This is a genomic window from Pedobacter suwonensis, assembly GCF_044762335.1.
In the GTDB taxonomy this organism is placed as follows: Bacteria; Bacteroidota; Bacteroidia; order Sphingobacteriales; family Sphingobacteriaceae; genus Pedobacter.
This window is the reverse complement of sequence record NZ_JBIWEB010000005.1, coordinates 104,660-162,330: the sequence shown is the minus strand read 5'-3', so window position 1 is coordinate 162,330 and position 57,671 is coordinate 104,660. Positions and strand designations below refer to the sequence as shown.

Sequence of the window (57,671 nt, the reverse complement as noted above, 5' to 3'; positions counted from 1 at the left end):
AAAACCAGCACCTCTGAATAGGGTTTTATTCATCACCATAGGTAAAAGCAATGACATGGCTGTACCGCTGATATTTAATTTTTCATCGGCTTTGAAAAGGTTATTAGGCGTTGCATATTTCTTTATTAATGCACTAAGCGTAAATTGTTTAAAGTAAGTTTTAGCATCTGTTTTAAGCATATTCTGCTTAAGCGTATACTCCACCTTGAGTTCTAATTTTCTGGCCTGCAAGTCTTCCAGGTTACGGATGTCTTTATAACTTCTCATCTTCCTCCTTATCTGCAAGTTTATCAAAATATTTCCTGATCGCTATATTGATAATGGCTTTTTCAATGTATTTATCTTTCGTTAAATAAACAATAACGGCCAGTAAAATATAGAATAGGGAAACACAGCCAAAACCTCCTGCATAACTGCCAAGAAGGTCGGATACGTATAGTGCCAATGTTACAGAGCCGAATAAAAAGGCCAAAATAAAGCAAACAATAACAGTGGTACTGGTTACCAGATCAGCAAAAATTTTCGACGCTTTTTCTACAATATAAAGTCTGGTATACTCAACCCTGGCATCTAAAAAGCCTTTGGCGTCATCTACCAGATCTTCAATACTTTTATCTTTATTCTCTTGCATAGTTCAGATGAGATTTAGCCGGGTAAAAACCCGGCTATGCAATATTTATTTATTATGCGTGCTCTACGTCGTCGCTATATTCTTCTTCTACGCTTCTCAATTTAGTTTTAATCGAGTCTACTACTTTATCTTTCAGGCTAGCCAGATTATTAATCTCATCTGCAGCTTTATCTTTGATAGAATCGCCAAGATCTTTCAATGACTGGCTAAGTTTATCACGGGTTTCATCACCTTTATCTGGTGCGAACAAAATTCCTAGAGCTGCACCGGCAGCTAAGCCAGCTAAAAGCGCAACTACAACTTTTGAGTTATCATTCATAATTAATTATTTTAAGGGTTTAACAATGATGTACAATATAAAACTACTACATTATTTATTGTTAAGCTATATTATAACTCGCTATGCTCATTATTTGTTTTAATTCTTTCCAATCTTTCTGATGCAAGCGTGCTGGTTTCGTAAATCTTAACCAACAGTATAAAATAAGATAATAGTAGCGGACCAAAAACAAGGCCCAGTATTCCGAATAAAGGTATACCAATAATTACGCCAATTACTGTTATTATAGGATGAATATTGCCAACTTTTTTTGCAATCATAAACCGCAGCACATTATCAATATTGATAATGACTACAAAACCGAAAACAAGCATGGCCCAACCTGCAAAATTATTTCCGTTTGCGATCTGTAAAATCGCAGCGGGCACAAAAACAACAGGAGGTCCTAAAACCGGTACAAAGGAAATAAAAGTTGTAATTACACCCCAAAACATCGGGTCTTTATAACCCAAAACATAAAAAGACAGGCTTACCAGTGAGCCTTGAACAAGACAGATTAATCCCTGGCCCAATACATTCGCATAGGTGGTATTTCTCATTTCATCGCCAAAACGAAGCGCGTTTTGTTCCCTAAATGGGGCATATTTTATCAGGGAAAACTCGAATCTTTTCCGCTCGATCAGCATAAAGTAGAGTAAAAAGTAAACGACCAACAAGCTTAACACAATATTTACTGCACTTGATAGTAAAGAAGGAAAAAGATCGGTAGCCCAATTGCCTAAGCGGTTTAATCCTTCCTGAATAAGACCCTGATTAATTTTAAACGGAATGAGGTGCTGTAGTTTGATCAGTAAATTCCTGAAAAAAACCTCATTATTCTTCAGTTCTGAAATTTTACTGATCACCATGCTGCTTAACGCATAAAAAGGCATCACAATAAGTATAATGGAAATGACAATGAGGAAAATAGCCGTTACTCTTTTGTTCCAACCCCTGTGTTCTGCCAAATGGATATAGGCAGGCCTCATGATCGTATATAACACCAAAGTACTTAAAATTGCACCAAAGATACTCTGCAGGGAATATGCAATCAACACCCCAAGCGCAATAATAATAACCAGGTTGATGTTATTTCGTTGCTTATAAGAAAATACTGACATTTTTAGACAATAAGGTTATTCTTTAAATCCTGAAACCGCCGGTTTTGTTTTCCCGATTTAAGATTTATATTCCTTTTTCAGGATCAATAAATTTGATTTTATTATAAAGTGTTTTTCTGTCGATATTCAAGATTTTTGCCGCCTTGGTTTTGTTAAAATTAACCGCTCTCAATACTTCTAAAATAGTATGATATTCAGCTTCTTTAGCCGCATGGCGTAAATTGAGAGACGGATCGTGATTTGACCTATGCGGAAAAAGTGCGGCTTTTTTTTCACCCGGTTTCTTCGGGTAATCAGCCATCCCAAATTCCAATGGCAAAACCTGCGGCTCAATCCAGTCGCCATCAGTTAATAGGGCAATTCGCCTGATCACGTTCTTCAGCTCGCGTACGTTACCAGGCCAGTGGTATGCCAATAAACACTGCTTCACTTCATCAGAAAAGCCTTTGATTTCTTTATTCAGTTCTTGGTTTGCTGTCGCCAAAAAGTGTTCGGCAAAAATCAGGATATCCTGGTCACGATCTTTTAATGCCGGCACGTGTATCGAAAATTCATCAAATCGATGATATAAATCTTCCCTAAATGCACCCTTCTCGATCGCTTCCTTTAAATTTTCATTGGTAGCTACAATAAGCCGTACATCCACATCAATCTCCTTTGTACTGCCAATCCGCTTTATTTTCCGCTCCTGCACCGCCCTGAGCAAGGTTGCCTGAATTTCGTACGACAAATTACCGACCTCATCAAGAAATAATGTACCGCCATTAGCTTGTTCAAAATGACCAACTTTAGTAAAGGCAGCACCGGTAAATGCTCCTTTTTCATGTCCGAAAAATTCACTCGCGGCTAATTCTTTGGTTAACGAACCACAATCCATAGCAACAAAAGGCTGTTCACGACGGGAACTATTTAAATGAATGGTTTTGGCAACACATTCTTTTCCCGTTCCACTTTTCCCCGTTAAAATTACGGTATAACCTGTTGGTGCAATGAGCTGGATCTGTTTCAGCAAGAACGCTGAAGCTGCACTCTCGCCATTAATATACTCCTGACAATTAAACCGATCGGAAACGTCCTTGCATCCGGCATGGTCTAAATGTTTAACAGATCTTAATTCACCCTGCGCTTCCAGGGCCTTATTAATGGTATTTAAAATTTCATCCGTATAAAGCGGTTTCTCAATATAATCGAAAGCCCCAAGTTTGATCAGTTCTACCGCAAGCTTAATATCTGAATAGCCCGTGATAATAATCACACTGGTATGTGGATAGTGCTCTTTAACATAAATTAAAATTTCCTTTCCATTTGTATCATCCAAACGATAATCACACAATACCAGATCAAAGCGCTCTTCTCTGAGTGCTTGCATTACCTTTTTACCACTTGTTACATTCGAAACTTCAAATCCCTTTTTGGTTAAAAATCTGGAGAGCAATAAGCCGATGCTAATTTCATCGTCAACAATGAGTATCTTCTTTTTCATGAGCAGCGCTGTTATCTTAAAAACCCATATATGTCGACAACATGTAGAGTTAATAATTAAATAACATAGTTACTCAAAAAAATCTATATTGAAAAGGTTTTGCAACATTTTTGTTATACAAAATATCAAATTAATACTACACTGCACTATTTTCCGGAAAAGTTTGGCTTTCTCTTTTCAACAAATGCAGATACACCTTCTTTAAAATCGGCCGTTTCGAAACATTTCCCAAAAGCCTCAATTTCGGTAGCATAGCCATTATCATTGTTCACCGCTGCGATTACCGCTTTTATGGCAGCCGAAACAGCCAATGGTGCACGTTGTTTGATCAAATTCAATATTTCTTCGGCCTTGCTTATCAGATCAGGCTGCGGAACAACGTAATTTACCAGCCCTATCTTTTCTGCCGCTGGAGCCGTAATCATGCTTGCAGTTGTAATCATTTCTATCGCTTTGCCTTTTCCAACCAATTGGGTAAGACGCTGCGTACCTCCGTAACCCGGAATCAATCCTAAAGTAACTTCCGGCAAACCCAACTTTGCATGGTCTGCCGCAATACGCATGTGGCAGGCCATAGCCAACTCCAATCCGCCACCTAAAGCAAAGCCATTAATTGCAGCAATAAATGGTTTTGAGGAATTTTCGATGGCATTAAAAACCTGATCTTGACCAATTTTTGCTAAATCTTCTCCCTGCTTACCGCTATAATCAGAAAATTCTTTAATATCGGCTCCTGCAACGAAGGCCTTTTCACCCGCGCCGGTTAAAATAACACCCCTTACCTCATCCGTTTTATCTGCGTAGGCAATTACATCGCCCAGTTCTGCCAACGTATCTTTATTTAGAGCATTTAGTGCCTTTTCCCGATTTATCGTAACATATAAAATGTTTTCCTTTAGTTCTGAAATTAAATTTTGATATGCCATAGCTTAAAAATTTCTATTTTCTGTTACCCAATTCTGAATATATTCTACAATACTGGCCACTGTTGTACCCGGAGGAAACAGCTCTCCAACACCCATAGCGGCTAGTTTCAACCGATCTGCCTCCGGGATAATCCCACCGCCGGTTAATAACACATCATCCAACTGTTTTTCTTTCATAAAATGAATAATCTTTGGAAAAACCGTCATGTGTGCACCAGATAGAATAGAGATCCCGATGGCATCTACATCCTCCTGAAGTGCAGTGTTTACCACCATTTCAGGGGTCTGGCGCAAGCCAGTATAAATTACCTCCATGCCGGCGTCCCTTAAGGAAGTTGCAATTACTTTAGCACCTCTGTCATGGCCGTCTAATCCAACTTTAGCTACTAAAACACGGATAGGCCGATTTAATACTTTGCTCATCATTCATATTAAGTTGATGTAAATGTATCGATTTTGGCTTTCAAATTAATCATTAACTAAAACAAGTAGAATTGCACTAATCTTTTTACATTTGCATTCCTAATTTACAGGTTTTTATGAGTGAAGAAAAGTCATTGAACTTTATTGAAGAAATTGTTGAGAACGACTTAAATAGTGGTAAGTATGAAACTTTGGTTACGCGTTTCCCGCCTGAACCTAATGGTTATCTACACATTGGCCACGCTAAAGCGATATGCTTAAATTTCGGACTAACACAAAAATACGGCGGTTATACCAACCTACGTTTTGACGATACCAATCCGGTTACGGAAAAAACAGAATATGTAAACAGTCAGCAAGAAGATATCAGGTGGCTGGGCTTTAACTGGAAAAATGAATTATATGCTTCAGATTATTTTGATGAGCTGTATGGCTTCGCCGTTAAGTTAATTGAAAAAGGTCTGGCTTATGTTGATGAAAGCTCTGCAGACGAAATTGCAGCTTTAAAAGGCACACCAACTGAACCAGGACAGGATAGCCCATACCGAAACCGCAGCATTGAGGAGAATTTAGACATTTTCACGAAAATGAAAAATGGAGAATTTCCTGATGGTGCTTATATTTTGAGAGCTAAAATCGATATGGCCAGTCCGAACATGTTAATGCGCGATCCGATTATTTATCGCATTAAACATGCCGAACACCACCGAACAGGCAATAAATGGTGCATTTATCCAATGTACGATTTTGCTCACGGACAAAGCGATAGTATTGAGCATATTACCCACTCCATCTGTACCTTAGAATATGTTTCGCACCGCGAATTATACGATTGGTTTATCGAAAAATTAGAAATTTTTCCTTCAAAGCAATATGAATTTGCCCGTTTAAATCTCACCAGTACAGTAATGAGTAAGCGTAAGCTGCTTCAACTGGTTAACGAAAACCTGGTAAACGGATGGGACGATCCGCGCATGCCTACCATCAGCGGTTTGCGTAGGAGAGGTTTTACGCCAAAAAGTATCCGCGAGTTTTGCGAACGTATCGGTATTGCCAAGCGCGAAAACTTAATTGAACTCAGCTTATTGGAATTCTGCATCCGTGAGGATTTAAATAAAACGGCTAATCGCGTAATGGCAGTTTTAGACCCGATTAAACTGGTCATTACGAATTACGAAAAAGGCACAGAAGATTTAACCGGTGAAAATAATCCTGAAGCTGAAGACGGCGGTGGCACACGTGTGATCCCTTTTTGCAATGAGCTTTGGATAGAACGTGAAGATTTTATGGAAGTGCCGGCAAAAAAATGGTTCCGCCTGGCTCCTGGGGCAATGGTACGCTTAAAATTCGCCTATATTGTTAAATGCGAAGATTTTGTGAAGGACGAAAACGGAAACGTGACCGAAATTCATTGCACTTACATTCCGGAATCGAAAAGCGGAAGCGACACAAGCGGGATCAATGTTAAAGGAACCATCCATTGGGTGAGTGCACCACACGCTAAAACAGCCGAAATCCGCCTTTACGATCGTTTATTTGTTTCAGAAACACCAGATGCTGAAGAAGGTGATTTTAAAGATTATTTAAATCCTGAAAGCTTAATGGTATTGCCAAACGCTTATATCGAACCTGCTTTGGCAGATGCAGATCTGGATGGCCGCTATCAGTTTATCCGTAAAGGTTATTTCTGTTTAGATAAAGATTCAACAGCCGATAAATTGGTTTTCAATAGAACAGTAACGCTAAAAGATACATTTAAGAAGCCAAATTAATAATATTTTAAACCACAAATAGACACGGATAACCACAGATTATCCGTGTTTTTTTTGCCAGAATTTGGCTGCAAATGCATGCAGAGAAGAATGTGATAGCAAATATTAGCATTCTTTTTACGCCATAAACTTTGGACATTACACTTTTAAAGATCCTGGAACAACCTACCTTTGACAAATTTCTTAATAAAGAGTCGTCATTGCGAGGTACGAAGCAATCTTAAGCGCACGCTAGCAGCGATCGTTGTAAGATTGCTCCGTCGGCTGAAAAGGCCTTCTCGCAATGACGATTCCTCAATGCCTATCACTACAAAAAAACTCCTCTGTAATCTATATGATTTTTATAAAATCTATCCCTCATGACGATGGCACGAGTGCAATCTACAACAAAAGCCACTCCGCTTAATATTTCGTATAAAGGTTATACAACACCAAAATATCAACCGGTGTTAAAGTTTTTGTGATGTCTGATTGTATAAAATGTATTTTGAAAGCTTCAATGGCAGCCGGCAGGTTAGCGGTATTGTAACCAATGTATTTAAGGGCTTTTTCTGTATCAAAGTCTGCAGGTGGATTTTTCAACACCTCATCATACCAAAACCCGAAACCCTTGTCTGCCAATTTCTTCCACGGGAAATTCCTGGGGTCATTTTTACGGCCTGGTGCAATATCTGCATGGCCAATGAAATTCGCCGTCGGTATGTTATATGTTTTTTTTAGCGTTGCCAGTAATTTTAGCAAGCTATTGATCTGTGCATCAGGCCAGGGGTCGGTTAAGCCATTATTATCCAGCTCAATGCCAATTGATGAAGAATTAAGATCAGTATCTTTTCCCCATTTACTCACACCGGCATGGTTTGCACGTAAGTAATCATTAACCATATGCACCACTTTACCATCCCGGCCAATTACGTAATGCGCGCTGGTACCGGCTTTGGTAGAAAAAAATGTTTTTATGGTTTGCGCTAAACTGTCCTGAGCCGTATGATGGATCACCACAAAATTTGGTTTGCGTATTCCAAAATTTACAGAACCAATCCACTGCTGATTTGTTGGATTTAACGAATCGTATAATTGCCCGGCTGGAGGTACCGTTCCGATAATTTCTGCAAAGCCCTTTGCCTTATCCTTATAAATTTTTTCTGTTGCCGCGTACCTGTTGGTTGTGCATGAGGCTAAAATCATGACCAGAGAAAAAGCAGTTAATAAAGATGTTTTGTATAAATTGGAGAACAGCATGGGCATGTTGATTTTAAAAAAATGAAGGTACAAAGTTATGCTAAACTTCGCCCAATGCATCAAACTTTATACAAAGCTTTTAAAATTTACTAATTTAGCGGCCATATACTTTACTATGAAGAATTTATACAGATCAACCCTGTTTGTATCAGCGATAGCCATTTCAGCAGGTGCATTATCATCTTGTACCGGCAATAATAAATCTAATAATGAAAATACTGCAGTAGTACAAAAAGATAGTCTTACCGATTATGTTGCACAGAGGTTACCGATTTATGAAAGGGTAAAATTAACGACCAATATTAACGGGCTTAGTGTTAACGACCGCAAAATTTTGCCTCTGTTAATCCAGGCAGCAGAAATTATGGATCAACTTTATTGGAAACAAGCTTACCCGCAAAGAGATAGCCTGCTGGCCACTATTAAAGATGAAAAAACACGCGATTTTGTTAATATCAACTATGGCCCCTGGGATAGATTAAATAACGATAAACCTTTTGTTGAAGGTGTAGGCACCAAACCAGAAGGAGCATTCTTTTATCCAAAGGGAATTACAAAGGAAGCGATAGAAAAATCAGACCTCAAAGATAAATTTGGTGCCTATTCTGTTGTTCAAAAAGACAGTACAGGCAAATTATCAACCGTCCCTTATCACGTACTGTTTGCTGCTGAGTTACAAAAAGCAAGCTCCCTGTTAAAACAGGCTGCTTTAATTGCAGAAGATGCCGGTTTAAAAAAATATTTAAACTTAAGGGCAGACGCCTTGGTAACCGATAATTTTACGGCGAGTGATTATGCCTGGCTGGATATGAAAACCAATGGTTTGGATATTATTATTGGCCCGATCGAAAATTATGAAGACAAACTTTTCAATGCCCGTACCAGTTACGAAGCTTATGTCTTAATTAAAGATAAGGAATGGAGCAAACGTTTGGCAAAGTATGTAAAAATGCTTCCCGAATTACAGAAAAACCTACCGGTTGCAGCAAAATATAAAACAGAAACCCCTGGAACGGACTCGGAGTTAAACGCGTATGATGTAGTTTATTATGCCGGAGATTGTAATGCGGGATCTAAAACCATTGCTGTTAACCTTCCAAACGATGAAAAAATTCAACAGGAAAAAGGCACACGCCGTTCGCAGCTGAAAAATGCCATGCAGGCAAAATTCGACAAGATCCTGGTACCGATATCAAAAGAATTAATTGAGGCTGACCAACAGCAGTACATTAAATTTGATGCTTTTTTTGCAAACGTAATGTTTCATGAAGTAGCACATGGCTTAGGGATTAAAAAAACCATTACCGGAAAAGGCTTTGTTCGTGCCGCATTAAAAGAACAATACAGCTGGCTGGAAGAAGGCAAAGCCGACATATTAGGTTTATATATGGTAACCGGCCTGCTTAAAAAGGGCGAATTGCAAGGTGATATTAAAGATTACTATACCACATTTATGGCCGGTATCTTGCGCTCAGTCCGCTTTGGTGTTTCTGAAGCACATGGAAAGGCAAACATGCAATGCTTTAATTATTTTCAGGAAAAAGGTGCTTTCGAGCGTACGCCAAAAGGCACCTATAAAGTAAACTTCGAAAAATTTGCATCAGCAATGAACGATTTGAGTGCGTTCATCCTTACCCTTCAAGGTAACGGCGATAAAGCTGCAGTAGAAAAGGCACAAAAAGAGAAAGCAGTTATTCATCCAACGCTTCAAACAGACCTTGACCGTTTGACCAAAAAGAATATTCCGGTTGATGTAGTTTTTGAACAAGGAGTTGATGTACTGGGCGTAAAATAAAAGATTCTTTAATAGAAATTTAAAGCCACAGATGTGCGGGTGTAAACCTGTTTATCTCTGGCTTTTTTATTTTGGTTCATTGGTCATTGGCTCATTTGAACTCATAATTACTTGTTTAAACTGGTTGATCGGTTAATTCGCCCAATTCCCTAAAAAAACCGACCGTCATTTCACTTAAATTGTCTGGTCATTCAAATTTATATCACAAATTAGCCCCAAAATAACGCTCACTTTAAAGTCAGACGATAAGCTACTCCCTCTTCGGACTCTCAAGCCCAACTTTTTCAAAATCCCTGTAACCTTTTCAAAAAACGGTCGTCTTACTGATAACAAATTACGGAAACCCTTCGTTTCCCGGACTAAACTTTAAATAAGCAGGTAATAAAACTGAAAGCGCATGCAAATGCGGTATAGGGATTTTTTTGCCCATTTTTTAAAGAATAAATACACCAAACATGAAAACATTATACAAAATAGCATTTGTCCTTACGCTTCTTTTTACTATTAAAACAGGTTTTGCGCAAACCAATCCTAAACCGAACATCAGCGGGATAATTTTAGATGAAACTAAAAAACCTGCAGATTACGTTACCGTCGTACTCTTTAAAGCATCCGATTCCAGTGTGGTTAAAACAGCATTTACCGACCCAAGCGGAACATTTAATTTCACTATTTCAGGCAAGGGGAGTTATTACTATAAAGCCAGCAACATGGGGTACAAAACCCTTAAAAGTAAAACCATTGTTTTAACAGAAGATCATCAAAAAGTAGATTTTGGAACGGCACAGCTTATTGCAAGCACTCAGAACCTAAAAGATATAAATGTTGCAGTTACCAAGCCATTAATTGAAAGAAAAATGGATAAGATTGTGATGAACGTTTCTAACAGTTCGATTATGACTGGTTCTACTGCGCTTGAAGTTTTACAAAAAGCACCCGGCGTAACCGTTGATCAAAACGATAAGATCTCGATGATGGGCAAGCAGGGTGTATTAATTCAACTGGATGGCAAGCAAACCTACATGAGCAGTGCCGATGTAGCCAACCTGCTACGGAATATGCAGAGTTCAGACATTGAGAGCATTGAATTGATTACCAATCCATCTTCCAAATATGATGCCTCAGGTAATTCAGGAATCATCAATATCAAAACCAAAAAGAATAAAAACGGCGGCACAAACGGTAGCATAAACGGATCATTAGGTTATGGCAAAAACCTAAGGGCAAATACGGGTTTAAACCTAAACTACCGCGCACAGAAAGTTAATCTTTTTGGCAATTATAGTTATGGCAAATTTGAGCGCGATAACCTGATTGCTATCGACCGCATTTCAAATGGCGCAACCGATACTTATTTTATGCAGGTAGGTGAGAGCAACAGAAAACAATATAATAATAACCTGAAGGCCGGACTGGATTATTTCATTGACAAGAAAAACACCATTGGGATATTGGTTAACGGTTATTTTAACCACGGCAATGAAACTTCAACTAATAACACCTTAATCGGTCCGTCTTTTCAAAAGATAGATTCGACTTTGATAACCAATTCATTGCAGACGAACAAATACAATAATGTTTCTTATAATCTAAATTACAAATCTGTTTTAGATACCGCCGGCTCAGAAATATCTGCAGATTTAGATTATTCGAGATACAAAGGGAACGATGGTTCTAACTATGAAAATGATTACCGTTTTCAAAATGGAGACAGAATCCGCCCGATAATTTATACCCGGAACAACACCCCTTCCATTATTGATATCAAGGCATTTAAAATCGATTATAATGTTTCGCTAACCAAAACGGTCAAACTTGAAGCCGGACTCAAAAGCAGTTGGGTGAAGACGGATAATGATCTTCAGGCAGAAGCGTATGTCAATAATACCTGGGAGAATGATACCAGAAGGAGCAATCAATTTGTATACGACGAAAATGTAAATGCAGCTTATACCAATGTAAATAAACAGTTTAAAAATACCAGCGTGCAAATTGGATTGAGGGTTGAGCAAACCCATTCGAAAGGAAACCTGATCACAAAAAATACGGTTGTAGAGCGAAATTACTGGGATTTTTTCCCTACTTTATTCGTGCAGCAAAAGCTTTCAAAAAACAATCAATTAGGGTTTTCTTACAGCAGAAGGATAGACCGCCCGAGTTACGATGCTTTAAATCCATTTATTTATTATTTGGATGAGTTTACCTATAGCAAAGGAAATCCTTTTTTAAATCCACAGTACACACACAATTTTGAGCTGAGTTATACCCTGTTGCAAAAATATATGCTCTCAATAGGTTATAGCAGAATTAATGATGTAATTGCTGAAGTGATTTTGCCTGACGCAGCAAGCCAATCGCTATACCAAACCAATGCAAATATTGCCACCAATATCAGTTACAATGCTAATCTAAATGTACCACTTCAACTTACAAAATGGTGGCAGACCAATAACAACCTAAATGTTTTTTACCTCAGTTTTGAAGCGCCAGATCTGGCCGGGAGTGCTTTAAAAACCGGGAAAACATCTTTTCAGTTTAAATCTCAGCAAACCTTTACCATTATGGACGGATTTACGGCGGAGATAAACGGCAGCTACGAATCGCCACTGGACTATGGAACACTAAGTTTAAAAGCCCGTTATTACATTGATGCAGGCTTAAGTAAATCAATGTTCAACAAAAAAGCAAGTTTGAAGCTGGCTTTGTCGGATGTATTCAATATGTCTGAAAGTAATTTAACAAGTGCTTATCCTGGTTTAACCTACTCATTACACCAAAAAAATGAAACACGAATCGGCCGGATCAGCTTTACCTATCGTTTTGGCAAAAATGAGATTAAACCAGCACGTCGCCGCTCAACAGGCACTGAAGCAGAGCAGGGAAGGATGAAGAATTAGTATCCATAGCCACGTCATCTCGACTGAAGCGCAGCGTAACGGAGAGATCTGCTAAGATAGATTTAGCTTCGCTGAGCACTACGTGGTTCTCGGCTGCGTTGCACTACGCTCGAAATGATGATAATTTGAGAAGATTTAAAACTTATATTCCATTACATAATCATCCATAAAGTAACCCTCACCAATATCAAGCTTCACCGATTCTTTAACCGTAAAACCGCATTTTAAGTAAAAATCCTTTGCTTGATTATGCTTGTTCACATTTAATTGCAAAGCACTTCCCCCGGCATTTTTCACCTGGTTAAAAACCTCATTAATTAAGATTTTTCCGATGCCTTTACCATGCGCAGATGGAAGCACATAAAGTTTGTGCAGTTTGTAAATGCGTTCATCATGACCAATGATGGAATATCCGGCAAAGCCAAACTGATTTTCGCCTTCCTCTGCAATCAGGAAAATATAGCCTTCCATCAATTGTTTCAGCAGTTCCCCTTTGCTATACATTTTATCCAACATATAATCAATCTGGGTTTGCCCTATAATTTCGAGATAGGTTGAGGGCCAGGTTGCAGCTGCAATATCCCTGATCACTTCTATATCTTCTTCTTTTGCTCTTCTAAGGGTGATCATATAGGTTCGCTGATAAAAATCGGTTGTCCTGAAAAAGTAAACTCTACAAAACCATCTTTAACTACAATAAAAATTTCATCTTCATTCTGTGCGAGGTTCGTTACTTCGAGGTATCGGTTGCCATGGATCAGGAATTCACTTCCGGCAGGCTTCCAAACGGAAAATCCCGATTTTATAGGATAATGTTTTGCCCTTTCGGTAAATACCACCAGGTTAATTTTATCTTCAAATCCGGCAAATTTCTCCAGGTCGAATTTTCTTGTAATCACATTTACCGCAGGGTATTTCTCTTCGTACAGATAATTAACAGCTACCATTAAAGCGTCAGCAGGCCCCTGAACAACTTTTGTATCTTCCTGCGCCTCCTGTCCGGTCCCGTTTACCAGCACATCTACCTTTAAACCTAAAGAGAAAATCTTGTCGTAATTTTCTCCGTTAACCAAAAGTGTAGGGCTCCATTCGAGCAACTGTCCTAAAAGTTCTTCGTTAAAATTGCCAAGCTCATCAATGTACAAAGCCGGTTCCTGTTTTTCTTTTACAATATGGTGTGAAGACATAATGCGAATATAGAAATTTCGCTTAAAGTAAGGTACAGGAAGAATCAGCCAGGCGTAAAATGATTAACGATTGTAAGGGTATTCACCTGGGTGTTATTCTTTCAAAACCTATTCTGATACTATTTTTCTTTGCTAGACAGAAATACATCCATCTACCTCTTACGGGAAGAAACACTTTCATTTACCAATGTGTAAAAATCCTGATAGGCTTCAATAAAGTCATCTGCATAATTAATGGCCCCGGAAACAGCTATGCCATAAATACCAGTCTGCATTAAAGCTTCTACATTGTATGTTTTAATCCCACCCACAGCCAATACCGGAATGCTGATGGCCTGAACCTTCAATTCTTTTACTACATGCTGATAGCCCTCAATACCTAAAAGCGCATAATTGTTGGGTTTGGTTTCAGTTTCTACAAACGGACCATAACCAGCATAATCGGCCCCTTCTTTGGCAAGCCTGATTAAATTGTCTACTGTATTCGCCGATCCTCCTAGTGTAATATCATGGCCAACCAGTTTGCGCAGTTTGATAAAATCGGCATCCATATCTTCTATATGAAAACCCTGGATATCGGCCTTTCCATTTAAATGAACATGATCCGTAACGATTAAAGTGGTACCCCAGTCATCACAGATTTCTGCAATAGCATTAATATCCTGCAGGAGTTCTTCATCCGTTTTACTCAGGCAACGGTACTGGATCCATTTTGCACCAGCCTCGCAGGCCTGTTGTACCTGTTCAATGTGGCTTAAATGCGGGATATCGTGTGTGATGTAATGGAGCTTTTCGATATATTTCATGCTGGATCAGGATGGTTAAAATTAAAGGATTTTAAGATCAGGAAGGCAAGATAAACAAAATCGCCATTGAGCGTTTATCTTGCAATGGCGATTTTAATGATTTTCAGCTTTTTGCTTAGTCTTTCTTAAAACTTAACGTTTAAGCTTAACAAAAAGTTGTTGCCCGCTTGTGGGTAAAAAAAGTTTTCAGTTATTCTGCTGCCACCCAATTGGTAGCCGTAAGTATAACCGTTGCTCGCGTATTTTTCGTCTAAAATGTTATTGACTAACAAACCCAGGTTAATATTTTTAACGCCGGCAAATTTAAAATCGTAACCTAAACGTGCATTGCTTACCCAGTAACCATTAATGGTTCTATCGTTGTTCTGCGTGTTATCCAGATATTGTTTGCTCACATATTTACTTTGTAAGGCTACCACAAAACCGTTAACTGGTTTATAAACCAGCTCTCCGAAAAGAACCGCTCCTGGAGAATAAGAGATATCAGTTAATTCATAGTTTTTGATTACTTGTCCACCATTATCGTAATCATCGTAATACTCGGTAAAGTTTTTGATTTTGTTGCGGCTAAAAGCAGCGTTGGCATTTACAATAAACTGTTTGCTAATGGTATAAGAACCATCAAGCTCTATCCCTAAACGGTAACTCTTGTCCACATTCTGACGGAAGTTTCCGCCGACATCGTTTATTTTTCCTGTTACCACCAATTGGTTTTTATAGAACATTCCATAGGCATTGGCACCTATATTAAATTTGTCATTTTTAAAACGGTATCCCAATTCTACATCATTCAAACGCTCCGGTTTAGGGGTAATGCCAACTGTTGCATCCGCATAATCATCGCGGTTTGGTTCTTTATTCGCCACACTGAACGAAGCATATACATTGCTCTGTGGATTGATAAAATAGGTTGCCCCAAATTTTGGATTAAAGAAATTTAAGGTTTGGTTAATGGCCAACGTATTTAACTTATTTTCTGTTCCGGCAATATCATAATATACACGGCGGTATTGCAGATCGGCAAATAAACTCAAATCTTCAATAGGGCTATAATTTACTTTGCCGTAAACATTAAAATCGGTTTTAAAACCATCATTATCATAATAATGCCTGTCAATATTGCCGTTTGAAGCATATTGAGCCCAGATTACCTGCCCAAAGTGCGCGCCTTTATATTCGTTGTATGCACCACCCAAAGTAAAGTTTAAATTCTTTTGGGGTACATAGTTAAAGGCATAAGTAACACCGTAAAAATCGTTATCCAACCAACGGCGGCGGATTAAATCTGTTTTGGCAATAGGTGTACCACCAGCAACAGCAACGGGGTTCAAGCCATAATGTTTCAGACTATCCTGCACCCTGTATTCCTCATAATAACCCTCACCTTTAGTATAATGTAAAGCGCCATTGAAAGACAACTGATCAGAAATCTGCCTGGCATAAATGAGCTGATAGTGGTTCTGTGTATAATTATCCGTCTGGTTATTATATAGGAAACTATTATACCTCCTGCCCGAGTTTAGCAGGTTTGCCGCATCTTCAGCACTCAGTCCATTTCTATCAATATAAGCTTGCATTCCAGGTAAATCATTTTCCAAACGCGATTGCGGGATTCCGTTCCACGACTGGTAGGTTTTCTCATTTCCAGAGAAAACATTTACACGCAATAAGTCTTTATCTCCATGATAAGCACCAGATAAAAAGTACGATTTTAATAAAGAAGATCCACGATCTACATAACCATCAGAGCTGATTCTTGATAAACGTCCATCAAAGCTAAATCGGTTGTTAATCAAACCTGTTCCTACTTTTACAGTATTTTTCCAGGTGTTGAAACTGCCGTAAGTATTGTTTAGTTCTGCATAGGGTTCAGTTTCAGTGGAGGTAGTCTGTATATTTAAACTGGCACCAAATGCACCCGCACCATTAGTTGAGGTACCTACGCCCCGCTGGATCTGCACATTGTCAACTGACGAGGCAAAATCAGGCATGTTCACATAAAATGTTCCCTGGCTTTCGCTATCATTCATGGGAATGCCGTTAACCGTTACGTTAATCCTGCTGTTATCGCTCCCACGTATTCTGATACCTGTATAACCTACACCAGCACCAGCATCAGAAGTAACCACTACACCCGGTGTATTCTGTAAAATAAAGGGCAAATCCTGCCCGAAATTATTCTGCTGGATTTCTTCCCTACTAATATTCTTGTAAGTAGTTGCCGATTTATCTGTGGCACGGGTTGCACGTACAACGACTTCATCAGCCAGGAAATTTTGTGGCGCCAGGCTAAAATCAGCGGTAGTATTTTGGTTAATGTCAATAGTCTTTTCAACTGTTTTATAACCTACGTAACTGACAACAATGGTATATTTTCCGCCTGATAGGTTGGTAATACTATAGGTCCCGGTGGCATTGCTTATTACCGCTGTTTTCTGATTCCGCAATTTAACTGTGGCACCTGGCAGCGGCTGCTGATTCTGATCTGTTACTTTACCCGTAACCGAAATTTGTGCCGATACAAAGAAAGGCAACATTGCAACAAGTGCTGCAAAAAGTAAATTTTTCAATGTTTTTGTTTTTAGTTAAACCCATCGGAAAAAGGGGCTTCCCCGATTTCACTTAAACTTCCATAACTCCAATCCCTACGCCGGCATTACCCGGATCAGGTGCATTTGAGGTTGATGGCCGGAAGGTTTTAAGGCTGATGGGGTTTACCCTCTACCTTTTTACCTTCTACCTTTTGCCTCAAAATGGGTATGATCTCAGCCTGTTTTTGTGTTTATCTAAACAAGGCACCCCTAATGATGGCACAAATGTAGAAAATATTTAACAACAAGCATGTTTTTTGATGCTTGCTAAACAGATAAATCAAAAAACGGATTAGATAAAGTTGAATTTACCTGTTTTAGTTTCAGAAAACTACAGGTTCTGCGCGTTTGGCATTTTCAGTCCCGCTTTACGATCCAAGTCCAGCGCTGCAGGCTTTCCACTTCAATTCGGGGTTAGGTGGCTAGGATGGTACAGCTATTATTTCTGGTATTTTATGCGGCAAATCAACAAGCTCCTGTCCTTAAACCCGACAGGAGTGGCAGCCCCGAATTTTTAATGAGGGCTAAAGCGAATGGCGGGACTGCCGGCGGCCAAAAGCCACTGACAATCATTTCCAAAAAAAGATAAACCTCCTACCTGCCCAAAAAATCATCAATGGCTTTAACCGCATTTGATACCCTTTCATTACCCAAACCGCTAATTACTTTATAATTTGCATCCAAGGCCCGGAGTTCTTTATGCCAAACCTCCATAAAATATTCACGTTTCTCCGGAAAATCGCGAAGCGGATCATCCTGCCATGGCAAATCAATATCCATTAACAAATACAAATCGTAAGGCTTTTTCGGTAAAGCATCCAATACAACCTGGGGCGTTTCACCAAGTACTTCATCGCTCCATATCTTTACCGTAATAAAAGTGGTATCGCAAATAATGAAATCACTTTCCGTGGTAACCAAAATTGCATCCTCTAACGCTACCTGCCCGTAATACATATTCACTTCGTCTTGAAGGGTATAATCGGCAACCAGATTTTCGCAGTAATAACGGGCATACTCCGGCACCCACGAAACTTTGTAGTATTTGGCCAGTAACTGAGATATCGTAGATTTCCCTGTACTTTCCGGACCAACAACAGCGATTTTTTTAATGTTTTTATTCACGATACATTTTCTGAATATAGTCAAATGTAAAAGAAAAAGCCTTAAAAGAAAAAATCCGGTTGAGGAGGGCTCCTCTAACCGGATAATAAACCAAACAAACTATTTATGAAGAAATCCTCATGGCGGGTAACTAATCCGCGGAGGAGGCTTTAGATCATTGTCTAAAGTATATACAAAACGCATATACGTTTCAGTTATTACAACATTATTGCCAATAATCCGATCATCACAACTTCGTGACTTAATTCTGACCAACAGCACTATATTGACAAACGTATTATCACATTATTTAAGAACTTATCACAAATATACATATTTATATTTTACATTTATGTATAATTTATAGTACAAGTGAGAAAATAGTGTTCAGTATTTAAAACTATTTGTACTAAATACTGTTATTTATTTAAGACATTACGCAACTAAAACGTTATACCATGAAAAAATTGTGTGTTGCATTATCGCTGCTCATTATATCGGCATTGGGTTCTATCGCTTTTACCAACAATAAAACGGGTGGCATAATCGGAAAAATTACACCAGTTGATGCTGCGTCAACCGTATCACTTGTAGCAGCGAAAGACACGCTAAGTACACAGATCAATCAGGGTGTTTTTACTTTTACAAACCTTAAAGAAGGTGTTTATACTGTGGTAATCAAGGCTAATGCACCGTATAAAGATACAACAGTAGAAAGGGTTGCCGTTAAAGATAGTGCCACTACCGATTTAGGCGAAATTAAATTACAGCAGTAGCTTATTTTACAAAAGAAAAAACCTTAAAAGAGTGCTAAAATAGTACTCTTTTTTATTTTAAAAAAAACGGCTCAAATCACATCCAAAGATGTATCTTTGCATCCCGACAGAACAGTTGGGATTTTCTTCTTGCAAGCATAAGACCTTTTGCTTCTTCACCTTCGGGTTCAAACACTTTAGAATTTTAATTATTTTAAGCTTTATCATGCCTAAAGACACTTCCATACGCTCAGTACTGATTATCGGATCTGGACCAATTATTATTGGCCAAGCCTGTGAGTTTGATTACTCAGGTTCGCAAGCGGCACTTTCTTTAAAAGAAGAAGGAATTACCGTTTCTATTATCAACTCCAATCCGGCTACGATTATGACGGATAAGGTTATTGGCGACCATGTTTACCTGCGCCCGCTGACTGTTGATTCAATAGAAGTTATTTTACAGGAGCATATTGCCTCTGAAGATTTACCTAGAATTGATGCGGTACTTCCTACAATGGGCGGTCAGACAGCGTTAAACCTTTGTAAAGAAGCTGAAGAACGTGGTGTTTGGGAAAAATACGGGGTTAAGGTTGTAGGGGTTGATGTAGATGCAATTGAGAAAACTGAAAACCGTGAGGCTTTCCGCCAGTTAATGGTTGATATCGGTGTGGGTGTTGCCCAATCTAAAATAGCCAACTCATTTTTAGAAGGTAAAGAAGCCGCTCAGGAAATCGGATTTCCGCTGGTAATCCGCCCTTCGTATACTTTGGGTGGCTCCGGTGGTGGTTTCGTACACAGAAAAGAAGAATTTGATGCAGCTTTAAAACGCGGCCTGGAAGCTTCGCCAACACACGAAGTACTGGTAGAGAAAGCGGTTTTAGGATGGAAAGAATACGAGTTAGAGTTACTAAGAGATAGCAATGATAACGTAATTATCATCTGTTCGATTGAAAACTTCGATCCGATGGGTATCCATACAGGAGATTCAATTACAGTTGCTCCTGCAATGACCCTGTCTGACCGTTGTTACCAGGATATGCGTAACCAGGCAATCAAAATGATGCGTGCCATTGGTAATTTCGCCGGCGGCTGTAACGTTCAGTTTTCGGTTAACCCGGCAAACGATGAAATTATCGCCATCGAAATCAACCCACGTGTATCGCGATCATCAGCATTGGCGAGCAAGGCAACTGGTTACCCAATTGCAAAAATTGCAGCTAAACTGGCTATCGGTTATAACCTTGATGAAATTGAAAACCAGATTACCAAAACCACTTCAGCATATTTCGAACCTACTTTAGATTACGTAATTGTTAAAGTACCGCGTTGGAACTTCGATAAATTCAAAGGCGCCAACAAAGAGCTTGGCTTGCAAATGAAATCGGTAGGTGAGGTAATGGCCATTGGCCGTACATTTATCGAAGCATTACAAAAAGCTTGTCAGAGTTTAGAAATCAACCGTGCGGGTTTAGGTGCAGACGGCAGACAGGTACGTAATATTGAAGAGATTATGGACGGTTTGGAGCACGCTTCATGGAACCGTTTATTCCTGATAAAAGATGCCATGGCCATGGGTGTACCGCTGGAATCTATCCGTAAGGTAACCAAAATTGATAAATGGTTTTTAAACCAGATTCAGGAATTGGTATTGCTTGAAAATGAATTAAAAAGATACTCGCTGAATAATATCCCTCAGGATTTCTTTGTAACGCTTAAACAAAAAGGTTTCTCTGACGTTCAGATTGCCTGGTTGTTAGGCAATGTTACGGAGGATGAGGTTTACGAGCGCCGTAAAGCTTTAGGCATAAAAAGGGTATACAAGATGGTTGATACCTGTGCTGCTGAGTTTCCGGCCAAAACGCCATACTATTACTCCACTTTTGAGGAAGAGAATGAATCAAAACCTTCTGACAGGAAAAAAATAATTGTTTTGGGTTCAGGCCCTAACCGTATCGGTCAGGGTATTGAGTTCGATTACTCATGTGTACATGGTTTATTGGCGGCAAAAGAATCGGGTTTCGAAGCTGTTATGGTTAACTGTAACCCTGAAACGGTTTCAACTGACTTTAACATGGCCGATAAATTGTACTTCGAACCTGTTTTCTGGGAACACGTTCGCGAAATTATCGACTTAGAAAAACCTGAAGGCGTAATTGTTCAGCTAGGTGGTCAAACTGCCTTGAAAATGGCTGAAAAACTGACCCAAAACGGCATCAAGATTATTGGAACTTCTTTCGAGAATATGGACATTGCTGAAGACCGCGGCCGTTTCTCTGACCTGTTAAAAGAATTGGATATTCCTTATCCAAAATATGGTGTTGCAGAAAATGCTGAAGAGGCCATCGTTGTAGCAAACGAGGTAGGCTATCCGGTATTGGTACGCCCGAGCTATGTATTGGGCGGACAAGGCATGAGTATTGTAATCAATGATGAAGACCTTGAAAAAGCTGTTGTAAAGCTGTTAGGCGATTTACCCGGCAACCGTGTATTAATCGATCACTTTTTAGATAGGGCAGAGGAGGCAGAATCTGATTCGATCTCTGACGGTGAAGATGTGCATATTGTGGGTATGATGGAGCACATTGAGCCTGCTGGTATACACTCAGGAGATTCATTTGCGGTATTGCCAACATTCAGCTTATCAGAAAAGGTAACTCAAGCCATGGAAGAATACTCCGTTAAAATTGCAAAAGCGTTAGATGTACGTGGTTTGTTAAACATTCAGTTTGCCATTAAAGATGAGAAAGTTTATGTAATCGAAGCAAATCCTAGGGCATCACGTACGGTTCCTTTCATCGCAAAAGCTTATGATGTTCCATACATCAACATTGCGGCTAAAATAATGCTCGGCGTTGCCAAACTGAAAGATTTTACCATTGTGCGTAAACTTAAAGGTTATGCCATTAAAGAACCGGTTTTCTCTTACGAGAAATTCCCTGAGGTAACGAAAGAATTAGGTCCTGAAATGAAATCTACTGGTGAGGCCATCCGCTTTATCAAAGATTTGGAAGACCCTTACTTCCGCAAGCTTTACAAAGACAAATCGATGTATTTGAGTAAGTAAACCTTCACCAGATTCTAAATAAAAATGGCCAGCGATGATTTCACTGGCCATTTTTGTTTCGTCATCTCGACTGAAGCGCAGCGAAATGACGATCTGGATTCAACCTCGGTTATTGCTTCAACTTCGGAATCCTTGTTGGCGTATCTGCACTGTTTACAATACTGGTTGCACTCTTGGCAATGGCTTTAATGGTAGAAAGGATGTTGTCTACATCTAAAGAACTATATTCGTCTTTCACACTGTGGTATAATTTATCAATATCAATTTTATCCGTACTAATGGTGTGTGCCGGAACACCTAGAGCCGCTAAAGTAGCGTTATCACTTCTATAGAATAAGTTCTGCTCAGGATAGGGATCAGGATGGAAAGTAAACTCAGTTCCTGCCAAGTTTTTCTGCAAAATCTTTCCAAAATCAGATCTTTCATAACCCGTAATAAAGGCCGTATTTTTACCAAATTTCGAATCTTTGCCGATCATCTCGATATTAAACATGGCTACCACATCATCAGGATTCAGTTTTGCAGAGAAATATCTGGCACCATAACCGCCAATTTCTTCAGCAGTAAAAGCAACAAAGATTAAGGTACGCTCGTTATTTTTTTGTGCTTTATAATATTTCGCTAAAGCAATCATTGCTGTTGTGCCAGAAGCATCATCATCGGCACCGTTGGCTATACTATCGCCATCTACCGCTTTTAAGAAACCAAGGTGATCGTAATGACCAGAGAAGATGACCATTTCTTTCGCTTTCGATTTACCAGGAATTACCCCGGCCACATTAAACAAAGGCATTTTATCTACCTTACTTTTAATTGTTACCGAAAAATCTGTTGCGGCATCTTTACCCAAAACGAAAACCTGCACAGGGCCCTTGGTTGCTTTTACGTCTTTTTCATCAATAGTAGATGGTTTGCTGAAATGATCTTTATAACGGTTAAAAAGGTCAGCAAACTTATTGTCGACTAAAACGATCTGGCTTTTATCACTATTTAGCATGGCCCTGAACTGCGCTACAAAAGGCTTTTCGGGATCTAACTTAACAACAGTAGCGTTGGATTTTTCAAGCGTAACACTTTCTGTGGCAACACCTGTAACCATTATGTTTGCAGGTGCAATTTCCTGTCCGTCAATTTTAACGCTTGTACTTAATGAGCTAACCTGATACTTATAAAAAGTTTGCCGGAAAGTTTTCTCACCAGCCAGGGGCTGCAAACCAATCTTTTTGAATTCAGATTCAATAAAAGTAGCCGCTTTATCAATACCTGGCGTAAAAGTTGCACGCCCCTGCATGTCATCAGCGCTTAAGGTTTTAATCAGGTGATCGGTGTATTCGCGGGTGATGATTTTATCAATGTTTTGCGCTTTAAGCTGCAAACTTGTCATCCCTACAAGGGTAAAAAAGAGTATTTTCTTCATATTATATTTATAGCGGGGTGAATTTATGGTTTTTGACTGATAGTTGATTGGTTAATGGTTTAATAGTCTATGGTTGATGGTTACAACAGATTCCCTTTCCTATAACCCATCTTCCATAATCCGCCCTACACCATCCGTTTTACATCATCCATTTTACATCTTACATTTTACATCATTAACCCTCACTGTCCCAATCGTATTTTTCGAGATCACGATAGGCTTTGCCTTTTATGATTTCCTTCTTTTTTGACGACTCAGAATCGACCCTGGTTTCATGAATATTATCGGCCACTTCCAAATGGAAATCCTTATCTTTTTTAGAATGGTAAATCGACACTTCATCCCCGTCTGCAATTGCATAGTCATAAGGTCCTCTGGCACTCATCAGCTTTACAAAAACTGGCAAACATTCAAAAAAGATAAACAACAGCCCAATAAAAGTAACCGCAATTGCGGTATTGTTATCCCGCGTACCATCCACATTAAATTTAAGCTGCCCTAATGCCCAGTTGCGATCGGCAAAACCGGCAATATCCGATAAACTATCCAACTGTTTTTTAGTATACAGCTTTTCAGTAAACAATCCATCGAATTCTTTGCGTTTATCTACAAAACTTTCTGATTTATTGATGTTCGCTTTAAGCGAATCTAACTCTGCTGTACGTTGTGCAATCTCTGCTTCCTTTCTTTTGGCATATGGCCCATAACCCATTACACCCGATGTTTCGGTGGTTTTATTGCCGAAGATTTCGAAGTTAAGTTTTTGCCTGTCGGCTTTGATTCCTTTTTCAAGCGAGTCGCGGGTAGCTTTCTGCTGGTTTAACCGTCCAAATTCTACCTGATATTTTTTCTCAAATGCTTTGTTCAGCGTATCTATTTTAGCACGCTGACCATTTAAATAACTTACTTTTAGGCGTTCTTTAATTTCTTTATCGAAGATTTTAAGCTCTATCGGCCGCGAAATAACCATACCGATCATAATAGCCAACAGAATACGCGGCGTAGCCTGCAATATCTGCTTATTGGTGCTGGCACTTTTATTAATGCTGGACACGATGTACCGATCCATATTAAAGATGGCTGCTCCCCATAAAAAACCGAAAACAATAGCAAAAACTATGGCCAGATCATCACCTTTAAATACAAAATACATGGCATAACCTCCTGAAAGGGCAGCAAAAAGGCCGGTAAAAAAAATGGTGGCACCAATGCCTGTATATTTATTTTGTTCTGAAGGATATTTTTCCAGTGTCGGGATGTGAGCGCCAGAGCAAAACCAAAAGAAACGGTTCAGTTTGTCCATTTGTAACTATTTATAGTTAAACGCCTAAGGGTTCCGGTTGTTACACTTTTAAGCAAAATTTTATGGCATTTTTTTGATAGGGAGCGTAAATTTGATTTTCCTATATTTGCATAAATACATTTATAAAATGAAAGAAATATCGGTACAAGAACTAAAAGAGAAAATCGATAACAAAGAAGATTTTCAATTAATTGATGTTCGTGAAACATTCGAATATGAGGTTTCCAATCTTGAAGGCGAGAACATCCCTTTGGGCGGAATTTTAATTGAGGCCGATAAGGTTGCGAAAGATAAGCCGGTAATTATCCAGTGCCGCAGTGGAAAAAGAAGCGCTGCAGCGGTTATGCAGTTAGAGCAACAATATGGATTTGACAATCTTTATAACTTAAAAGGCGGCATTTTGGCCTGGCAAGCAGCTTTTGATCCGAATATGCCGGTTTATTAGAATAACCAGTATTCAATAACCAATTATCAAGAAAACAATGACCAATAACCAAACTCCAATGATCAATTGGAGAAGGGTTTTATAGCACAAACAAAGATCAATTTTCAAACCTAAACCTTATTGGAGCAAACCTTTTGAATATTTCAGCTCAGGATGGTGTTTGAAAATTGATTATTGCTAATTGGTACTTTGCACGTAAATTCTCTTAAAACTAAAATTCTCTATCTGTGGGTAAAAAATTTGCTTTAAACATTTTCTATAACCTGGCCATTATTCTTTCTATTTTCGGACTGGTTTGGTGTTATAATAACCACAAATATCTGCCAGCTGGTTTTTTGGTAGGCACAACCGCTTGTTTATTTTACTTTAAGTATCAACTTACCAAAGACATCAGAAAAAGTTTTAAAGAAAAAGACCAGAAGTAGCAATTTAATGACAGCATGAGTGAGTTTTGAATGAGTGGATATTAGGGATAGTGCCCAGCCAAAATTCATCTATCTCATCTCGCTTAGGATCTTCAATCATTCTATAATCCTGTCATTCATCATTTCTACTCTGTTTTAAATAAAAAGATCAGGAGTAACCCCTTCCAGCCCTAAACCCGGCAAATTATTGAGGATATACTTTCCATTTTCAAAGGCCGGATCTTTAAACGGATTGTTTTTGGTCAGCCACGGCCCATCTAAATCCGCCCAGTTGCATAAAGGAGCCAAAGCAGCGGCGGCCAAAGTAGCGCAACTGGTTTCGCTCATACAACCGATCAGCACTTTCATTCCGAACGAACGGGCTTTCAAAATCATCTGATGCCCTTCGTACATGCCACAACTCTTCATCAGCTTTACATTGATTCCATGATAAGCCCCTTTTAACTTATCCATATCGGCTAAACGCTGTACAGCTTCATCCGCAAGTAAGGGAATAGGGCTTCGTTCGGTTAACCAGGCGTTCCCGTCCAAGTTGGTCTTATCCATAGGCTGCTCAATTAATACCACCCCCTGGTTATGCAGCCAGTAAATTAAATCAATGGCCTTAATTTTATCTGCCCAGCCCTGGTTAGCATCCACATATAAGGGTACATTGGTCATGCTCCGAATCGTTTCTATAATTTCCTGATCGTTATCTCTTCCCAGCTTAACCTTAATCACTTTAAATGCTTCGGCATCTTTCAGTTTTTCGCGGATGACGTCAGGCGTATCAATCCCAATGGTGTAAGAAGTTACCGGCATTTTAGCAGGATCTGCACCATAAATTTCGTAACAAGGTTTATTTAACAGTTTCCCTTGAACATCATTAAGCGCAATATCAATAGCAGCTTTGATTGCCGGCTGGCCAGGAGCCAGAACATCTAAATAAGCAATAATCTCCTTAAAATCGAATGGAAATTGGATTTTGTCCCAATCTACAAGGTTCAGAAAAGCTGTCGCACTTTCATAACTCTCACCCATATAAGGCACCATAGATGCCTCGCCATAACCGGTTACTCCTTCATATTCAATTTTCAACAACATTAAGGGCGTACTGGTACGGGTAAATTTCGAAATCGAAAAAGGATGTTTTAACGTTAATTCAAATGGCCTGCAACTAATTTTCATTATCAATCGTCTACTTAATATATAAGGTAATTATCGTGTTAAAATTATCTTTATTTATTAACATAACGCCATCGCCATGAAAAATAGCTCAAGATTAAGGTACTTTATTTATTTATCCCTCATAATTGCTGGAGGATGTACCACAGGAAAAAATGCCCTTCAAAAAGGTGATTACGATTTATCTGTTCAAAAATCAGTAAGCAGGCTGCAAAATTCGCCAAAAAACAGCGAAGCCATGCAGGTATTGAAAATGGCTTACGAATTAGCTTTAAAAGATCATTTACGGAAAATTGAGGAAGCAAAAATATCTAACGATCTGTTCAGGTGGGAATCGGTGATGTACGATTATCAGAAAATCAATCAACTGGCAGATGAAATCAATGGCTGTCCGGCATGTTTGGCAATTATTCCGAACCCTTCAAAATATAGTACTGAACTGGCTGATGCTAAATATAATGCTGCCGGTGCAAGGTATAATTCCGGTTTAAGCTATTTAAGAGAGGGTAGCCGCCAAGCCGCCAAAAAAGCATATTACGAATTTGAGAAAACGCTGAATCTTCAGCCAAACTACAAAGATGCCAAAGCAAAAATGGAAGACGCATATTGGTCTGCTGTAACCAGGGTTGTGGTACAACCGATTATCGTAAACAGCAGTCTGTATAAATTAAGCGCTGATTATTTTCAACAGCAGATTGATCAGTATATCGCAAAATATTCCAGAAACAAGTTTGTTATTTTTTACGGGGAAAGGCAGGCTACCGAGCAAAAAATTGTTCCCGATCAGGTACTCAGCTTAAATTTTGATGATTTTGTGGTAGGCCAAACCTATGTAAAAGAAAGGGTAGAAAAGCTAAAACGCGATAGCGTAGTGATTGGCGAAACGCGGGATAAAAAACCGGTTTATGGCACGGTAAAAGCTACGTTGAGTATTTTTGAAAAGAACATTTCTTCATCCGGTTTACTGGACATGAGCATTACTGACTGGAAAACAAGAAAACTGGTTCACCAACAGAAATTTACCGGAACCTATGTTTGGAGAGATAGCTGGGGCAGTTATAAGGGAGATGACAGGGCTTTAACTAAACCGCAATTGGCCATTACTAAACGCAGGGAGCAGTTACCGCCACCGCCAAACGCGCTGTTTTTAGAATTTACCAAACCCATTTACAACCAGCTGGTGGATGATATCAGTTATTATTACAATAACTATTAAACCTCACCCTATTGAAGGAAGAGGTTTCACTTATTGCAGTAACGTCCCTCTCCTGCAGGAGAGGGAAACGGTTGACGCGGACATACTACTGCCGCTCAAAGGGTGAGGTTGTAATCCCTGCGTTAAAATAAAACATCGTTACTTAGCCCTAAAAATATAATGGCTAATATTGCAGCGATGAATACCGGCTTATACAATCCTTTCAAAAATTTCGATTTTTTATACAAAACCTGCTTTTTAAGCGGAAAAACATTTAATTCTCCTGTAATTCAGGTGCCTCTACTTCCCAAATGGTTGTTGGAACAGGCAGGTTTAAGTGGCGAAGAGCAGATCCAGTTTTTGGATGAAAGTATCCGTTCGTACAATACATTGGTTATTCCGGTGAATGCCGAGATCAATGAGCAGTTTTTAAATCCACTGGAAGATAAAATCGAAGCTGCATTTGCAAAAGGTTATAATGCTGTTTCCGCACTGCCAGAGCTGGATCTTTTTAACTGGATTGGCAAATTCCTTTATGGTTTTGTCTATATCGAAATGCATTCGGCCTTACGTAAAGAAATGACTGCCGATGGATTAAACATGTCGCAATCGCTGATGATGAAATTTGCCAACCTGAATTTCATGATGCAAAACCTGTATACCAGCCTGGAGTTTGAAGATTTCACGCCATGGTCTATTACTGTGGCAAAACTGGAAAACACAGAAACACCATTCAGCTTCCGTGATGAGATTAATACGTTAACCTTCTCGTTAAAAATGAAAGATTTTGGGATCATCGCCTGTTTACAGGATAACGGCACCAATAAACGCTACCATCAGGATATTATCAATGAGATAAAAGCAAAAGCTTTAACCGCCGAGCAATTTGAAGAATTGAGCGCCCGCTTTTATTATTCTGCTTACCTCTTTAACCGTTTACCCGAATATACCTTTATGCCTGTTGAAGGTACCACATACATCGAAGCAATGCCTCTTCGTGGTAACATGACCAAACCCCTTTTTGATGTCTGGCAACATAAAATATATGCACAGGTGCTGGAAAATTTCTGGAAACCATGGGGTTATGTCGTGTTTGAGATTATTAAAAACCCTGATGAGCCAATGAGTTTCTTTGAGAAACCTTATCTGCCTACGGCAGGGTAATAAATTCTAGTCGTCAGCCTGAACCGAGCCTTAGCGGGCTCACCGAAGGTCATTCATTTTACTTCGTAGCTTTCCGCTTCGCTACAGGTCAGGGTCTATCCTGCATGAAAGATGCTAAAATAAATTCAGCATGACGATCGTGGGGAACGGCTTGGGCTAACATTAAATGTTAACACTACCTTCCGCCTGTTAACATGGCAATAAAATTCTGCAAAATGCCCGGAACGAAAATAATCGTAAAAATCAATCCGGTCAAGGCGCCAAAAAAATGTGCATCATGATTGATATGATCCCTTGAATTGCGGGAAGCGTAAGCACAATAAATTAAATATATAATTCCAAAAACTACAGCAGGAATCCCGATCGGGATAAACATGATATAGATTTTAGACATTGGGTTATACAATATATAACTAAAAAGCACTGCGCTGATTGCGCCTGAAGCGCCCAGACTATTGTAGTGAAAGTTATCCTTATGTTTGATTACCGTTGGCAGATCACTCAACACCAGGCCCAAAAAGTAAAGCAATCCAAACCGCCAGCTCCCCATCATACTCTCAAGCGCAAAGGCAAAAGCGTAAAAAGTAAACATGTTAAAAAAGAGGTGCATCCAATCGGCGTGCACAAGTCCGCTGGTAATTAATGTATATACATTCTGCCCTTTAGAAACACTAAAAGGATGTAGCATAAATTTTCCATAAATCGAATGGTCGTAGAAAGCGTAAAGGCTCGTAATGATGGTAAAAACGAAAATTAAGGAGGCAACTGGTGCTATATTGAAGTATTCCATTTGGGTTTATTTTAAATCCAGTTTTACATCTGTAACCAAACGTGCAACCGGATATCTGTTGTGTGTTTTTTCGTAATAATCAGAATTTTTATACACAAAATCAAGTTGTGCGGCACCATTCTTTGCAAATTCAGGGTCAGCCAACTTTTTGGCGTCCAGTTTACTTTTTAAATCAGGGTTATTTTTTAGCAGTTCTGTAGCCGTATCTTCAAAAACGTAGGCCGAATAATGCTCTTTCATATCCAGAATAGAATCGAAAAAATTCCAGTTGAAATAAGAATCTGTGGCCTGAGGTTCTAAGGTTTCTACGATATATCGGTTGCTTGGCTGGTTTACATAAACCACATAATCGCCAGCATAGTATTGCAGCTTTTGTGGAACAGTATTTACAGTTACAGCTGAGTGCAGGTAATGGCCTTCATATGGCTTGGTTCCGGTTTTAAAATCACCGATATAATAACTGTCGACAACAATTTTCTGATCGCTTTTTAATTCCCTGAGTTTAACCTGATTCAGTTTAAGCAGCGTGATTACCCGATCCCATGCTTTTGGGATGATATAGGCGACAGGTTTTTGAACAGATAATGCGGGTTCATACTTGTTCCATTCTTTAATGGTTTTGACGTAAGGCTTGCTACGATCGTAGTATAAACGTTCAGCGCCGCTTACCGTGCTGGGCTTTTGCCCTGCTTCAAATCCCCTAAATGGGATATCGTTAACATCGTTTTTGTTTAGTTTCCACGCTAAAGGATATTCTCTTTGTGCAACCACAGCCTCATCGGCCTTTTTCTTATTTGCCCCAATGATTTTGGCATCCCGTTCAATCACCTGGATATAGGTTTTCAAAAGCTTGTAAGTAGCATCTACACGTAAATCGTACGATTTTAACATATGTGTTTCGGGCATAAACCCAATGGTATTGTGCAGCGTGGTATAACCAGTAGAGTAACGTGGCGATTCAATAAAACCTGTTATCCCGGTTTCAGGGGTTTCGCCTATCGAGTTTACATAGGGAATCATCGGATAACCCAGTTTTTCCATAACGGAATATAAATCAGGCACTAACGTTTTGGTTAAGTAATCAGAAAGTATAGGGTTTAACTTATCTTTTTGTGTCGGGATAAGCGTCATCACATATTGATAATCGGCGCCATTGCTGGTATGGGTATCTACAAATATCTCGGGCTGCCAGGTATTAAAAATGAGTTGAAATGCTGCCGAATTTTTGGAATCTGTTTTAATAAAATCACGGTTCAGATCAAGGTTTTTGCTATTTCCTCTAAAACCGTAAGCAACCGGCCCATTTTGGTTTGCCCTTGACGTTCCACTACGGTTAAAACTGCCGTCTATATTGTAAAGCGGAATGATGCAGATTACCACATCCTTTGGCAATTTACCTGCTTTGAGCAGATCACGAGCCAGCATCATCGATGCATCTATCCCTTCTGGTTCACCTGGATGAATGCCATTATTGATCAATAAAATTCTTTTATTTTGCTTACTAATCTGCACCGGATCGAAAACCCGGTCACGTGATAAAACCAATAAGTGTAAAGGTTTTCCAAAATCAGTAAGCCCATAGGTTAACAGTTTGGCTTGCCGGTAGGTTTTAGCCAGGTTTTTATAATAAGATATGGCTTCAGTGTATGTTGTAGTTGCTGTTTTTCCACTTAATTCAAAAGGCGATTGCTGCGCCATCGCGGTTAACGAAAAAGACAGTGTAAAAACTAGTAATAATATCCTCATGCTATTGATAAAATAGAATTTATAGCGTTTTATGGTAAGAACGGACGCTTCCGAACATATACCTGAAGCCTACGGTAATTGAATTATACATATCGGGATAGCTATTATTGAGCTTTAATCTCGACTCATTATAACCATCTAAGCCTTCGCCAAAAGTGAGGTTAGACTGCGCGTTAATATTGATTACGTACCTCATGTAACCATAGGAATCTTTTATGTAATAATTAAAGCCCAAATTTATCGGCAATAAAAGGTTAGTACTTTTATCTTCTCCGCCATAGGGTTGTATGTCAGAACCGGAAGTCTGAGGTGGATACCTTGAAATGTTGGATATGTTGTTATTTATCGCCCCCAATCCGATTCCTAAATACATACCCCTGATATGATAGAGAAATCCTTGCTGGCGATAATTAACAAGTTCACCCAACATCAATTTCAGGTTAGCGGTAATTGATGTATATTTATTTATAAACCAACGGCCCGATGGATCTTTAACTGCAATCCCTCCTTTAATCCTTCCGTATTGCCCTTCCAGTCCCATTGTAAAAAAAGGGGTGATGTGATAATCAAAAACACCATAAACAATTTTCCCATAGTCTCCCTCATATACATCGGTATATGATTTATTCATGCCACCGCCAAAACCATAAGACATTTTGAAATAGTTGGATTGAGCAAAGGAAAAACTTCCAATTAAAACAAACAGAAAGGTTATATAGGTCGCTCTCAACAAATAAAAAATCATATCTTTTTTACAAAAATAAGATGATTATCGGATATCTATAACTTTTACCTTTGAATTATGAGCACATACACCAACTTTAACAAATCGCTTGAACAGCGGTTCATAAAATATGCAAAAATTGATACCCAATCCGATCCAAATTCTCCTACCTGCCCTTCAACTTTAAAGCAAAAAAACTTAGCGGCGGTATTGGTTGAGGAATTGCAGGAAATTGGAATTTCTGATGCCGAAATGGACGATAACGGCTATGTTTATGGAACCATTCCATCAAATACAGATAAACAATTACCCGTAATTTTCTTTTGTTCGCACATGGATACCTCGCCTGATTGTAGCGGAGAAAATGTTAAACCGATTATTCATGAAAAATATCAGGGGCAAGACCTGGTTCTGCCAGACGATAACCACATTGTGATCAAACTTGCTGAACACCAAGACCTGAAACAACAGATTGGCAATGACATAATTACCGCCAGCGGAACAACCTTATTGGGTGCAGATAATAAAGCAGGATTAGCAGAAATTATGGAAGCAGCGGCCTTTTTAATGAAAAACAAAGAGGTAAAACACGGAACCATAAAGCTACTTTTTACCCCTGATGAAGAAATTGGCAGAGGCGTAGACAAAGTTGATTTGAAGAAGTTAGGTGCCGATTTTGGTTATACCATTGACGGGGAAACACTCGGATCAATCGAAGATGAGACTTTTTCTGCCGACGGAGCTACCCTTAAAATTTATGGTGTAAGTACACATCCGGGGTTTGCAAAAGGAAAGATGGAAAGTGCAATTAAGATTCTTGCCGAAATTTTAGATTCACTGCCAAAAGATGCCCTTACACCAGAGGCCACGCACCAGAAAGAAGGGTTTATCCATCCGGTAAGTATTAACGGACAGGTAGAAGAGGCAGAGGCACATTTCATCATCAGGGATTTTACCGATGAGAACTTAGTTTCACATGGCCGGTTTTTGGAAGAAACTGTAAAAAAAGTAATGACTAACTATCCAAAATCCAGCTACAAGCTTAATATTAAACCACAATACCGCAACATGAAACAGGTTTTGGATCAGCATCCTAAAATTGTACAATATGGTATTGAGGCGATTGAACGAGCTGGTGTAGTACCTAAACAACAAAGTATCCGTGGTGGGACTGATGGCTCACGACTTTCTTATATGGGTTTACCATGTCCCAATATTTTTGCCGGAGAACATGCTTTTCACAGCAAACAAGAATGGGTAAGCGTACAGGATATGGAAAAGGCTGTACAAACCATTGTTAATATTGCGTGTATCTGGGAAGAGAAAGGCTAGTCTGGAGTTGGGCGTTTGATGTTATGATTGCGCCTAACGCCTAACGCTAACACCGAACCTGATGGGATTGATTTTTAATAAAATGTAGTTTCAAAGCACAAATTTTGCTAATTTTAACCTGTAATGATAACTCTCGAAAACGATTATATAAAAGTTAGCCTGGCGGCTAAAGGCGCAGAACTTCAAGGTTTATTTAGTAAAGAAACCAAACTTGAATATTTATGGAATGCCAACCCAAAGTATTGGGCCAAACATAGCCCGGTACTATTTCCTATTGTTGGCTCATTAAAAAACAACAGCTTCATTTACCAGGGTAAACACTACGAATTACCCCGTCATGGTTTTGCCAGGGACAATGTTTTTAATTTTGAAAAGTTAAGTGAAAGCGAGGGCATTTTTACGTTAACCCAAAATGTGGACACCTTAAAAACATATCCGTTTTATTTTGAGCTTAAACTGAAGTATCAACTGATAGACAGAAAGTTAAAATTAACTTACGAGGTAAAGAATACCGGCACGAGCGAACTTTTATTCTCTATTGGCGCACATCCGGCATTTGCGGTACCCAACACGCCAGATACCGTTTACGAAGATTATTACCTCTCCTTTAATGCTGATGAGCAATTAACCTTCTGGAAACTGGAAGATGGACTGGTGGCAAACGAAACCAAAAATATAGCGCTTAATGCGCATAAGCTGAAGCTTACACATGAGCTGTTCTATAACGATGCACTGGTTTTTAAAAACCTGCAAAGCAACAGCATTAGTTTACTGAACACCAAAAACGATAACGGCCTGCACTTCAATTTTGAGGAGTTTCCATTCTTTGGGATATGGGCGGCACCCGATGCACCATTTGTGTGTTTAGAACCCTGGTGTGGAGTTGCTGATGGCGTTAACCACAACCAGGAGCTATCCGGCAAAGAGGGAATCATAAAACTTGGGGCAGGCAAAACCTGGTCGCGGTTTTGGGAAGTAGTGTGTTTTTAAACTGGTTTTTCTAATTAGTTTCGCCAGAACTTTGAGTTTGATCTGATCAGCAGAGTCGCGCGATCACCTCCAATATGCGTCCCACCATTCGTGCCTTTTCTTTGCAACCTTCGTGGTAAAAGCAGAACCAAACAGAACGCTGAAATTTAAAGCGATAATCGGCTTAAAGTTTCTCTGGTTACGCCAAGATAAGATGCAATAAGGGTTTTCGGAATCCTTTTTTGTAAAGAAGGGTATTGGTTACGCCATTGCTTGTAACGTTCGCCGGCATTGTTGCTCAATAAAGCCAATACCCTTTTTTGTAAGGCCATATTGCCTGTGGTATATTTTTTCCTGAAAAAATACTCCATCTTGCGAGAGGAGGCACAGAGTTTTTCCTTATTTTCAAATGAAATAGAAAGCGTTTCCGTATCTTCAATACAGTCTACATTTAAAGTAGCAGGCATACCTGTATTGAAAGCGTTTGGATCGGAAAACCACCACTCTTCCATGGCTAACTGTAAAATGTATTCTTTTCCCTCGTGGTCGGTATAAGAAGATTTTACAATGCCCTTCACTACAAAATGTTCCTGACTGGCCACATCACCTGCCTGGATAATATACTGGTGTTTCTTGTATTTCCGCTTGGTAAAAAAAGATGCAGCATGATCAAATTCTTCATCTGTTAAACAAACGATCTGATGGATGTGTGTCCGTAAAAAATCTAATTCCATGTTTCTGATGCAAACAAATGTACTGTTTATTCAAGATTTTTAAACCTGATAAACTTATTTTAACCAAATGCCGGTGTGATAATCATCACGTTAAAATAGTGATGTATGTCCTTTAGCAAAATTTTTTCCTGCATTATGTTTGCATCACACCACATACAAAAACACACAAATGAAACTTAAATCACTTGCCATAATTGCGGTACTGTTTTCTTTAATGAGCGCCAAAACCTATGCACAGAGTTTAGCCAAAATGAACTGGTTTAACGAACCCGAAAAATGGGAAATTAAAGATAAAAATACCTTCAGCATGTTCGTGCCCGCAAAAACCGATTATTGGCGCATTTCGCATTATGGTTTTACGGTTGATGATGCACCCTTTTACTATGCTACTTATGGTGGCGAGTTTGAGGTGAAGGTAAAAATTACCGGAAATTATGTAACTACTTTCGATCAGATGGGATTGATGCTTCGCATTAATGAAGAAGAGTGGATAAAAGCGGGAGTAGAATTTGTTAACGGGAAACAAAATGTAAGCGCCGTTGTCACGCATAAAACGAGCGACTGGAGCGTGGTAGAACTGGAAAAAGCGCCTACATCAATATGGATGAAAGCGGTTAGAAAACTGGATGCAGTTGAGATTTTCTACTCGCTGGATGATAAAAAATATACCATGATGCGTACCTGTTATTTTAAAGATAACGCGCCTGTAATGGTCGGGTTGGTAGCCGCCTGTCCGGATGGTAAAGGTTTTAACGCCACCTTCGAAAATTTTAAGATTACAACTACACCTGATCAGAGAAGATTGGATTGGGCAAAAAAACAACAGCATTAATCAAGGTTTCTTGGCTAGCGAGATCGTTATTGCGAAGCCAATTTTTTATTGGGTGAAGCAATCTTTAATGCGAAGTGCTGAAAGATTGCTTCGTCGTTCCTGCTCGCAATGACGCAGTCTTGTCAACTTACCAAATTCCACTCAACGCACCAACCAACTCCTGAAAACCAGGCCTGTCTAAAGGCGCCGTAGCCAAGCAGGTATCTCTGAGTTCGCTGATCATTTTATAAACTTCCTCACTTATCTCTTCGTTTTTTAAAGAAAGTAAATCATCCAGTAAGTATCCATAAGCACTAACCTCTATCCGCTCAAGCGCACTTGCTGTTTTAGCTGTTTTATCATAAAAGCTTGCTGCTCCAAAATCGCCGAATAAGGTTTGCCCCTCGTCATCAATTAAAGTATTGTGTGCATATAAATCGCCATGCATAATGCCTGCTTCATGTAGTTGAGCTGCTAACGAAGCAATGGTTTTAGCGATGCTGATAATCTGTTTTTCAGAAAGTTTTCGATCAGCAGGAAAAACATCCCTGGTACAGCTTTCTAAACTTGGTGGATTGCCAAGATTATAAAAATGATGCGGGATCAGGTCCATTACCATTCCTTTTTTATCTTCCGGATGTAAAGCAACCTGCCCGATTAGATTAACCAGGCCCGGGTGATAACCTGCAGCGATATAAGCTATCATTTCGTCTTCCGGCAAGCCATCGCTTGTTACATCGCCCTTAAATATTTTAACCGCTACCTCTTGCTTTTCATTGCCAACTGTCTGATAGGCCTTTGAAATCATGCCTGATGCCCCTTCGCCCAACAAATGGCTGATTTCCAAATCATGCCAGTTGATCAGTGAAAGTGTTTCAACAGCTGGTGTTTTACTAAAGTTATTCCCAGAAAATGCAATCCATGATAGTTTTGGCAGTTGCATAATCCATTGCGGTAATTCGTGGAGTTTATTCGCCGCAATCCGCAATAATGCTAAATTCCGGCAATTGCTCAATTCTTCAGGCAGTGTAGATAAACGGTTGCCAGATAACATCAGCTTTTGCATCCTTTTGCAAAGGCCAATTTCTTTTGGTAGTTCAGCAATGTTGTTATTTGTTAAGATCAACCAGCGTAAATTCGGGTTGATCGAATTCGGCGGTACGACTTCAATCCTGTTGGATTTAAAACCCACAATATCCAGAGCAGGGCAATCGGACAGTACTTCTGGTAAAACCGAAAAAAGATTTTCAGAACAGAAAAAAATTCTCAGTTTTTTTAACCGGCCGAAATCTGTTGGCAATGAACTTAATTTATTAGAAGATAAATCCAGTACCTCCAATGTATCGGCCAAATCGAATATTTCTATAGGGAATTCAGTTAAGTTTTCAGAAAGTTTTAACGAAACCGCTCCTTTAAGTTTTCCGTTTTTTAATGCTGACAGGCTTTGCATGAGTGTACTGGGTTAATAATTTCAGACAAAGATAAGGCTATATATTTATTTTAAAGATGTATGGTATGTTCTACCTGTACCTGATCAAGAAAATATTCATCGTGCGATATAACCAGAAGTGTTCCCTGGTAGTCATTAATGGCTGTCGTTAAAATTTCTATATTCTGGATATCAAGGTTATTGGTGTGCTCATCCAATACAATCAGATCGGGCGATTGGTTGCTGATGGTTAACGAACAAAGGATTAACCGCATTTTCTCGCCGCCACTCAAGGCTAAACAGGGTTTATCCCAGTCAGTTTTACCGAATAAAAACCGGTTTAAACGGATTTTTATTTCATGTTCCTGCAATTCTCCCGAATTATACTGTTGTGCTTTGGATTTAACTAAATAGTTGGTTTCAGTTTATTGTGCTACTTTTGCCGCACCTGTGAAAAAGGATGTTACCAAAAAGTGAGCTCCTCTTTCTTTAAAAAAGATATTACCATTTTTAAGTACATCATGAAATTAACTGTTTATCGCTTTTACCTGATCCCCATATTATTTTGCTTTTTATTTTCTGGCTGTAAAAAAACGGAAATACCGGAAATTCCCCCTATAACCATATCTATTGTTCCTGGAGAGGTAAAGCTTGCAAACGATAGTTTTTTCGGTGCCCAACTCGAAGTAAAAATCGAAAATCTACAGCCTGGAGAATCTGCTTCGGTGGTCTGGAGTTCAGAAAACCCGCGAATAGCCTGGGTAACTGAAAAGGGCGTAGTTTGGCCAGATGCCGCAGGTGAAACCTATATTTTAGCCACAATGGCTAATGGAAAAGGGGTCGCCAGATGCAAGGTTACGGTTACCGACGGCAACGATTATAAATTTCGTTTAGTATTAAAAGATAAAGGGCAATCGAACTTATCGATCATTAATCCTGAATCATTTCTTTCTCCAAAAGCAATTGAGCGCAGACGTAAAAGAAACATTCCTATCGATGCATCAGACCTGCCAATTTCTCCTGAATACATCAAAGCTATTCAACAAATTGGCGGTACCATTGTAGCTAAAAGCAAATGGCTGAATACGGTAAGTGTAAATTGTACCAACGAATTCTTAGCCGATCAGTATAAAGCTTTACCTTTTGTAAAAGATGTTGTGCTGGTTTGGGAAGGAAAAAGGAAGGTAGTAAACACCACACCAAAATACAGTGATGTACCACAAATTGGCAACAACGGTACGCCAGATGGTGCATTGGATTATGGTAGTGCATTTGATAACATTAATACAAATAACGGGCAAGCATTACATAATAAGGGATTTAGAGGAGCAGGGATTGATATTGCGGTAATTGATGCTGGCTTTATCAACTTCAAAACTAACCCGGCTTTTAAAAATGTAAATATAAAAGGGGCAAAGTCTTTTGTTTATGAAAATGATAATCCCTACAGTGTAGACAGTCATGGTACCTGGGTAACTTCCTGTATGGCTACCAATCTGCCAGGTACCTATGTGGGTACTGCTCCAGAAGCAAATTATTGGCTTCTACGAACTGAAGATGAATCATCCGAATATCCTATCGAAGAAGATTATTGGGTTAACGCCATAGAATACGCAGACAGCGTAGGGGTTGATATTGTCAATTCATCCCTTTATTATACTACAGGTTATAATTTCCCCTCTTCACGATATAAGTTTGAAGACATGGATGGAAAAACGGCTTTAGCAACGCGAGGAGCCAATGTTGCTGCAAGCAAAGGTATTTTTATTGTTAATTGTGCAGGCAATGAGGGCAGCTGGGTAGGTACTCCTGCCGATTCTCCAAACGTACTTGCAATAGGTTCGGTAAGCAGAAACCTTAATATACATATTTTTACGGCCTCGGGAATCACTGTTGATGGCAGAATAAAACCAGATGTAGTAGCGATGGGAGGCGGGGCAAGTGTAGTTAATGAGAGTGGGAACAGCGAGGCCCGTAGTGGAACATCTTATGCCAGTCCTATTATGTGCGGTCTGGCAGCTTGCTTATGGCAAGCCTATCCAAAGCTTACTAATATGGAGCTCATGCAGGTAATTAGACAATCTGCCGATCGCGCAATAAAACCAGAGATTCCTTATGGCTATGGCATTGCGAATATGCAAAAGGCGATGGAACTGAGTAAGGCAATTACTGCCTCAAGATAGAGGCTTTAGCTAAAGTCTGCTATGCAGATCACCTGAACACGGCTATGCAGATGGAGAATTTATTGGAGAAATCTTATTTTTTTAAAAACATCGTTCAAAGAGTTCTCCGTTTCGCTGTACTACAGTCGAGAGGGCGATCCTTCTATTGGAATTAGTCAACGGTAGCACAACGAAAGATCTTTATTAAATGGATTTTTAATTCGTTTTCCATTTCAATGTTTGCTTAGCAAAGCTTCCACTCGTTTCACTATTTTCGGTATGACAAAAATCCTAATGCAGTTTAGTTTAATGTATAGATTTCATCTATATGTTCTTTTTCATTTGTATTAAAAATTTAATCGCCTATATTTACAAAAAACTTTAGGGGTGCCTACGTGCTGAGAAATACCCTTTGAACCTGATGCAGTTAGTACTGCCGAAGGGAAAAGTGAAAGCAATATTATCATTGCTGTCTTTTCGATCTCCATTCTGGGGCAATCTCTATAGTTTTTCCAATTTTTTAAATATGGAAGTAACTGTAAACAATCAAAACTACCAACTTAAAGACTCTTGTTCTATCGAACAGCTGTTGGCTACTATCATTTCAACCGGAACGGATGGCCTTGCCATAGCCGTTAATCAAACCATCATTTCCAAATCTGTTTGGGACACCTATCTGTTAAACCCAGGCGATCAGGTCATAGTCATCAAGGCTACTCAGGGGGGGTGATATAAGGATTGGATGAAAGAATTTTGAATGACGGAACCGGGACACTTACACTCAAGAATTCACTCAATCACTCATTCTTTCATTTTCCTTCACCCAATCAGTCATTCAATAATCACCCATTATCTTCTTCTCTCCTTCAAACATTCAACATGAAACAAGAAAAAACACCAGATCAGGAAGTCATCAGCCGCAGTCCATTTCCGGCTTCACGCAAAATATTTGTACCTGGAAAAATCCACAATATCCAGGTGGCCATGCGCGAAATCAGCTTAACGGAAACCAAAATCCACAATGGATTTGGTTTAACCGAACCGAATCCACCGGTAACGGTTTACGATACCAGCGGCCCTTACACTGATCCAAATGCCGTTATTGATGTACGGAAAGGGCTTCCACGCCTAAGGGAACAATGGATTAAGGGCAGGGAGGATGTTACGCAGCTTGATCAATTGTCTTCTGCTTACGGGCAACAACGCCTTGCAGATGATAAACTGGATGCTTTGCGTTTTAATTATACTACTAAACCTTATAAAGCCCAGCCGGGTGCCAACGTATCGCAGATGCATTATGCCAAAAAAGGCATCATAACAGCCGAAATGGAATACATTGCCATTAGGGAAAATCAACAGATTGAATTATTGAATGCACAATTGGGCAATCATCACGAGGTCATGAACCACCAGCATCAGGGAAACAGTTTTGGTGCCAATACCCCAAAAGAATACATCACGCCTGAATTTGTGCGTGATGAAGTGGCTGCCGGACGTGCAGTAATCCCTTGCAACATTAACCACCCGGAGTTGGAACCGATGATTATCGGCCGTAATTTCCTCGTAAAAATCAATGCCAATATTGGCAATTCAGCGGTTACCTCAACCATAGAAGAAGAAGTAGAAAAAGCCGTTTGGGCCTGCCGTTGGGGTGCCGATACCATTATGGATCTTTCTACAGGAAAAAATATCCACGAAACCCGTGAATGGATTATCCGAAATTCGCCGGTGCCGATCGGTACTGTCCCCATTTACCAGGCCCTGGAAAAAGTAAACGGGAAAGCGGAAGACCTTACCTGGGAAATTTTCCGCGATACCTTAATCGAGCAGGCCGAGCAGGGGGTTGATTATTTTACCATCCATGCTGGTGTACTGCTCCGCTACGTACCCTTAACGGCTAAAAGGATTACCGGAATTGTTTCGCGTGGCGGATCGATCATGGCCAAATGGTGCCTGGCGCATCACAAGGAAAACTTCCTGTACACGCATTTTGAAGAAATCTGTGAAATCATGAAAGCTTACGATGTAGCTTTCTCTCTAGGTGATGGTTTAAGGCCGGGCTGTATTGCAGATGCAAATGATGCCGCGCAATTTTCGGAGCTCGAAACCCTTGGCGAACTGACCAAAATTGCCTGGAAACATGACGTTCAGACCATTATTGAAGGTCCCGGACATGTACCCATGCACCTGATTAAAGCCAATATGGAAAAACAGCTTGAGCATTGTGCTGAAGCGCCATTTTATACCTTGGGACCACTAACGACCGATATTGCACCAGGTTATGACCATATTACATCTGCTATTGGTGCCGCCATGATTGGCTGGTACGGAACGGCCATGCTTTGTTACGTTACGCCTAAAGAACATTTGGGCCTGCCCAACAAAAAAGATGTTAAAGATGGTGTAATTACCTATAAAATTGCTGCACATGCTGCCGATCTGGCCAAAGGACACCCCGGGGCGCAATACCGTGATAATGCTTTAAGCAAGGCCAGGTTCGAGTTCAGGTGGGAAGACCAGTTTAATTTATCGCTTGATCCGGACACGGCTAAAGAATTCCATGATGAAACCCTGCCGGCAGAAGGCGCCAAGATTGCGCATTTCTGCTCAATGTGCGGACCAAACTTCTGTTCGATGAAAATTACACAGGATGTGCGAGAATATGCTTCAAAACAAGGCGTAGCCGCAGATGAAGCTTTGGCCAAAGGCATGGAAGAAAAATCGAAAGAGTTTACCGAAAAAGGAAGCGAAATTTATTCTTAGCCTATGATGGAACTGATCGTAATTGCCAAGCCAGCTATTTTTAAAGAAGAAATTGATCTTGTGAATCAGCTTTTCGAAGCCGGTTTACAGGTTTTTCACCTGCGTAAGGAAAATGCTTGCGAGGCCGATTACCGGAAAATAATTGAAGGGATTTCTTCTGAATATCATCCGCAGATCGCTTTGCATCATTTCCATGTGTTGGCAAACGATTATAATATTCACAGAATCCACCATACTGAAAGTTTCAGGAAGGAAAGAAATCACGAAGCATTGTCCGAAAACAACATCTATAGCACCTCTATCCATCACTTAACAGCTATGGAACAGGTTGGTCAATACGATTACAGTTTTTTCGGTCCGGTGTTTAACAGCCTTTCCAAGCCGGGTTATAAAAGCATGATTCCGTCTCACTTCCGCTTGGAAAAACATCAGGCCGCACCTAAAATCATTGCCCTTGGCGGCATCGGTTTAACTGAAATTGATCAGGTTAAAGAAATGAATTTCGATGGCATTGCACTTTTGGGCAGCATCTGGAATGACCCTTCACAAGCCATAACCACTTTTAAAAAAGCCTTGGTGAAATGCGAGGTTTAATCAAAAAATTTAACCATCCCCATATGATAGCATCCCTACAGTATATATCGCAAGCCCCTAAAACAGGTACCCATATCGATGCCATTGAGCAGGTACTCCAGGCCGGCGTTAAATGGATCCAGCTCCGTATTAAAAACCAGACGGAGGCAGAAATTCTACCTTTTGCAAAAGCCGCGCAGGCTTTATGTGAAAACTATGGCGCCAAACTGATCATCAATGATTATCCTCACCTGGCAAAGGCCGTAAATAGTTATGGCGTGCACCTGGGTTTGCAGGATATGCCTGTTCCCGAGGCCAGAAAAATTATCGGCAAACACCAGATTATCGGAGGTACGGCGAATACTTTCGAACACATCCGGCAAAGGGTAGCGGAGGGAGCAGACTACATCGGCCTTGGCCCCTTCAGGTTTACGAGAACAAAGGAAAACTTAAGCCCTATTGTAGGTTTGGAAGGATACCAGAAGTTGATGGATAAAGTAAGTAAAGCCGGAATAAGTACACCTATTATTGCCATTGGTGGCATTGAAGCGGCAGATATTCCGGCTATACTCAAAACCGGAATTTACGGAATTGCCATCTCGGCAGCACTCACCAATCAAGTCCAAACTTCAACTGCTTTAGCAGAAATCATCAGTAAATTCACCATGCATCCGCTTTAAACCCCTAAATATGTTAACCATAGCAGATCAAACCTTTAACTCGCGCCTCTTCACCGGTACCGGAAAATTTTCTTCGGCAAAAGAGATGGAAGATGCTTTAATCGCCTCTGCCTCCGAACTCGTTACGGTAGCACTTAAACGCGTTGATTTAATAGGCAAAGACGACGATATCCTCCAGCACCTTAAATATCCCCATATTAACTTATTACCCAATACTTCTGGTGTTCGCAATGCAAAAGAAGCCATTTTTGCTGCTCAACTGGCACGCGAAGCTTTAGAGACCAACTGGATCAAGCTGGAAATCCACCCAGATCCTAAATACCTCATGCCCGATCCTATTGAAACGCTTAAAGCGACAGAAGAACTGGTTAAACTAGGTTTTGTAGTACTGCCATACATCCATGCCGATCCCGTTTTATGCAAACGGCTAGAAGATGTGGGAACCGCAGCGGTAATGCCATTAGGATCGCCAATCGGCAGCAACAAGGGCTTGAGAACAATCGATTTTTTAGAAATTATCATCAGCCAGAGCCGGGTACCGGTAATTGTAGATGCCGGTATTGGTGCACCATCTGATGCCGCAAAAGCGATGGAAATAGGGGCAGATGCCGTTTTGGTGAATACCGCGATTGCCATTGCCAAAAACCCGGCCGATATGGCGACGGCATTTAAACTGGCTGTTGAAGCCGGCAGAATGGCCTTTAAATCTAAACTGGGCAGCCAGCAACATGAAGCTGCAGCAAGCAGTCCATTAACCGCATTTTTAGATGAAGAGTTTTAACGAAGTATTTGAGCACTACAACTGGGACAATACCAAGGCCAGTATTTACGACAAAACGGCGGCAGATGTAGAAAACGCCCTAAACAACCAGCAACGGACACTGGAAGACTTTAAAGCGTTGATTTCCCCGGCGGCATTACCCTATCTCGAAGATATGGCGCAAATCAGCCAGCGTTTAACATTAGACCGCTTTGGCCGGGTAATTCAGATGTATATTCCACTTTATCTCTCCAACGAGTGTAATAATATTTGTACCTATTGTGGTTTCAGTTATGATAATAAGGTAAGGAGGAGAACGCTTAACTCCATGGAAATTATGCAGGAAGTAGCCGTGATTAAGAACATGGGCTACGACCATGTATTGCTGGTAACAGGTGAAGCCAACCAAACCGTGCATACCGATTATTTTAAAAAAGTTCTGGATCTGATCAATCCACATTTTGCCCATATTTCGATGGAGGTACAGCCTTTGGATGTAGAAGATTATGAAATACTTATTCCCCATGGCTTAAATACAGTGTTGGTTTACCAGGAAACCTACCATCAGGACGATTACCGCAAACACCACCCGAAAGGAAAAAAAGCTAACTTTTTATACCGCTTAGAAACACCTGACCGCTTGGGGCAGGCCGGGATTCATAAAATGGGGCTGGGCGTACTCATCGGACTGGAAGATTGGCGCACTGATTCATTTTTTACGGCCCTGCATCTATCATACCTTGAAAAACAGTATTGGCAGAGTAAATTCAGTATCTCCTTTCCAAGATTGCGGCCATTTAGTGGCGGTTTGGAGCCTAAAGTGGTGATGAATGATAAGGAACTGGTACAGCTGGTCTGTGCCTATCGTTTATTTAACAGTGAAGTGGAACTGTCTATCTCTACCCGCGAAACAGAAAATTTCAGAAACCATATTATTAAACTGGGGATCACGGCCATTAGTGCGGGCTCTAAAACCAATCCAGGTGGTTACGAAGTAGCGCCACAATCATTGGAGCAGTTCGAAATATCTGATGAACGTTCGGCGCAGGAAATTGCCGCCATGATCAGAAAACAAGGTTACGAACCCATCTGGAAAGATTGGGATAGGAGTTTAATCCATAAATCATGTTAGCTAAAACAGAATTAAAGCGTTACAACCGGCAAATGATCTTGCCCGAACTGGGCTTGGAGGGACAGGAACGGCTAAAAGTGGCCAAAGTACTGATTATCGGTGCGGGTGGCCTGGGTTGCCCGATATTACAATACCTCACCGCAGCAGGCGTGGGCAAAATAGGCATTGTAGATGATGACGTGGTGGAGCTAAGCAACCTGCACCGGCAGATTTTGTATAACCATACTGATATTGGCCAGCCGAAAGCAAAGGTAGCCAGTGCGAAACTTGCAGTGCTCAATCCCCACATCAGCTTTACAGCTTATCACAAGCGTTTTACCCCCAATAATGCAATATCAATCTGCCAGGAATATGATCTGGTAATGGATTGTTCTGATAACTTTAATACGCGTTACCTCGTAAACGATACCTGTGTAACCTTGGGCAAAACCCTGATATTCGGCTCCATCCTGGCTTTTGAAGGACAGGTTGCCGTATTTAATCACCTGGGAAGTGCAAATTACAGAGATCTTTACCCAACACCGCCAGCCGAAAGCATGAATTGCGGAGAAGGTGGCGTGATTGGGGTTTTGCCTGGAATAATTGGTTTGTATATGGCCAACGAAGCGATTAAATTAATTTGCGGCATCGGCGAAACGTTAGCCGGTAAATTAATGACCATCAATGCATTGAACAATACGGTACTCGTATTTAAAATCGCCCAGGGAAAACAAACCGAAATAGTTAAGGCTGAAACTCCGGTGAGCAGCTCAAAAGAAATCGATAAAGCCACTTTAGATCAATGGCTTTCTGAATCACCTGCTGAAGTTTTCCTGATCGATGTACGCGAACATTATGAACATGAGGAAAACAATATGGGTGGGGTAAATATTTCCTTATATGAATTGACATCATCCCTGAAAAGCATCCCAAAGAACAAAAAAGTAGTGTGTTATTGCCAAACCGGGCAAAGGAGTGAAATGGCGGTGCGGTTAATGAAAGAAGATTACCAGGGAGAAGTATATGGATTGAAAGGTGGATTTACTGGTTAATCGGATTGCTGGCTGTTTAATTGCAAACCGCTAACTGAACCCTGCCTATGGTAATACAAAACTAAGGCTATAATGGGCGGTTTTATTAGTTTTTTCTATATCAGAAACAGGCTTTTGATCTACCAGAACGGATGCCTGCTGTTTATCTTTCGAATCGACAGTAAACTGAACCTTTTGTCCGGATTTTATTTCAATGCTTTTTTCCCATTCACCAGATATATTTTCTAAAGTTTTTTGGTTTCCACTTTCATCGGTAAACGTTACCGTAGCACTGCTGCTGGCCAATACTTTGTAGGTTACTTTGTAACTGGCTTTAGCTGCAATATTAAGTGGGCCTTTGTTCATTTCGTATGTACCATAAGAGCAAGCACTTAAAAATGCTATGCTCAAGATGTAAACAATATATCTATGCATAATATTAAATTCTGGATATGTTTGAATTAATTATTTAGTGTAACTGAAATAGTTAAAAATACTTAATATTTTGATATCTTCTTTAAAGAAATAAATGAGGATTGAAACTATGATTATTGTTAGCATAATGCCAGAACCAAAACGTATAACACCCTTAGGTTTTTTGTTAAGTATATGCTTAATATCAGCACTCATTTTATCCTGAATTTCCATATTATTTTATTTTTTCGAGTTGATTATTGATTAAATTGAAATAAGGCCCTTTATTGTTCATTAAAGTATCATGGTTTCCTGATTCCAATATCTTGCCGTACTCCATTACAAAAATCTGATCGGCATTTTTGATGGTACTTAACCGGTGCGCCACTATAACAACCGTGCGGTTGTCAAAAAAATCCCTGAGGTTATTCATAATAGTCTGCTCGTTGTTCGAATCAAGTGCATTTGTCGCTTCATCAAAAAGTAACAATTCAGGGTTTTTATAAACTGCCCGGGCAATTAACAAACGCTGCCTTTGGCCCTGCGATATGCCATTTGCACCAATACCAATTTCAGTTTCTACACCTTTTGGCAAATTGTACACAAAATCACCTATGTTTGCCATTTTGATTGCATCATGCAACCGTTCTTCATTTATCTCTTCAAAACCCAGTGCGATATTTTTTGCAATAGTATCTGAGAAGATAAAACCATCCTGTAAAACTGTGCCACATAGGTTTCGCCACTGTCCAACATCTAAATCATTTAGTTTCTCTTTTCCGATGTGAATGATCCCACCGGTTGGATCGTATAGTTTGAGTAAAAGCTTTAATAAGGTGGTCTTGCCACTTCCACTCAGTCCAACTATAGCCGTTATTTTTCCTTTAGGTATCACCAGGCTCAAACCATTGAAAACGGCTTTATTCTCAAATCCAGGATAGCTGAACTGCAGATTCTGGATTGAAATATCACCAATCAGCTGATCTATTTTTACCTTTGTAGCCGTTTCGGGTTGTTCATCCTGGATATCGTGGATTTCATTTAACCGTTCTAAACTCATTTTTGTATCCTGATATGATTGCAAAAAGAAAATCAGCGATTCTATTGGCGCAATAAGCTGGCCTACTATAAACTGGATGGCGAAAAGGCTTCCCAAACTAATTTCACCCCTGAGGGTCATAAATGCGGCTACAAAAGTAATCCCGATGTTTCGCATTTCAGTAATGATCAGCGAGCCTGCCTGTTGATATTGGTTATAGGTGAGTCCTTTAACCCTAACTTTAAACTCTTTCACAATGAGCGATTCCCATTCCCATCTTTTCTGATCAGCAGAGTTGCTGATTTTAATATCCTGAAAGCCTTCGATAAGCTGTACAATTTTGCTCTGTACCGAAGAATTTACCTCAAATCTTTTCTGATCGATCTGCCTTCGCTTATTGAAGAATAAAAATACCCAGCCTACATATAAAATGCTGCTTCCTGCAAAAATAAGGAACAGGAGACTACTAAAGTGAAACAGGATAATACTCAATACACAGATGTTGAAACAAGAGAATACGGTTGTTAAGGTATTGCTTGTCAAAAAGTTTTCTATCCGGGTATGGTCGTTAACGCGCTGCATTACATCACCTTGTTTACGTGTTTCGAAAAAAGACAGAGGCAGGTTTAACAGTTTGATAAAAAAGCTGACCAAAATATTTAGGTTTACCCTCACGCTCACAAACAATAAGATCCATGAGCGTACAAATTCGATAAAAGATTTGGACGCAAACACCACCACCTGACCAATGAGTACCAGGTAAATAACATTTACTTCCTTGAGTTTTATACCCTTATCAATAAGCAATTTGCTTAGAAAGGGCAAACTTAATTCCAATATCGAGCTGGCTACTAAACCGATCAATAACTGTAAAATCAACGATTTGTGCCTTTTCAAATATCCTAAGAGCTTCCAGAAACTTACATTTGTTTGTGCTTCCTGCTCTTCTTGATTCAATTGTTCCAGATCAGCATCAGGTTCTAAAACAAGGGCATATCCTTTTTCCTCTACAGCATTCCAATGCTCCAAAAATTCAGATCTGCTTATTTTAACTTTTCCCTGTGCCGGATCAATAATCACAGCCTCGTCGTTGGTTAGTTTTTTAAGCACCACAAAGTGGTTGGTTTTCCAATGGATAATGGCAGGCCAGATATCGGCATTGACTAGGTCGTTGTAATGCAGTTTTACACATATTGCATTCATGCCAAATTTTTCTGCCGCTACTTTAAGCCCTAGAAAGGTACTTCCATCACGGTTAACCCTGCAAGCCTGTCTGATGGTATTTAAAGTATAAGACTTACCGTAGTAACTTAATACCATGCGTAAACAAGTTGGTCCGCAATCTTTTGTTTCCAACTGGCGGTATATAGGAATCGATGGTCTGTAGTTTAGTTTAAACATGGTTAGATTTTTAAATTAGGCTACTAATTGTTGTCTATTTTTCATACCGAATACTTCGCTCATCCAGGCCATGCTTTCTCTTCGGTAATCTGGGTCGCGGGCAATGTCGAAAAATATGACCTCATCTGCATCATACATCTCCGCATAGGCCGACATTTTATCGAACAGTTCATGTGGTTCGCAGCAAAGTCTTGTTTTAGGTTCTACAAAGTCAAATTCTGCTTCGGAAAGCGCTATTACTTCCTCCCTTTTGCTCTTATTCGGACTGGTAAAACCTGCAAGGGCAATATTCACTTCAGGTAAACGGCCAAATTGTTTGTAGAAATCTTCCCGATAAGCCTTGAGATTGTCGAGGCCCAGTTCGAGGTTTACCCCTTTGTGAAAAAGGGTTCTGGAGCAATTGAGCTGGTTGCTTAAACTGGCCTGATAACTGTGAGGCGAACCGCCGAGGTTCCACAGTGAAGGAACTGAGCCTCTATAGGGAGCCAGAATAACACCATTTTTAACATGCTCGTCCTCATCATTCAACAGGCTGCTGATCGCTGCTATCTGACTCTGGATATGCTGTATCCCTTCTTCGTGACTGGCAATTTTAGGCTGACTAAAAAAAGGTAAAAAATTCCCCCCTGGTGTACCTTTGGCAAAACCCAAATCAATACGGTTATTAAACAGGTTATTAAGCATTTTATAGCTCGAAGCGGTTCTGATTGGTGAGGTATATCCTGCCAGTACACCTGCAATGCCTACACGGATGGTATTGGTATTTCCGCAAATAAGGGGTAGTAGCATATCGGGGCTAAACCATGGCGAGTTGGCCGAAGTAATAAAATGTTCTCCATACCACAGGCGGTGAAAACCCAGTTTTTCGGCCAGAGCCGCATCTTCGATAACACTTTCGATGATCGAAAGGCTATCTATCTTTTTGGATCTTGTACCAAAATCCATCAATCCAATTTTGTTGATACCCATAATCTTTAAAATTTAAGATAAAAGAAACATATCGGTCCAGTTTGCTGCAATATCTTCATGTTCGGCAGCTGTCAATACAAACATGGCCCCACTTATACCCTCCAACAGGCCAAATGCACCTTCCCTGTTCATAAACTCAGGTTTGCTAAGGTCGTTTTCCAAGTGATCCAGGGTGCTTTCCAACCAGATCTGTGCAGCTTCCTTATAAAGCGGAAGGCCCGAGAAATGGTAAAGGCGGTTTAAAAAGAGGGCAATTCCCGAGGTACCATGACAGAAATGTGAGTTGATCTTAATACCTGATTGTGGTACGTTGATCATGCTTTGCGCCATTGCCTTGCCTACCTCATCGGCAAGATCGCGGTAGCCAACCTCATCAAACGCAATGCTGCTTTGGTACAATAGCCAGGTTACCGCCAAATCTCCATAACACCAACTGTAGTTTTCGGCATAAAACTCGCCATCAAGCAGTTCCTGTGTGTTCATGGCTTCGTTAACTAAAAGCGGGAAGGCCGAAAAGTTAGCCGAGCTACGTGGATGGTAGTAGTGGATAAAATAATCCAGCCCCAGTTTAATGGCTTTTTCCAGTTTTTCCTTTGCAATGCCTCCATTGAAAATATTCAACAGCACCAATAAAATGCCGGCATTCCCATGCGAAAGGCTCATATTGATATTATCTGTATTCTGAAATTCTTTTACTGTGCTATTTGGAAAACGCATTCCTTTTTCGTCAATGATGGCAAATTTAAGGAGCCCATCCACAAGAATATTGAGATATGTTTCGCGGTTAGGATCGTTTTTGCAGTTAAAAAGATAAAGCATCTGTCCGCCTGCACCATGCAGAAAATCGGTGTTTTCGTCTTTGAGCAAACGCTGGGTATCTTCAAAAATAAGTTCATTGATAGGCAACACGTCTTCAAGGAACAGTTCATCAAGATATTCCTGTTCTACCAGTTTTTGGATCAGGAAATAAAAGCCAGATAAGCCACTGCAGAAAGTCATGTATTTACTCGCCATATTTTCCTGCGAGTTGTATGATTCGATCAGCTTTTCGAGCGCAATGTAAGCGTTGGTTTCGCCTTCAGGGAAAGCTTTCAACAGACTGAAATAATAATAAACGATCCCTGCGTAGCCATTAAATAAGTTACCGTTGGTAATAAAATCGGCCTGATTTTCCTGATGGTGCAGTAGGTGTTTAATCTGCTCATATACCACTCTTATACGGGTATTGATGGTGGTTTCTACTTCTAAAGTGTTCATATTCCGGTTTTTTGACGATGAAAAGTTGATTTATAATACATTAAAAGAAAGTCGTATACCACCAGCTCATGTACACGGTGCTTGGTTTTGAACAGGCGGTTCATATTCATGTGGATGTAGCTGATCAACAAGCTATTTAAATCCTGGTTAATAGATCCATCCGCTATTTTCTCCCTGATGGTCCGTGCCAGTGGAATGATTTCGAAACTGCGGTACTGTAAGAGGTCTGAGCCTGAAAAGTCGTTGCCTGCATCGAGGTGTTTGGCGATCAGTTCTTTGCTGAACCTATATTTTTGCGATAGCTGTTTGATTAGCAAAGCATCAGAATTAAATTCCTGATGAAAAGAAGCGGAAAGTATTTCCATCACTTTTAGCTTATCGGCAAGCGAAAACTCAAAATCGTTAAGCAGGCTGTCGATTGATCGGATGCCCCATAGCCAGCGCAACTGTTCAAAGTTCTCTACCATATCGCGGCGGGATAGAAAGCTTGATACGGCTAAACTATCATAATAGAACAACTGTTCGCTCAAAGCAATTCCACCAGCAGTATAACGTTCTATTTCGCGTTCGTAGGTATCAAACTGCATTTTCCATATCAAACCAGTTTCAGATAGTTTCTCAAAAGTTTTATTGATCTCGCGCATTACGGTTCCTAATCCATCCAGCGTGGTTACATGCACCCTGAACCTTAAATGTGGCTCGGGATCTGCATACCTGATGAAGAACCATTGGTCTATCAACCCGGTATTTACCAATTGCTTTGCCAGATCAAGCAATTCGTTGCCAATCAGTTGATCGGCTGTTTTTATGCCGCTATAAATTTTGACGTAAAGCCACTCCTCTCCTGGAAAATACTGTCTTTTCACTTCCTGATCATTCTGCTGGTTTGCATTAAATACGGGCTTTGCCCTTTTTTTATCATCTTTTCTGATTAACAGGGCAACAAACTGATTATTAACCGCCTTTGCATCTGCATCTTTTAACAAGGTGTTACTCACCGGCAGATATTCTTTTAAGACGATTTGGCTTCGCTTTTTGCAGGCTGATAGCCAGGCCAGCACTTCTATGCGATTTTCCTGGTGAACCAAAAGCTCATTATCCTCATCAGCAAAAATGAAAACCTGGGGCAGTTGCCATTTCTCAAAGAATTTTTTAACCTTTTTATCATGATCAGGAGCATTTACAGTTAAAATCTCTTTAATATCTTCTGCCTGAAGATACCAGGAAGCTAACGAGAGGATCACTTCCTTGTATTTGATCCTTGGGATCTTACAAATGCCCAATTTTGGCAGCACCTCTAAGTTTAAGCCCAGCCAGTATTTATGGTCGTCACCTTGTAAATCTCCAAGGAAATGATACACAGGCAAGGCATTCATGCCGTAATTATGGGCATTGCTCAAACGCGGTATCACGGCTTTGTTGAGCCGTTTGCTCCTTAAATAAAGCTGCCCGTTGCGCACTGAAACCATGAGATCGTTAAGGCTGATCTCGCTTTCATCCGATCCGCTTCCGGCCAGCACAGGGATCTGATAATTCCTGAATTTTGGCCTTGAGGCAATATTACCGTGGCGGTCTTCAGGCAGATGTGCTACTTCGGCCACTACTGCGCCTTCGTAATAAGCATTTTCTACGGTATTGATATCCTGCAGGATCTGTTCAAATTTCTGATCGCCATAGCCAAACCTCCCGATCATACAGGCACCGGTTGGCCAGCCGCAATGCTCCAGATAAACCTGGTCTTCTTCTCCCCCGTTAAGCCTGAAAATGATAGAGAAGCTTGGAGGCAAATCACTAGGATTGATATTAAGGTTACCCAGATCATGTTGATCAAGACAGATTTCTTTACTTAAAGGGTTGCTGGTTAAATAACCGATCAACCATTTGCTAAATTCGGTATATTGGGTCTCCCTGATCTCACTGGTGGCGCCTGATGAGAAAACCATGCGATGTACCAATGGCGCCTCGCCCGCCAGGTGTGTATTGGCTGCGTAGCCCAGGCCCGATTCGGGATCCAGAGCCTGTAACAGAGGGATTTCCTGTTCATCATAACGGTCGGCAAAACGGTTTTTAAAGGCTTGCAAGTCTTTGTTGTTATGTTTTGGCGTAAGCTGGCTCAGAAATTGGACGGCCTCAATCAATTTATCAGCATAACTATTACTTAACGTTTGTTCCGAACCGTCTTTGTAAAGATCAACCTGAAACATACTTTCGCTGTTAAACTCAATGTTAAGCTGATGTAGTATGCCCGATATTTCTTCCTTTTTGTGGATAATACTTCCTGTATCCGCCAAAACTGACTTAATTTTTTTGAAGGCCAAAAGATAGGTTAAGGCATCATCGTGATCTACATCTGCTGTTAATACATCCGCCAGACTTTCAATAATCTGGTCGAGAAAATCAGGACCGCTAACCCTCGGTTCCAGATCGCTCCATAAAACCTGCCCATCAATCAGTTCATCCAAAAATAAACTGGCTTCTTCAACCTCTACCTCAAAGGCTTCTGCAATAAAGGCAGCAATGGCAGGGTAGGGTTTTGTTTCTTTACAGAAATTAATAATTCCCTCCAGATATTCAGATCCGCTAACAGACGATACAGTATATTTCCGGTAGCCCAGGGTTTTGTAATCAACCATCCTATAGTTTCCATCGATATCATAAAGGGTTTTGTTTACGCTGTAACTCAAAGATTTTTTGATCCGCTCATTCTTAAGCAGATAACGGAAAATGGTGCAGAGTACCCCCATATCCAGGCGGGTGTGTTTATTGATGGCACCCAGTTCCAACTTCGTATCTGTTGCCCAGGTTACGGGTGCGCATCCGGCAAACAGACCAAAAGGTGTTGCCCGGTTTTTGGTACGGTTGATATATTTGGATAAGGCTACTTCGATCTTTTCGAGTTTTTTCGGATCGGTGATCGTATCAATGCGAAGTACTGCCTCATACAAATCCCTGGAGGCGATCCACAAGGCTTCCATAAAGAAATCATCCTTGATAAATTCCCTGATCATTTCTTTGGTTATCTCGCCCTCGCTGTGGTAAGATGGAAACCTAAGCATCAGGTTAGGCAAGAACTGGTATTGTTGGTTAAGCGCGTCCCTTTTCATCGTCTGTTATTTAAAAACCAATCGGATTAGTGCTTCCTTCTTTGGTATCGTTATCTTTAATATTGCTTTTGCTCTTTTTATTTACTTTATCATTACCAAACTGGTAGCTAAAACCGAAAGTTAGTCCCCTGCCATAAACGCTTTGGATATTTTGGTTAGTAAGGCCGCCGTTGATGTTCAGCATATCATACTCTATTTTATTGTTCAATGGGTTGATTATCCCCACACTCAGGTTGATCTTATCTTTCATAAAAGATTTATTAAAGCTTACCGCCGAGGTATTGGGTTGTGCTACCCTGCTTTGGAAAAAATAGTTTTTCGAGTAGAGGTAATACTCGGCTTGCAGATTATAACCACCTTTAAAATTGTAAGTACCGATAAAACTGGCGTTAAAGTTTAATTTCTCATTATAGGTGGCATTAAAGGCCGCATCGTTGGTTGAGATGAGATTTAAGGTACCGCCAACATTTAAACCAAGTGCCTTGGTAATGCTCAGGTTCAAGTTTGCAGAAGTACCAAACTGCCTGTATGAGCCAATGTTTTTATAGGTAATCTGGTTCACATTGTTAACAAACTGATTCACACGCAAAATATAATCCGACCAGAAATCGGCACTTGCATCAACATAGAGGTAAACTTTGCCCGCATTATGCGAAAAGGCAAGGTTTAGGCCATTTTTATGTTCTGCCTGTAGATCGGGATTACCCTGCGATACGGTATTGGCATTTACAAAATTCTGGAAGGGGTTAAGGTATGAAATGCCCGGCCTCGAAATCTTATAGCTGTAAGTAAGGCTGATCATGCCGTTTTTTAGGTTTCTTCCGATGACATAAGTAGGCAAAAAGCTATTAAATCCCTGGTTTACGCTACTATGGTTAGATATAAACCTGGCATCGTTCTGCGTCCTTTCGTAACGCATACCACCTATCATGGTCCACTTTTTGGGCAACATCAACTGCAACTGGCCAAATGCGGCATAAACCCCCTGATTGTAAGCATATTCGTCGGAAATGGATGGTTCCGCATTCAGCTGGTTGCTCATGGCATTTTGATACTGCGAATCGAAATGCCTGTTAGTAATCTTGATACCCGCCTGCAGCTTATGTTTACCTAAAGGAAGTTTATAATCAGTCTGTAGGATAAGTGTACGGATATTGCTGTTATTGATGCTTAACTCTCTTAAAAAAGGTATATCATTACCTGAAACATAATTGTTGGTGCTGTTATTCAGGTTGTCCTGTTTACCTGCGGTGAACAAAGCACCAACGTTAAATTCTTTTCCGGGTTTATTGAATTTTAATTTATAATCAAGATTGGCTGATAAGCTGTTGGCTTTAACCGAATTGTCGGAAAAACGATTAAATATGTTTACTGTTCCCTGATTATTGATATTGGTTTGAAGGCTCTGGTTAAAAGTGTATGGCGAATTTGAAGCTGTAAAACCTGCATTAAGCGATTGGTTTTTGCTGATTTCATAAAATAGTCCTCCATTTAAGTAAATAGGATTGCCTTCGTAACCTAAATTTCCCTGTTGTGCTTGTAAGAAATTACTTCTCGAATAAAGCTGGCTGCTAAAACCCAGTGTTTTAAAATTGGTATAACTTCCGTTGAGCGAGAAGTTTACCTTGCCCACGCCATACGTAAAATTTAAGGTAGGTTTGGTGGTATAACTTTTACCAATGGTTGATTCTACGCCCACGGTAAGATTTCCGCCCAAAGAAAGCGTATTTTTGGTTATAATGTTGATGATACCGGCCAGACTCTCGCCATCGCTGCTCGCTCCGGGGCTGGTAATCACTTCTACGCTTTCTACATTAGCCGTTGGAATCATTTTAAGGGCCTGGTCAACCGGAATGGCATAGTCGGTAACTGAGCGCCCGTTAACCTGAACCTGAACTTTTTCACTGCCCTTTAAAGAAGGAACGCCTTTAAAATCGACGGTAACCAACGGAACTTTTTTGATCACTTCGCTGAGCGACCTGTTTTTTGCCATCGGATCACGGTCTACATGATAAACGATCTTCTCGGCAGTGTTTTCAATTACTTTGCGCCTGGCATATACAGAAACCTCTTTCAACAGTTCGGTGTTTATTTTTACGTTAAAAACCTTACTTAATGCATGCATTGGATTATCAGCAGCCACGAGGTTAAAAATTTGGTTTTCGCTACCCATATAAAATATTTTAACCCTATAGGTGCCTGGCTTTATCTTCGCTTCGAACCACCCCAAAGTATCGGTAAGTACCTGTGCTATTATTTTAGGGCCATCATTAATTACTACCTGTGCGTAAATGAGCGGTTCTTTAGAAGCAGAATCGATTACCTTACCGGTAAATTTTAAGTTCACACTGTCTGCAACAATGCTTTCTGCTTTCGCATGGCTGGCAAAGACAGTTGTACTTAAAAAAACGAGTATGAATATGATATATGTTTTCATGGCTTTTAGTATTGTGCAGCATACTCAGATCTGCTGCGGTGTAAAACATTGCCGGCACTTACCGGCAATGTATCTTGATTTAGCAACTACATTTACATGTACTTGTAGCCGGACAGGTTTTTGAAGCAATAATGGATTGCTTACCGCAGCTTCCGCCTTCAGCCTCTGCAGCAGAAAGAATCGGAATATCAATTACAACTGTAGAACCT

General features: G+C 40.1%; 48 protein-coding genes and 1 riboswitch (1 of these 49 cut by a window edge). Of the genes, 20 read left to right on the top strand and 28 right to left on the bottom strand.

Features of this window, described 5'->3' with window-relative positions:
- From ACIQXP_RS10360 to ACIQXP_RS10330, 7 genes are all read right to left on the bottom strand, one after another.
- On the bottom strand, nucleotides 1-267 hold the 5' portion of the coding sequence (locus tag ACIQXP_RS10360) for a hypothetical protein (protein WP_387505433.1). The gene continues 171 nt to the left of window position 1, outside the view; only the first 267 of its 438 coding nucleotides appear in the window; its start codon is at nucleotides 265-267; its stop codon lies off the left edge, out of view.
- Nucleotides 254-631, bottom strand: a complete 378-nt coding sequence (locus tag ACIQXP_RS10355; RefSeq protein ID WP_387505434.1) for a phage holin family protein — start codon at nucleotides 629-631, stop codon at nucleotides 254-256. The genes ACIQXP_RS10360 and ACIQXP_RS10355 overlap by 14 nt, the downstream gene beginning before the upstream one ends.
- A 52-nt stretch (nucleotides 632-683) precedes the next feature.
- Nucleotides 684-950: a YtxH domain-containing protein gene (locus tag ACIQXP_RS10350; RefSeq protein ID WP_047800161.1), complete on the bottom strand. Its 267-nt coding sequence runs from the start codon at nucleotides 948-950 to the stop codon at nucleotides 684-686.
- A 71-nt stretch (nucleotides 951-1,021) separates the two neighbouring features.
- The gene (locus tag ACIQXP_RS10345) at nucleotides 1,022-2,071 is read right to left on the bottom strand and encodes an AI-2E family transporter (RefSeq protein WP_293745139.1); all 1,050 of its coding nucleotides are present in this window, start codon (nucleotides 2,069-2,071) and stop codon (nucleotides 1,022-1,024) included.
- Nucleotides 2,072-2,135: 64 nt separating this feature from the next.
- The gene (locus tag ACIQXP_RS10340; RefSeq protein WP_293745138.1) at nucleotides 2,136-3,554 is read right to left on the bottom strand and encodes a sigma-54-dependent transcriptional regulator; all 1,419 of its coding nucleotides are present in this window, start codon (nucleotides 3,552-3,554) and stop codon (nucleotides 2,136-2,138) included.
- Nucleotides 3,555-3,700: 146 nt separating this feature from the next.
- Entirely contained in the window at nucleotides 3,701-4,480 is a 780-nt protein-coding gene (locus ACIQXP_RS10335; RefSeq protein WP_387505435.1) for an enoyl-CoA hydratase/isomerase family protein, read from the bottom strand.
- A 3-nt stretch (nucleotides 4,481-4,483) separates the two neighbouring features.
- Entirely contained in the window at nucleotides 4,484-4,906 is a 423-nt protein-coding gene (locus ACIQXP_RS10330; protein WP_387505436.1) for a cobalamin B12-binding domain-containing protein, read from the bottom strand.
- A 113-nt stretch (nucleotides 4,907-5,019) separates the two neighbouring features.
- Here ACIQXP_RS10330 and ACIQXP_RS10325 point away from each other — a divergent pair, with 113 nt between their 5' ends.
- On the top strand, nucleotides 5,020-6,675 hold the full coding sequence (locus tag ACIQXP_RS10325; protein WP_387505437.1) for a glutamine--tRNA ligase/YqeY domain fusion protein: 1,656 nt from the start codon (nucleotides 5,020-5,022) through the stop codon (nucleotides 6,673-6,675).
- Nucleotides 6,676-7,077: 402 nt separating this feature from the next.
- Here the strand turns inward: ACIQXP_RS10325 and ACIQXP_RS10320 are convergent, their stop codons facing one another.
- The gene (locus ACIQXP_RS10320) at nucleotides 7,078-7,914 is read right to left on the bottom strand and encodes an N-acetylmuramoyl-L-alanine amidase (protein ID WP_293745135.1); all 837 of its coding nucleotides are present in this window, start codon (nucleotides 7,912-7,914) and stop codon (nucleotides 7,078-7,080) included.
- Nucleotides 7,915-8,029: 115 nt separating this feature from the next.
- On the opposite strand from ACIQXP_RS10320, the gene ACIQXP_RS10315 reads away from it, so the two are divergent.
- The gene (locus ACIQXP_RS10315; RefSeq protein WP_387505438.1) at nucleotides 8,030-9,709 is read left to right on the top strand and encodes a dipeptidyl-peptidase 3 family protein; all 1,680 of its coding nucleotides are present in this window, start codon (nucleotides 8,030-8,032) and stop codon (nucleotides 9,707-9,709) included.
- Nucleotides 9,710-10,164: 455 nt separating this feature from the next.
- The gene (locus ACIQXP_RS10310) at nucleotides 10,165-12,606 is read left to right on the top strand and encodes an outer membrane beta-barrel protein (protein ID WP_387505439.1); all 2,442 of its coding nucleotides are present in this window, start codon (nucleotides 10,165-10,167) and stop codon (nucleotides 12,604-12,606) included.
- 135 nt (nucleotides 12,607-12,741) lie between these two features.
- Here ACIQXP_RS10310 and ACIQXP_RS10305 read toward each other — a convergent pair whose 3' ends face one another.
- The 5 genes from ACIQXP_RS10305 to ACIQXP_RS10285 form a co-directional block, all read right to left on the bottom strand.
- Nucleotides 12,742-13,236, bottom strand: a complete 495-nt coding sequence (locus tag ACIQXP_RS10305; RefSeq protein ID WP_293745132.1) for a GNAT family N-acetyltransferase — start codon at nucleotides 13,234-13,236, stop codon at nucleotides 12,742-12,744.
- Entirely contained in the window at nucleotides 13,233-13,793 is a 561-nt protein-coding gene (locus ACIQXP_RS10300) for a thiamine pyrophosphokinase (protein ID WP_387505440.1), read from the bottom strand. The genes ACIQXP_RS10305 and ACIQXP_RS10300 overlap by 4 nt, the downstream gene beginning before the upstream one ends.
- Nucleotides 13,794-13,945: 152 nt before the next feature.
- A complete protein-coding gene (locus ACIQXP_RS10295) occupies nucleotides 13,946-14,599 on the bottom strand; it encodes a thiamine phosphate synthase (RefSeq protein WP_387505441.1) in 654 nt (217 codons plus the stop codon).
- Between the two features lie 125 nt (nucleotides 14,600-14,724).
- Nucleotides 14,725-17,169 carry a TonB-dependent receptor gene (locus tag ACIQXP_RS10290; protein ID WP_387505442.1) on the bottom strand — a complete coding sequence of 815 codons (2,445 nt, stop codon included), beginning with the start codon at nucleotides 17,167-17,169 and terminating at the stop codon, nucleotides 14,725-14,727.
- 615 nt (nucleotides 17,170-17,784) lie between these two features.
- A complete protein-coding gene (locus ACIQXP_RS10285) occupies nucleotides 17,785-18,315 on the bottom strand; it encodes an AAA family ATPase (RefSeq protein ID WP_293745129.1) in 531 nt (176 codons plus the stop codon).
- 437 nt (nucleotides 18,316-18,752) lie between these two features.
- Between ACIQXP_RS10285 and ACIQXP_RS10280 the strand changes: the two genes are divergently transcribed.
- Nucleotides 18,753-19,070, top strand: a complete 318-nt coding sequence (locus tag ACIQXP_RS10280; RefSeq protein ID WP_293745128.1) for a carboxypeptidase regulatory-like domain-containing protein — start codon at nucleotides 18,753-18,755, stop codon at nucleotides 19,068-19,070.
- A gap of 205 nt (nucleotides 19,071-19,275) precedes the next feature.
- Entirely contained in the window at nucleotides 19,276-22,113 is a 2,838-nt protein-coding gene (gene carB, locus ACIQXP_RS10275; RefSeq protein WP_145858462.1) for a carbamoyl-phosphate synthase large subunit, read from the top strand.
- 109 nt (nucleotides 22,114-22,222) lie between these two features.
- Here carB and ACIQXP_RS10270 read toward each other — a convergent pair whose 3' ends face one another.
- Both ACIQXP_RS10270 and ACIQXP_RS10265 read right to left on the bottom strand, forming a co-directional pair.
- Nucleotides 22,223-23,530 (bottom strand): M20/M25/M40 family metallo-hydrolase, encoded by a 1,308-nt coding sequence (locus ACIQXP_RS10270; RefSeq protein ID WP_387505443.1) that lies wholly within the window; start codon nucleotides 23,528-23,530, stop codon nucleotides 22,223-22,225.
- 175 nt (nucleotides 23,531-23,705) lie between these two features.
- A complete protein-coding gene (locus ACIQXP_RS10265) occupies nucleotides 23,706-24,833 on the bottom strand; it encodes a DUF4407 domain-containing protein (RefSeq protein WP_387505444.1) in 1,128 nt (375 codons plus the stop codon).
- 127 nt (nucleotides 24,834-24,960) lie between these two features.
- On the opposite strand from ACIQXP_RS10265, the gene ACIQXP_RS10260 reads away from it, so the two are divergent.
- Nucleotides 24,961-25,278 (top strand): rhodanese-like domain-containing protein, encoded by a 318-nt coding sequence (locus ACIQXP_RS10260; protein ID WP_090981086.1) that lies wholly within the window; start codon nucleotides 24,961-24,963, stop codon nucleotides 25,276-25,278.
- 227 nt (nucleotides 25,279-25,505) lie between these two features.
- Complete coding sequence (locus ACIQXP_RS10255) at nucleotides 25,506-25,703, top strand: DUF6358 family protein (RefSeq protein ID WP_090981088.1); 198 nt, start codon at nucleotides 25,506-25,508, stop codon at nucleotides 25,701-25,703.
- A gap of 135 nt (nucleotides 25,704-25,838) precedes the next feature.
- Here the strand turns inward: ACIQXP_RS10255 and ACIQXP_RS10250 are convergent, their stop codons facing one another.
- Nucleotides 25,839-26,870, bottom strand: coding sequence for a dipeptide epimerase (locus ACIQXP_RS10250; protein WP_293745125.1), 1,032 nt, complete (start codon nucleotides 26,868-26,870; stop codon nucleotides 25,839-25,841).
- Nucleotides 26,871-26,946: 76 nt separating this feature from the next.
- Here ACIQXP_RS10250 and ACIQXP_RS10245 point away from each other — a divergent pair, with 76 nt between their 5' ends.
- Nucleotides 26,947-28,083: a hypothetical protein gene (locus ACIQXP_RS10245; protein ID WP_387505445.1), complete on the top strand. Its 1,137-nt coding sequence runs from the start codon at nucleotides 26,947-26,949 to the stop codon at nucleotides 28,081-28,083.
- A 159-nt stretch (nucleotides 28,084-28,242) separates the two neighbouring features.
- Nucleotides 28,243-29,226 carry a hypothetical protein gene (locus tag ACIQXP_RS10240; RefSeq protein ID WP_387505446.1) on the top strand — a complete coding sequence of 328 codons (984 nt, stop codon included), beginning with the start codon at nucleotides 28,243-28,245 and terminating at the stop codon, nucleotides 29,224-29,226.
- Nucleotides 29,227-29,401: 175 nt separating this feature from the next.
- Here the strand turns inward: ACIQXP_RS10240 and ACIQXP_RS10235 are convergent, their stop codons facing one another.
- From ACIQXP_RS10235 to ACIQXP_RS10225, 3 genes are read right to left on the bottom strand one after another with little or no spacing between them, the layout of a single operon-like run.
- Nucleotides 29,402-30,016 (bottom strand): rhomboid family intramembrane serine protease, encoded by a 615-nt coding sequence (locus ACIQXP_RS10235; RefSeq protein ID WP_090981096.1) that lies wholly within the window; start codon nucleotides 30,014-30,016, stop codon nucleotides 29,402-29,404.
- Between the two features lie 6 nt (nucleotides 30,017-30,022).
- Nucleotides 30,023-31,762 (bottom strand): M14 family metallopeptidase, encoded by a 1,740-nt coding sequence (locus ACIQXP_RS10230; RefSeq protein ID WP_387505447.1) that lies wholly within the window; start codon nucleotides 31,760-31,762, stop codon nucleotides 30,023-30,025.
- A 19-nt stretch (nucleotides 31,763-31,781) separates the two neighbouring features.
- Nucleotides 31,782-32,417 carry a hypothetical protein gene (locus tag ACIQXP_RS10225; RefSeq protein ID WP_402759919.1) on the bottom strand — a complete coding sequence of 212 codons (636 nt, stop codon included), beginning with the start codon at nucleotides 32,415-32,417 and terminating at the stop codon, nucleotides 31,782-31,784.
- A 147-nt stretch (nucleotides 32,418-32,564) separates the two neighbouring features.
- Here ACIQXP_RS10225 and pepT point away from each other — a divergent pair, with 147 nt between their 5' ends.
- On the top strand, nucleotides 32,565-33,818 hold the full coding sequence (gene pepT, locus ACIQXP_RS10220; RefSeq protein WP_145858448.1) for a peptidase T: 1,254 nt from the start codon (nucleotides 32,565-32,567) through the stop codon (nucleotides 33,816-33,818).
- 123 nt (nucleotides 33,819-33,941) lie between these two features.
- Nucleotides 33,942-34,808, top strand: coding sequence for an aldose 1-epimerase family protein (locus tag ACIQXP_RS10215; RefSeq protein ID WP_387505449.1), 867 nt, complete (start codon nucleotides 33,942-33,944; stop codon nucleotides 34,806-34,808).
- A 146-nt stretch (nucleotides 34,809-34,954) separates the two neighbouring features.
- Here ACIQXP_RS10215 and ACIQXP_RS10210 read toward each other — a convergent pair whose 3' ends face one another.
- On the bottom strand, nucleotides 34,955-35,521 hold the full coding sequence (locus ACIQXP_RS10210; protein ID WP_387505450.1) for a Crp/Fnr family transcriptional regulator: 567 nt from the start codon (nucleotides 35,519-35,521) through the stop codon (nucleotides 34,955-34,957).
- Between the two features lie 169 nt (nucleotides 35,522-35,690).
- Between ACIQXP_RS10210 and ACIQXP_RS10205 the strand changes: the two genes are divergently transcribed.
- Entirely contained in the window at nucleotides 35,691-36,353 is a 663-nt protein-coding gene (locus ACIQXP_RS10205; RefSeq protein ID WP_387505451.1) for a DUF1349 domain-containing protein, read from the top strand.
- A gap of 127 nt (nucleotides 36,354-36,480) precedes the next feature.
- On the opposite strand, the gene ACIQXP_RS10200 is transcribed toward ACIQXP_RS10205, so the two are convergent.
- Both ACIQXP_RS10200 and ACIQXP_RS10195 read right to left on the bottom strand, forming a co-directional pair.
- Entirely contained in the window at nucleotides 36,481-37,782 is a 1,302-nt protein-coding gene (locus ACIQXP_RS10200) for a leucine-rich repeat-containing protein kinase family protein (RefSeq protein ID WP_387505452.1), read from the bottom strand.
- A 50-nt stretch (nucleotides 37,783-37,832) separates the two neighbouring features.
- Complete coding sequence (locus ACIQXP_RS10195; RefSeq protein ID WP_293745116.1) at nucleotides 37,833-38,132, bottom strand: hypothetical protein; 300 nt, start codon at nucleotides 38,130-38,132, stop codon at nucleotides 37,833-37,835.
- A 150-nt stretch (nucleotides 38,133-38,282) separates the two neighbouring features.
- On the opposite strand from ACIQXP_RS10195, the gene ACIQXP_RS10190 reads away from it, so the two are divergent.
- The 8 genes from ACIQXP_RS10190 (at nucleotide 38,283) to moeB (ending at nucleotide 46,862) form a co-directional block, all read left to right on the top strand.
- Nucleotides 38,283-39,944: a S8 family serine peptidase gene (locus tag ACIQXP_RS10190; RefSeq protein WP_387505453.1), complete on the top strand. Its 1,662-nt coding sequence runs from the start codon at nucleotides 38,283-38,285 to the stop codon at nucleotides 39,942-39,944.
- A gap of 352 nt (nucleotides 39,945-40,296) precedes the next feature.
- A riboswitch (TPP riboswitch) is annotated at nucleotides 40,297-40,385 on the top strand.
- Nucleotides 40,386-40,449: 64 nt separating this feature from the next.
- Nucleotides 40,450-40,653, top strand: coding sequence for a sulfur carrier protein ThiS (gene thiS, locus ACIQXP_RS10185; protein ID WP_387505454.1), 204 nt, complete (start codon nucleotides 40,450-40,452; stop codon nucleotides 40,651-40,653).
- 149 nt (nucleotides 40,654-40,802) lie between these two features.
- A complete protein-coding gene (thiC, locus tag ACIQXP_RS10180; RefSeq protein WP_387505455.1) occupies nucleotides 40,803-42,686 on the top strand; it encodes a phosphomethylpyrimidine synthase ThiC in 1,884 nt (627 codons plus the stop codon).
- A gap of 3 nt (nucleotides 42,687-42,689) precedes the next feature.
- On the top strand, nucleotides 42,690-43,280 hold the full coding sequence (locus ACIQXP_RS10175) for a thiamine phosphate synthase (protein ID WP_387505456.1): 591 nt from the start codon (nucleotides 42,690-42,692) through the stop codon (nucleotides 43,278-43,280).
- 23 nt (nucleotides 43,281-43,303) lie between these two features.
- Nucleotides 43,304-43,939 (top strand): thiamine phosphate synthase, encoded by a 636-nt coding sequence (locus ACIQXP_RS10170; RefSeq protein ID WP_387505457.1) that lies wholly within the window; start codon nucleotides 43,304-43,306, stop codon nucleotides 43,937-43,939.
- A 10-nt stretch (nucleotides 43,940-43,949) separates the two neighbouring features.
- Nucleotides 43,950-44,720, top strand: a complete 771-nt coding sequence (locus ACIQXP_RS10165; RefSeq protein ID WP_387505458.1) for a thiazole synthase — start codon at nucleotides 43,950-43,952, stop codon at nucleotides 44,718-44,720.
- Nucleotides 44,707-45,831 carry a 2-iminoacetate synthase ThiH gene (thiH, locus tag ACIQXP_RS10160; RefSeq protein WP_293745109.1) on the top strand — a complete coding sequence of 375 codons (1,125 nt, stop codon included), beginning with the start codon at nucleotides 44,707-44,709 and terminating at the stop codon, nucleotides 45,829-45,831. Before ACIQXP_RS10165 ends, thiH begins: the two co-directional genes overlap by 14 nt.
- Nucleotides 45,825-46,862 carry a molybdopterin-synthase adenylyltransferase MoeB gene (gene moeB, locus ACIQXP_RS10155; protein ID WP_387505459.1) on the top strand — a complete coding sequence of 346 codons (1,038 nt, stop codon included), beginning with the start codon at nucleotides 45,825-45,827 and terminating at the stop codon, nucleotides 46,860-46,862. Before thiH ends, moeB begins: the two co-directional genes overlap by 7 nt.
- Before the next feature lie 45 nt (nucleotides 46,863-46,907).
- Here the strand turns inward: moeB and ACIQXP_RS10150 are convergent, their stop codons facing one another.
- From ACIQXP_RS10150 to ACIQXP_RS10125, 6 genes are all read right to left on the bottom strand, one after another.
- Nucleotides 46,908-47,276 carry a hypothetical protein gene (locus ACIQXP_RS10150; RefSeq protein WP_145858421.1) on the bottom strand — a complete coding sequence of 123 codons (369 nt, stop codon included), beginning with the start codon at nucleotides 47,274-47,276 and terminating at the stop codon, nucleotides 46,908-46,910.
- 214 nt (nucleotides 47,277-47,490) lie between these two features.
- Complete coding sequence (locus ACIQXP_RS10145; protein ID WP_293745106.1) at nucleotides 47,491-49,695, bottom strand: peptidase domain-containing ABC transporter; 2,205 nt, start codon at nucleotides 49,693-49,695, stop codon at nucleotides 47,491-47,493.
- Nucleotides 49,696-49,710: 15 nt separating this feature from the next.
- Nucleotides 49,711-50,664 (bottom strand): LLM class flavin-dependent oxidoreductase, encoded by a 954-nt coding sequence (locus ACIQXP_RS10140; RefSeq protein WP_293745105.1) that lies wholly within the window; start codon nucleotides 50,662-50,664, stop codon nucleotides 49,711-49,713.
- A 12-nt stretch (nucleotides 50,665-50,676) separates the two neighbouring features.
- Nucleotides 50,677-51,921 (bottom strand): lanthionine synthetase LanC family protein, encoded by a 1,245-nt coding sequence (locus tag ACIQXP_RS10135; RefSeq protein WP_387505460.1) that lies wholly within the window; start codon nucleotides 51,919-51,921, stop codon nucleotides 50,677-50,679.
- Nucleotides 51,918-55,025 carry a lantibiotic dehydratase gene (locus tag ACIQXP_RS10130; protein WP_387505461.1) on the bottom strand — a complete coding sequence of 1,036 codons (3,108 nt, stop codon included), beginning with the start codon at nucleotides 55,023-55,025 and terminating at the stop codon, nucleotides 51,918-51,920. The genes ACIQXP_RS10135 and ACIQXP_RS10130 overlap by 4 nt, the downstream gene beginning before the upstream one ends.
- 10 nt (nucleotides 55,026-55,035) lie before the next feature.
- Entirely contained in the window at nucleotides 55,036-57,462 is a 2,427-nt protein-coding gene (locus ACIQXP_RS10125; RefSeq protein ID WP_387505462.1) for a TonB-dependent receptor, read from the bottom strand.
- Nucleotides 57,463-57,671 lie beyond the last annotated feature (209 nt).

What these genes read in the sequence shown, in the direction of transcription:
- ACIQXP_RS10270 (WP_387505443.1), bottom strand. Translation starts at nt 23,530, where the DNA reads ATGAAGAAAATACTCTTTTTTACCCTTGTAGGGATGACAAGTTTGCAG.
- ACIQXP_RS10355 (WP_387505434.1), bottom strand. Translation starts at nt 631, where the DNA reads ATGCAAGAGAATAAAGATAAAAGTATTGAAGATCTGGTAGATGACGCC.
- ACIQXP_RS10310 (WP_387505439.1), top strand. Translation starts at nt 10,165, where the DNA reads ATGAAAACATTATACAAAATAGCATTTGTCCTTACGCTTCTTTTTACT.
- ACIQXP_RS10230 (WP_387505447.1), bottom strand. Translation starts at nt 31,762, where the DNA reads ATGAGGATATTATTACTAGTTTTTACACTGTCTTTTTCGTTAACCGCG.
- ACIQXP_RS10130 (WP_387505461.1), bottom strand. Translation starts at nt 55,025, where the DNA reads ATGAAAAGGGACGCGCTTAACCAACAATACCAGTTCTTGCCTAACCTG.
- ACIQXP_RS10205 (WP_387505451.1), top strand. Translation starts at nt 35,691, where the DNA reads ATGAAACTTAAATCACTTGCCATAATTGCGGTACTGTTTTCTTTAATG.
- ACIQXP_RS10300 (WP_387505440.1), bottom strand. Translation starts at nt 13,793, where the DNA reads ATGTCTTCACACCATATTGTAAAAGAAAAACAGGAACCGGCTTTGTAC.
- ACIQXP_RS10320 (WP_293745135.1), bottom strand. Translation starts at nt 7,914, where the DNA reads ATGCTGTTCTCCAATTTATACAAAACATCTTTATTAACTGCTTTTTCT.
- ACIQXP_RS10190 (WP_387505453.1), top strand. Translation starts at nt 38,283, where the DNA reads ATGAAATTAACTGTTTATCGCTTTTACCTGATCCCCATATTATTTTGC.
- ACIQXP_RS10170 (WP_387505457.1), top strand. Translation starts at nt 43,304, where the DNA reads ATGATAGCATCCCTACAGTATATATCGCAAGCCCCTAAAACAGGTACC.
- ACIQXP_RS10305 (WP_293745132.1), bottom strand. Translation starts at nt 13,236, where the DNA reads ATGATCACCCTTAGAAGAGCAAAAGAAGAAGATATAGAAGTGATCAGG.
- ACIQXP_RS10235 (WP_090981096.1), bottom strand. Translation starts at nt 30,016, where the DNA reads ATGGAATACTTCAATATAGCACCAGTTGCCTCCTTAATTTTCGTTTTT.
- ACIQXP_RS10340 (WP_293745138.1), bottom strand. Translation starts at nt 3,554, where the DNA reads ATGAAAAAGAAGATACTCATTGTTGACGATGAAATTAGCATCGGCTTA.
- ACIQXP_RS10240 (WP_387505446.1), top strand. Translation starts at nt 28,243, where the DNA reads ATGGCTAATATTGCAGCGATGAATACCGGCTTATACAATCCTTTCAAA.
- ACIQXP_RS10165 (WP_387505458.1), top strand. Translation starts at nt 43,950, where the DNA reads ATGTTAACCATAGCAGATCAAACCTTTAACTCGCGCCTCTTCACCGGT.
- thiS (WP_387505454.1), top strand. Translation starts at nt 40,450, where the DNA reads ATGGAAGTAACTGTAAACAATCAAAACTACCAACTTAAAGACTCTTGT.
- thiH (WP_293745109.1), top strand. Translation starts at nt 44,707, where the DNA reads ATGAAGAGTTTTAACGAAGTATTTGAGCACTACAACTGGGACAATACC.
- ACIQXP_RS10315 (WP_387505438.1), top strand. Translation starts at nt 8,030, where the DNA reads ATGAAGAATTTATACAGATCAACCCTGTTTGTATCAGCGATAGCCATT.
- ACIQXP_RS10140 (WP_293745105.1), bottom strand. Translation starts at nt 50,664, where the DNA reads ATGGGTATCAACAAAATTGGATTGATGGATTTTGGTACAAGATCCAAA.
- carB (WP_145858462.1), top strand. Translation starts at nt 19,276, where the DNA reads ATGCCTAAAGACACTTCCATACGCTCAGTACTGATTATCGGATCTGGA.
- ACIQXP_RS10215 (WP_387505449.1), top strand. Translation starts at nt 33,942, where the DNA reads ATGATAACTCTCGAAAACGATTATATAAAAGTTAGCCTGGCGGCTAAA.
- ACIQXP_RS10210 (WP_387505450.1), bottom strand. Translation starts at nt 35,521, where the DNA reads ATGGAATTAGATTTTTTACGGACACACATCCATCAGATCGTTTGTTTA.
- ACIQXP_RS10150 (WP_145858421.1), bottom strand. Translation starts at nt 47,276, where the DNA reads ATGCATAGATATATTGTTTACATCTTGAGCATAGCATTTTTAAGTGCT.
- pepT (WP_145858448.1), top strand. Translation starts at nt 32,565, where the DNA reads ATGAGCACATACACCAACTTTAACAAATCGCTTGAACAGCGGTTCATA.
- ACIQXP_RS10295 (WP_387505441.1), bottom strand. Translation starts at nt 14,599, where the DNA reads ATGAAATATATCGAAAAGCTCCATTACATCACACACGATATCCCGCAT.
- ACIQXP_RS10280 (WP_293745128.1), top strand. Translation starts at nt 18,753, where the DNA reads ATGAAAAAATTGTGTGTTGCATTATCGCTGCTCATTATATCGGCATTG.
- moeB (WP_387505459.1), top strand. Translation starts at nt 45,825, where the DNA reads ATGTTAGCTAAAACAGAATTAAAGCGTTACAACCGGCAAATGATCTTG.
- ACIQXP_RS10350 (WP_047800161.1), bottom strand. Translation starts at nt 950, where the DNA reads ATGAATGATAACTCAAAAGTTGTAGTTGCGCTTTTAGCTGGCTTAGCT.
- ACIQXP_RS10200 (WP_387505452.1), bottom strand. Translation starts at nt 37,782, where the DNA reads ATGCAAAGCCTGTCAGCATTAAAAAACGGAAAACTTAAAGGAGCGGTT.
- ACIQXP_RS10325 (WP_387505437.1), top strand. Translation starts at nt 5,020, where the DNA reads ATGAGTGAAGAAAAGTCATTGAACTTTATTGAAGAAATTGTTGAGAAC.
- ACIQXP_RS10260 (WP_090981086.1), top strand. Translation starts at nt 24,961, where the DNA reads ATGAAAGAAATATCGGTACAAGAACTAAAAGAGAAAATCGATAACAAA.
- ACIQXP_RS10145 (WP_293745106.1), bottom strand. Translation starts at nt 49,695, where the DNA reads ATGTTTAAACTAAACTACAGACCATCGATTCCTATATACCGCCAGTTG.
- ACIQXP_RS10250 (WP_293745125.1), bottom strand. Translation starts at nt 26,870, where the DNA reads ATGAAAATTAGTTGCAGGCCATTTGAATTAACGTTAAAACATCCTTTT.
- ACIQXP_RS10175 (WP_387505456.1), top strand. Translation starts at nt 42,690, where the DNA reads ATGATGGAACTGATCGTAATTGCCAAGCCAGCTATTTTTAAAGAAGAA.
- ACIQXP_RS10245 (WP_387505445.1), top strand. Translation starts at nt 26,947, where the DNA reads ATGAAAAATAGCTCAAGATTAAGGTACTTTATTTATTTATCCCTCATA.
- thiC (WP_387505455.1), top strand. Translation starts at nt 40,803, where the DNA reads ATGAAACAAGAAAAAACACCAGATCAGGAAGTCATCAGCCGCAGTCCA.
- ACIQXP_RS10125 (WP_387505462.1), bottom strand. Translation starts at nt 57,462, where the DNA reads ATGAAAACATATATCATATTCATACTCGTTTTTTTAAGTACAACTGTC.
- ACIQXP_RS10335 (WP_387505435.1), bottom strand. Translation starts at nt 4,480, where the DNA reads ATGGCATATCAAAATTTAATTTCAGAACTAAAGGAAAACATTTTATAT.
- ACIQXP_RS10330 (WP_387505436.1), bottom strand. Translation starts at nt 4,906, where the DNA reads ATGATGAGCAAAGTATTAAATCGGCCTATCCGTGTTTTAGTAGCTAAA.
- ACIQXP_RS10135 (WP_387505460.1), bottom strand. Translation starts at nt 51,921, where the DNA reads ATGAACACTTTAGAAGTAGAAACCACCATCAATACCCGTATAAGAGTG.
- ACIQXP_RS10265 (WP_387505444.1), bottom strand. Translation starts at nt 24,833, where the DNA reads ATGGACAAACTGAACCGTTTCTTTTGGTTTTGCTCTGGCGCTCACATC.
- ACIQXP_RS10225 (WP_402759919.1), bottom strand. Translation starts at nt 32,417, where the DNA reads ATGTCTTATGGTTTTGGCGGTGGCATGAATAAATCATATACCGATGTA.
- ACIQXP_RS10345 (WP_293745139.1), bottom strand. Translation starts at nt 2,071, where the DNA reads ATGTCAGTATTTTCTTATAAGCAACGAAATAACATCAACCTGGTTATT.